At 49.6% G+C, this 56,967-nt stretch carries 61 protein-coding genes and 1 pseudogene (1 of these 62 only partly in view); 15 read left to right on the top strand and 47 right to left on the bottom strand.

Translation table 11 applies throughout. From position 1 onward, the window contains the following. The coding region (locus HZB31_03925) for a response regulator (protein ID MBI5847086.1) at window positions 1-342 on the top strand (342 nt) is incomplete at its 5' end. Window positions 343-357: 15 nt separating this feature from the next. Here HZB31_03925 and HZB31_03930 read toward each other — a convergent pair. The 16 genes from HZB31_03930 to HZB31_04005 all read right to left on the bottom strand — a co-directional run bounded on the left by HZB31_03930 (window position 358) and on the right by HZB31_04005 (window position 11,865). Beyond that, window positions 358-555: a hypothetical protein gene (locus HZB31_03930; GenBank protein MBI5847087.1), complete on the bottom strand. Its 198-nt coding sequence runs from the start codon at window positions 553-555 to the stop codon at window positions 358-360. A gap of 3 nt (window positions 556-558) precedes the next feature. After that, a complete protein-coding gene (locus tag HZB31_03935; protein ID MBI5847088.1) occupies window positions 559-1,188 on the bottom strand; it encodes an NADPH-dependent F420 reductase in 630 nt (209 codons plus the stop codon). Between the two features lie 122 nt (window positions 1,189-1,310). Continuing rightward, window positions 1,311-2,426, bottom strand: coding sequence for a branched-chain amino acid ABC transporter substrate-binding protein (locus HZB31_03940; protein MBI5847089.1), 1,116 nt, complete (start codon window positions 2,424-2,426; stop codon window positions 1,311-1,313). Between the two features lies 1 nt (window position 2,427). Further along, window positions 2,428-3,048: a thiamine phosphate synthase gene (thiE, locus tag HZB31_03945; GenBank protein MBI5847090.1), complete on the bottom strand. Its 621-nt coding sequence runs from the start codon at window positions 3,046-3,048 to the stop codon at window positions 2,428-2,430. A 13-nt stretch (window positions 3,049-3,061) separates the two neighbouring features. Further along, a complete protein-coding gene (gene accC, locus HZB31_03950; GenBank protein ID MBI5847091.1) occupies window positions 3,062-4,426 on the bottom strand; it encodes an acetyl-CoA carboxylase biotin carboxylase subunit in 1,365 nt (454 codons plus the stop codon). Next, entirely contained in the window at window positions 4,423-4,869 is a 447-nt protein-coding gene (gene accB, locus HZB31_03955) for an acetyl-CoA carboxylase biotin carboxyl carrier protein (protein MBI5847092.1), read from the bottom strand. The genes accC and accB overlap by 4 nt, the downstream gene beginning before the upstream one ends. Further along, on the bottom strand, window positions 4,869-5,432 hold the full coding sequence (gene efp, locus HZB31_03960; protein ID MBI5847093.1) for an elongation factor P: 564 nt from the start codon (window positions 5,430-5,432) through the stop codon (window positions 4,869-4,871). The genes accB and efp overlap by 1 nt, the downstream gene beginning before the upstream one ends. 24 nt (window positions 5,433-5,456) lie before the next feature. Beyond that, complete coding sequence (locus HZB31_03965) at window positions 5,457-6,518, bottom strand: aminopeptidase P family protein (GenBank protein ID MBI5847094.1); 1,062 nt, start codon at window positions 6,516-6,518, stop codon at window positions 5,457-5,459. Beyond that, a complete protein-coding gene (aroQ, locus tag HZB31_03970; GenBank protein ID MBI5847095.1) occupies window positions 6,515-6,943 on the bottom strand; it encodes a type II 3-dehydroquinate dehydratase in 429 nt (142 codons plus the stop codon). The genes HZB31_03965 and aroQ overlap by 4 nt, the downstream gene beginning before the upstream one ends. A gap of 58 nt (window positions 6,944-7,001) precedes the next feature. After that, window positions 7,002-7,358 (bottom strand): hypothetical protein, encoded by a 357-nt coding sequence (locus HZB31_03975; GenBank protein ID MBI5847096.1) that lies wholly within the window; start codon window positions 7,356-7,358, stop codon window positions 7,002-7,004. Next, entirely contained in the window at window positions 7,336-8,478 is a 1,143-nt protein-coding gene (locus HZB31_03980) for a tetratricopeptide repeat protein (GenBank protein ID MBI5847097.1), read from the bottom strand. The genes HZB31_03975 and HZB31_03980 overlap by 23 nt, the downstream gene beginning before the upstream one ends. Window positions 8,479-8,514: 36 nt before the next feature. Beyond that, window positions 8,515-9,735: a bifunctional phosphopantothenoylcysteine decarboxylase/phosphopantothenate--cysteine ligase CoaBC gene (gene coaBC, locus HZB31_03985; GenBank protein ID MBI5847098.1), complete on the bottom strand. Its 1,221-nt coding sequence runs from the start codon at window positions 9,733-9,735 to the stop codon at window positions 8,515-8,517. After that, the gene (rpoZ, locus tag HZB31_03990) at window positions 9,677-10,102 is read right to left on the bottom strand and encodes a DNA-directed RNA polymerase subunit omega (GenBank protein ID MBI5847099.1); all 426 of its coding nucleotides are present in this window, start codon (window positions 10,100-10,102) and stop codon (window positions 9,677-9,679) included. The genes coaBC and rpoZ overlap by 59 nt, the downstream gene beginning before the upstream one ends. A gap of 6 nt (window positions 10,103-10,108) precedes the next feature. Beyond that, window positions 10,109-10,726, bottom strand: coding sequence for a guanylate kinase (gene gmk, locus HZB31_03995; GenBank protein MBI5847100.1), 618 nt, complete (start codon window positions 10,724-10,726; stop codon window positions 10,109-10,111). After that, window positions 10,713-10,997, bottom strand: coding sequence for a DUF370 domain-containing protein (locus HZB31_04000; GenBank protein MBI5847101.1), 285 nt, complete (start codon window positions 10,995-10,997; stop codon window positions 10,713-10,715). Before HZB31_04000 ends, gmk begins: the two co-directional genes overlap by 14 nt. A gap of 22 nt (window positions 10,998-11,019) precedes the next feature. After that, window positions 11,020-11,865, bottom strand: coding sequence for a YicC family protein (locus HZB31_04005; protein MBI5847102.1), 846 nt, complete (start codon window positions 11,863-11,865; stop codon window positions 11,020-11,022). Between the two features lie 133 nt (window positions 11,866-11,998). Here HZB31_04005 and HZB31_04010 point away from each other — a divergent pair, with 133 nt between their 5' ends. From HZB31_04010 to HZB31_04035, 6 genes are read left to right on the top strand one after another with little or no spacing between them, the layout of a single operon-like run. Next, window positions 11,999-12,574 (top strand): 2-oxoacid:acceptor oxidoreductase family protein, encoded by a 576-nt coding sequence (locus HZB31_04010; protein ID MBI5847103.1) that lies wholly within the window; start codon window positions 11,999-12,001, stop codon window positions 12,572-12,574. Beyond that, entirely contained in the window at window positions 12,571-12,864 is a 294-nt protein-coding gene (locus HZB31_04015) for a 4Fe-4S binding protein (protein ID MBI5847104.1), read from the top strand. The genes HZB31_04010 and HZB31_04015 overlap by 4 nt, the downstream gene beginning before the upstream one ends. Continuing rightward, window positions 12,865-14,043 carry a pyruvate ferredoxin oxidoreductase gene (porA, locus tag HZB31_04020; protein MBI5847105.1) on the top strand — a complete coding sequence of 393 codons (1,179 nt, stop codon included), beginning with the start codon at window positions 12,865-12,867 and terminating at the stop codon, window positions 14,041-14,043. Window position 14,044: 1 nt separating this feature from the next. Then, window positions 14,045-14,977 (top strand): pyruvate ferredoxin oxidoreductase, encoded by a 933-nt coding sequence (locus HZB31_04025; protein MBI5847106.1) that lies wholly within the window; start codon window positions 14,045-14,047, stop codon window positions 14,975-14,977. Between the two features lie 35 nt (window positions 14,978-15,012). After that, window positions 15,013-15,504 (top strand): roadblock/LC7 domain-containing protein, encoded by a 492-nt coding sequence (locus HZB31_04030; GenBank protein MBI5847107.1) that lies wholly within the window; start codon window positions 15,013-15,015, stop codon window positions 15,502-15,504. Between the two features lie 13 nt (window positions 15,505-15,517). Continuing rightward, window positions 15,518-16,105 (top strand): GTPase domain-containing protein, encoded by a 588-nt coding sequence (locus HZB31_04035; protein ID MBI5847108.1) that lies wholly within the window; start codon window positions 15,518-15,520, stop codon window positions 16,103-16,105. Window positions 16,106-16,107: 2 nt separating this feature from the next. On the opposite strand, the gene HZB31_04040 is transcribed toward HZB31_04035, so the two are convergent. Genes HZB31_04040 through rnhA form a run of 5 tightly spaced genes read right to left on the bottom strand, consistent with a single transcriptional unit; the run spans window position 16,108 to window position 21,104 of the window. Next, a complete protein-coding gene (locus HZB31_04040) occupies window positions 16,108-17,445 on the bottom strand; it encodes a hypothetical protein (GenBank protein ID MBI5847109.1) in 1,338 nt (445 codons plus the stop codon). Between the two features lie 8 nt (window positions 17,446-17,453). Next, entirely contained in the window at window positions 17,454-18,881 is a 1,428-nt protein-coding gene (locus HZB31_04045; protein ID MBI5847110.1) for a response regulator, read from the bottom strand. A 12-nt stretch (window positions 18,882-18,893) separates the two neighbouring features. Then, the gene (locus HZB31_04050; protein MBI5847111.1) at window positions 18,894-19,367 is read right to left on the bottom strand and encodes a hypothetical protein; all 474 of its coding nucleotides are present in this window, start codon (window positions 19,365-19,367) and stop codon (window positions 18,894-18,896) included. A gap of 13 nt (window positions 19,368-19,380) precedes the next feature. Then, entirely contained in the window at window positions 19,381-20,625 is a 1,245-nt protein-coding gene (locus HZB31_04055) for a U32 family peptidase (protein MBI5847112.1), read from the bottom strand. Further along, window positions 20,622-21,104, bottom strand: coding sequence for a ribonuclease HI (gene rnhA, locus HZB31_04060; protein MBI5847113.1), 483 nt, complete (start codon window positions 21,102-21,104; stop codon window positions 20,622-20,624). Before rnhA ends, HZB31_04055 begins: the two co-directional genes overlap by 4 nt. An 85-nt stretch (window positions 21,105-21,189) precedes the next feature. Here rnhA and HZB31_04065 point away from each other — a divergent pair, with 85 nt between their 5' ends. Further along, entirely contained in the window at window positions 21,190-21,438 is a 249-nt protein-coding gene (locus tag HZB31_04065; GenBank protein ID MBI5847114.1) for a DUF2007 domain-containing protein, read from the top strand. A 2-nt stretch (window positions 21,439-21,440) separates the two neighbouring features. Then, window positions 21,441-21,860: a hypothetical protein gene (locus HZB31_04070; protein MBI5847115.1), complete on the top strand. Its 420-nt coding sequence runs from the start codon at window positions 21,441-21,443 to the stop codon at window positions 21,858-21,860. Between the two features lie 57 nt (window positions 21,861-21,917). Here HZB31_04070 and xerD read toward each other — a convergent pair whose 3' ends face one another. From xerD to HZB31_04095, 5 genes are all read right to left on the bottom strand, one after another. Then, entirely contained in the window at window positions 21,918-22,820 is a 903-nt protein-coding gene (gene xerD, locus HZB31_04075; GenBank protein MBI5847116.1) for a site-specific tyrosine recombinase XerD, read from the bottom strand. Beyond that, entirely contained in the window at window positions 22,777-23,559 is a 783-nt protein-coding gene (locus HZB31_04080) for a ribonuclease H-like domain-containing protein (GenBank protein ID MBI5847117.1), read from the bottom strand. Before HZB31_04080 ends, xerD begins: the two co-directional genes overlap by 44 nt. Before the next feature lie 3 nt (window positions 23,560-23,562). Continuing rightward, the gene (locus tag HZB31_04085; protein ID MBI5847118.1) at window positions 23,563-24,135 is read right to left on the bottom strand and encodes a cytochrome C; all 573 of its coding nucleotides are present in this window, start codon (window positions 24,133-24,135) and stop codon (window positions 23,563-23,565) included. Window positions 24,136-24,240: 105 nt separating this feature from the next. After that, on the bottom strand, window positions 24,241-24,960 hold the full coding sequence (locus HZB31_04090) for a tRNA1(Val) (adenine(37)-N6)-methyltransferase (protein MBI5847119.1): 720 nt from the start codon (window positions 24,958-24,960) through the stop codon (window positions 24,241-24,243). Between the two features lie 2 nt (window positions 24,961-24,962). After that, window positions 24,963-25,601, bottom strand: a complete 639-nt coding sequence (locus tag HZB31_04095; protein MBI5847120.1) for an HAD-IA family hydrolase — start codon at window positions 25,599-25,601, stop codon at window positions 24,963-24,965. A 205-nt stretch (window positions 25,602-25,806) separates the two neighbouring features. Here HZB31_04095 and HZB31_04100 point away from each other — a divergent pair, with 205 nt between their 5' ends. Continuing rightward, window positions 25,807-26,940, top strand: a complete 1,134-nt coding sequence (locus HZB31_04100; GenBank protein MBI5847121.1) for a hypothetical protein — start codon at window positions 25,807-25,809, stop codon at window positions 26,938-26,940. Window positions 26,941-27,088: 148 nt separating this feature from the next. Then, the gene (gene ald, locus HZB31_04105; GenBank protein MBI5847122.1) at window positions 27,089-28,177 is read left to right on the top strand and encodes an alanine dehydrogenase; all 1,089 of its coding nucleotides are present in this window, start codon (window positions 27,089-27,091) and stop codon (window positions 28,175-28,177) included. Window positions 28,178-28,220: 43 nt separating this feature from the next. Here ald and HZB31_04110 read toward each other — a convergent pair whose 3' ends face one another. The 11 genes and pseudogenes from HZB31_04110 to HZB31_04160 all read right to left on the bottom strand — a co-directional run bounded on the left by HZB31_04110 (window position 28,221) and on the right by HZB31_04160 (window position 38,466). Beyond that, window positions 28,221-28,634, bottom strand: a complete 414-nt coding sequence (locus HZB31_04110) for a F0F1 ATP synthase subunit epsilon (protein ID MBI5847123.1) — start codon at window positions 28,632-28,634, stop codon at window positions 28,221-28,223. A 2-nt stretch (window positions 28,635-28,636) separates the two neighbouring features. Then, window positions 28,637-30,058: a F0F1 ATP synthase subunit beta gene (gene atpD / locus HZB31_04115; protein MBI5847124.1), complete on the bottom strand. Its 1,422-nt coding sequence runs from the start codon at window positions 30,056-30,058 to the stop codon at window positions 28,637-28,639. 31 nt (window positions 30,059-30,089) lie between these two features. Next, window positions 30,090-30,959, bottom strand: coding sequence for an ATP synthase F1 subunit gamma (gene atpG, locus HZB31_04120; GenBank protein ID MBI5847125.1), 870 nt, complete (start codon window positions 30,957-30,959; stop codon window positions 30,090-30,092). A gap of 23 nt (window positions 30,960-30,982) precedes the next feature. Continuing rightward, window positions 30,983-32,432 (bottom strand): annotated as a pseudogene (locus HZB31_04125) (F0F1 ATP synthase subunit alpha). A gap of 4 nt (window positions 32,433-32,436) precedes the next feature. Beyond that, on the bottom strand, window positions 32,437-32,976 hold the full coding sequence (atpH, locus tag HZB31_04130; GenBank protein MBI5847126.1) for an ATP synthase F1 subunit delta: 540 nt from the start codon (window positions 32,974-32,976) through the stop codon (window positions 32,437-32,439). Then, window positions 32,973-33,590 carry an ATP synthase F0 subunit B gene (locus HZB31_04135; protein MBI5847127.1) on the bottom strand — a complete coding sequence of 206 codons (618 nt, stop codon included), beginning with the start codon at window positions 33,588-33,590 and terminating at the stop codon, window positions 32,973-32,975. Before HZB31_04135 ends, atpH begins: the two co-directional genes overlap by 4 nt. Further along, a complete protein-coding gene (locus HZB31_04140; protein ID MBI5847128.1) occupies window positions 33,587-34,009 on the bottom strand; it encodes a hypothetical protein in 423 nt (140 codons plus the stop codon). Before HZB31_04140 ends, HZB31_04135 begins: the two co-directional genes overlap by 4 nt. Window positions 34,010-34,179: 170 nt before the next feature. After that, complete coding sequence (locus HZB31_04145) at window positions 34,180-35,637, bottom strand: cobalamin B12-binding domain-containing protein (protein ID MBI5847129.1); 1,458 nt, start codon at window positions 35,635-35,637, stop codon at window positions 34,180-34,182. A 127-nt stretch (window positions 35,638-35,764) separates the two neighbouring features. Beyond that, window positions 35,765-36,118, bottom strand: coding sequence for a hypothetical protein (locus HZB31_04150; protein MBI5847130.1), 354 nt, complete (start codon window positions 36,116-36,118; stop codon window positions 35,765-35,767). Window positions 36,119-36,270: 152 nt separating this feature from the next. Continuing rightward, window positions 36,271-36,804 carry a type II secretion system protein GspG gene (locus tag HZB31_04155; GenBank protein MBI5847131.1) on the bottom strand — a complete coding sequence of 178 codons (534 nt, stop codon included), beginning with the start codon at window positions 36,802-36,804 and terminating at the stop codon, window positions 36,271-36,273. A 147-nt stretch (window positions 36,805-36,951) separates the two neighbouring features. Beyond that, window positions 36,952-38,466, bottom strand: a complete 1,515-nt coding sequence (locus tag HZB31_04160) for an acyl-protein synthetase (protein MBI5847132.1) — start codon at window positions 38,464-38,466, stop codon at window positions 36,952-36,954. A 448-nt stretch (window positions 38,467-38,914) separates the two neighbouring features. Between HZB31_04160 and HZB31_04165 the strand changes: the two genes are divergently transcribed. From HZB31_04165 to HZB31_04175, 3 genes are all read left to right on the top strand, one after another. Next, the gene (locus HZB31_04165) at window positions 38,915-39,673 is read left to right on the top strand and encodes a glycosyltransferase family 2 protein (GenBank protein MBI5847133.1); all 759 of its coding nucleotides are present in this window, start codon (window positions 38,915-38,917) and stop codon (window positions 39,671-39,673) included. A 220-nt stretch (window positions 39,674-39,893) separates the two neighbouring features. Then, a complete protein-coding gene (locus HZB31_04170; GenBank protein MBI5847134.1) occupies window positions 39,894-41,141 on the top strand; it encodes a glycosyltransferase family 39 protein in 1,248 nt (415 codons plus the stop codon). Window positions 41,142-41,359: 218 nt separating this feature from the next. Next, on the top strand, window positions 41,360-41,743 hold the full coding sequence (locus tag HZB31_04175) for a hypothetical protein (protein MBI5847135.1): 384 nt from the start codon (window positions 41,360-41,362) through the stop codon (window positions 41,741-41,743). A gap of 19 nt (window positions 41,744-41,762) precedes the next feature. On the opposite strand, the gene HZB31_04180 is transcribed toward HZB31_04175, so the two are convergent. The 8 genes from HZB31_04180 to HZB31_04215 all read right to left on the bottom strand — a co-directional run bounded on the left by HZB31_04180 (window position 41,763) and on the right by HZB31_04215 (window position 51,982). Further along, window positions 41,763-42,692 (bottom strand): class I SAM-dependent methyltransferase, encoded by a 930-nt coding sequence (locus HZB31_04180; protein ID MBI5847136.1) that lies wholly within the window; start codon window positions 42,690-42,692, stop codon window positions 41,763-41,765. Next, on the bottom strand, window positions 42,689-43,918 hold the full coding sequence (locus HZB31_04185) for a glycosyltransferase family 9 protein (GenBank protein MBI5847137.1): 1,230 nt from the start codon (window positions 43,916-43,918) through the stop codon (window positions 42,689-42,691). Before HZB31_04185 ends, HZB31_04180 begins: the two co-directional genes overlap by 4 nt. 20 nt (window positions 43,919-43,938) lie before the next feature. Further along, complete coding sequence (locus tag HZB31_04190; protein ID MBI5847138.1) at window positions 43,939-45,444, bottom strand: B12-binding domain-containing radical SAM protein; 1,506 nt, start codon at window positions 45,442-45,444, stop codon at window positions 43,939-43,941. Then, complete coding sequence (locus HZB31_04195) at window positions 45,444-46,514, bottom strand: radical SAM protein (protein MBI5847139.1); 1,071 nt, start codon at window positions 46,512-46,514, stop codon at window positions 45,444-45,446. Before HZB31_04195 ends, HZB31_04190 begins: the two co-directional genes overlap by 1 nt. Further along, window positions 46,511-48,100, bottom strand: coding sequence for a B12-binding domain-containing radical SAM protein (locus HZB31_04200; protein ID MBI5847140.1), 1,590 nt, complete (start codon window positions 48,098-48,100; stop codon window positions 46,511-46,513). Before HZB31_04200 ends, HZB31_04195 begins: the two co-directional genes overlap by 4 nt. Before the next feature lie 19 nt (window positions 48,101-48,119). Then, entirely contained in the window at window positions 48,120-49,049 is a 930-nt protein-coding gene (locus tag HZB31_04205; protein ID MBI5847141.1) for a radical SAM protein, read from the bottom strand. Between the two features lie 257 nt (window positions 49,050-49,306). Then, window positions 49,307-50,167 (bottom strand): class I SAM-dependent methyltransferase, encoded by an 861-nt coding sequence (locus HZB31_04210; protein ID MBI5847142.1) that lies wholly within the window; start codon window positions 50,165-50,167, stop codon window positions 49,307-49,309. 156 nt (window positions 50,168-50,323) lie between these two features. Next, a complete protein-coding gene (locus tag HZB31_04215) occupies window positions 50,324-51,982 on the bottom strand; it encodes a glycosyltransferase family 39 protein (protein ID MBI5847143.1) in 1,659 nt (552 codons plus the stop codon). A gap of 251 nt (window positions 51,983-52,233) precedes the next feature. On the opposite strand from HZB31_04215, the gene HZB31_04220 reads away from it, so the two are divergent. Continuing rightward, window positions 52,234-54,345, top strand: a complete 2,112-nt coding sequence (locus HZB31_04220) for a hypothetical protein (protein ID MBI5847144.1) — start codon at window positions 52,234-52,236, stop codon at window positions 54,343-54,345. An 84-nt stretch (window positions 54,346-54,429) separates the two neighbouring features. On the opposite strand, the gene HZB31_04225 is transcribed toward HZB31_04220, so the two are convergent. Together HZB31_04225 and HZB31_04230 are read right to left on the bottom strand one after the other, a co-directional pair. Next, window positions 54,430-56,067 carry a tetratricopeptide repeat protein gene (locus HZB31_04225; GenBank protein MBI5847145.1) on the bottom strand — a complete coding sequence of 546 codons (1,638 nt, stop codon included), beginning with the start codon at window positions 56,065-56,067 and terminating at the stop codon, window positions 54,430-54,432. A 31-nt stretch (window positions 56,068-56,098) separates the two neighbouring features. Further along, on the bottom strand, window positions 56,099-56,967 hold the 3' portion of the coding sequence (locus HZB31_04230; protein ID MBI5847146.1) for a glycosyltransferase family 39 protein. It continues 544 nt past the right edge of the window; 869 of the gene's 1,413 nt are visible here — the last part of the coding sequence; its start codon lies off the right edge, out of view; it ends in the stop codon at window positions 56,099-56,101.

The raw sequence follows: 56,967 nt of genomic DNA on the forward strand, positions 1-56,967 counted from the left end.
GATGACAGCAGCCTCAGAAAACTGATAACCACGATACTGCGTAATCAGGGCTATACCGTGATCGAAGCAACCGATGGCGCAGATGCAGTCGAAAAATACAGCGGCAGCAGTGATATCATACAACTGCTCGTCCTTGACGGAATCATGCCGAAGAAAAACGGTAAAGAGGCGTTAGACGAAATCAGGCTCATCAATCCTTCGGTGAAGGCCCTCTTTGTAAGCGGCTACGCAGAAGATATTGTCAGCAGGCAGGGGCTGCTTGAACCGGGCATCACGTTTATTCAAAAACCGCTCTCGCCTTCAGCCCTGCTGAAGAAGGTGCGGGAGCTGCTGGACGACTGATTCATCTCCGGCTTCTCAGCGAGTAAATTCGTCCAGCGCAAACGTAAGCCCTTCTGCTCTGCCCTGCCAGTATGCTATCTGGTCACGGGTCATCCAGATATCGTGAAAGTTCTTGAGATCGGCATTTTCAAGCAGCTTCAGTTTTTCTGAAAACTCAAGCTTTTTGGCGACCGCACGGTCATATTCAGCCTGTATTTTTTCGATATGGGTCACGTGTTACCGCCTTATGAGATTCAACGCCATATTTGTACCCATCTTCATGCCATAGCCGAGTGATATTATCAGCATCGCGACAGGTTCAAGGAGCCGGGCCGCCGTAAGAGGTCCGCAATCGATTGGGTCGAAGCCCACATCTCTGATCAGCTTTGCTACGACCGTTTTTGCCCCGGCATCATCCCCGCAGTAAAGCATACTTGCCATCCGGGAGCCGAAGAGGCGCGACTTCTCCTCATACACCTGGGCAAAGGCCGTATTGAACGCCTTAACTACCTTTGCTCCGGGGACCATTCCGGCAATCTCCTCTGCAGCAGAACTGGTATACCCCAGCTCAAGTCCGCTCAGATCGGGTTTAAGCGGGTTCGTACAATCGATAACAATTTTATTATTCAGGGTGCCTGCCTGTTTGAGCGCATCAGGGACATCCGGCCAGCGTACCGAAAGGAGGATTATATCCGCCTGGGCCGCGTCTGCAGGCGTACCGGCCCTCGCATTGGGCAGAGCCGCTGCCAGAACATTCAGCTTTTCCTGATTCCGGGAATAACTGAAGATAATCCGGTGGCCTTTCATACCCCAGATCTTTCCAAGACCGCTGCCCATATTTCCGGAACCGATAATACCTATTTCCATATGCAGCCCTCTCTTTCTTCTTTTCTCCACTATACCAGACAATGCACTAACTGTCGAATAACTAAAAAAAGGGTGCAGGGAAAACCCTGCACCCTTCGGCGTATAGTATCGAAGAGAAATACTTACGGTTTCCACTGCTCAGCGAACTTGCCGTCCTTTGTTGTCCATACAACATAGGGAGGGGCAGTAACATCACCCTTATCGTCAAACCTGATCTTCCCCACTGCGCCGGAAAACTCCAGCGTATGGAGCTTTTCGATAACCTTTGTGCCCTCTGTCGTATTTGCATCCCTGATAGCCGTAAGCATGATATTGGCAGCATCATAGGCATAGATGGAGTATGGGCCGAGCTCACCGAACTTCGCATTGTATCTGCTGATAAAGTCCTTTGCAGTGGGAATATTCTTCGGGTCAGGGCTGAAGGTAAGATACGTGCCCTCCGCTGCCTGCGCTCCTGCAATCTCTATGAATTTCGGATCGATGGAGCCGTCACCGCTCATAAACGGCGCCTTCATACCAAGTTCACGCGACTGCCTCACAAGCAGGCCCATCTCGGGATAGATGCCGCCGAAAAATATGAGTTCAGGCTTCTTCTCCCTGATCGTGGTGAGCACGCCCTTGAAGTCCTTGTCCCCCTGGATAATGCCGCCATAAAAGACGATCTCGACCTTATCACCAAGCGCTTTTTTGAACTCATCGGCAAGACCCTGGCCGTAGGTTGTCTTGTCATGGAGGACGGCAATCTTCTTCAGTTTCAGCTGACTGTTGACAAAATCAGCGCCGACCTTGCCCTGCTGGTCATCCCTTCCACAAACCCTGAACACCCCCTTGTACCCCTTCTCCGTAAACTGCGGATTCGTGGAGCCGGGCGAAATCATCGGCAGGCTTCCCCTGTTATAAATATCAGATGCGGGGATGGAGCAGCTTGAGTTGAAGTGGCCGATAATGCCGACCGCGCCGTCATTAACGATCTTGTTCGCAACGGAAACCGCCTGCTTCGGGTCATGCTGGTCATCGCCGATAATCAACTCGATCTTTTTACCCAGCATGCCGCCTTTTGCGTTCCATTCCTCAACCGCAAGGGAAACACCGTTTTTGAAATCAGTGCCCATCTTCGACTGATCTCCTGTCATGGGGCCTGCAACGCCGATCTTGATCGAGTCTGATTTTTTCTGGCAGCCTGCCATAAGAGTCAGCGCAATACCAAAGTACAGAAGCAACAGGTATCTTTTTTTCATGTTATCCTCCCGGGACTTTCTGAATTATTTTATGAAATCGTTTTGCGTTTTGCGTTATGTCGCCCCTGCAGATCGCAGTGGCAAGCGCAACCGCGTCGGCTCCCGCACGCATGACATCAGCAGCCGTATCGATGCTGATGCCGCCGATAGCCACAACAGGAATATTGCAATTTTGTTTTATTGTCTTAAGAATGTCAACCCCTTTTGGCGCGCCGGCATCCTTTGTGCTCGTATGGAAAATAGGGCCAAACCCGATGTAGTCAGCCCCTCCTGCTTCTGCCTCTGCTGCCTGCTTCAGAGTATGGGTAGAAATACCGACGATCCTGCTGCCCATAATTTTTCTGGCCTCCGGCAGCGGCAGATCGTCCTGACCCAGATGAACACCGTCAGCATCTGTAGCAAGCGCAATATCAGCATGGTCGTTGATGATAAATACTGCGTTATAGGAGCGGGTCAATTCCCTGAGCTTTACGGCCTCATCATACATTTCCCGTCGTGTCTTCTGTTTTTCCCGGTATTGGATAAACGTAATACCTTCATCAAGCACACGTTTCACCATCTCGGTAAAGGGGATAGCTGACCAGGTCCTGTCCGTGATGAAGCAGATGCCGTGCTGATACATTGAGGGACTATGGTTATTTATTGGCCGGTTGCAGAGGGTTGTTCATCTTCTCGACCAGGCCGGTATTGAACTCACCCCTGACAAAGTCAGGATCGTTCAAAACTCTTTTATGGAACGGTATCGTCGTCTTGATGCCTTCGATAATGAACTCACCGAGGGCACGTCGCATCCTCGCCATGGCCTCCTCCCGGTCGCGGCCATGGACGATCAGCTTTGCAACCAGGGAATCATAATGCGAAGAAACAACGCAGCCGTTGTACATGGCCGTATCCACGCGCACGCCCGGTCCGCCCGGCACCGCCATAAACGTGATCCTGCCGGGGCAGGGGATAAACCGTTCGGGGTCCTCGGCATTGATTCTGCATTCTATGGCATGTCCGGTAAACTTCACCTGCGGCTGCTTCAGCTCCAGGGGAAAACCAGCAGCCACCCTGATCTGCTCCTTCACAATGTCTATGCCCGTTACAAACTCGGTGACCGGATGCTCGACCTGAAGACGCGTATTGATCTCCATGAAGTAGATGTTGCCGTCAGGCTCCACGATAAATTCAACCGTGCCCGCATTGCGGTATTTGATCGCCCGGGCAGCCTTTACCGCATATTCACCGATCTTTTTTCTGAACTTTTCCGAGGCGATAGGCGAAGGCGACTCCTCGATCAGCTTCTGGTGGCGCCTCTGCACAGAGCAATCCCGTTCGCCCAGGTGAAGGATATTGCCCTTGCCGTCCGCAATGATCTGCACCTCGACATGGCGCATCTCGGTAATATATTTTTCCATATAGAGCTCGCCATTGCCGAAGGCCGTAAGCGCCTCTCTCTGCGCCATGAAAAAAAGTTTCTCAAGTTCAGCTTCTTCCCTGATGATCCTCATACCGCGTCCGCCGCCGCCGGCAGATGCCTTGATAATCACCGGAAACCCGATTTTTTTTGCCAGCTTGAGCGCTGATTCCTCTGTCACCACAGGGCCGTCGCTGCCGGGAACCACAGGCACTCCTCTGCGCTTCATCGTCTGCCGGGCTTTCGACTTGTCCCCGCCAAGCCTTATTGTCTCCGCAGACGGACCGATAAAGGTGATTCCTGAGGTAAGACAGGCCTCTGCAAACTGAGGGTTCTCCGAGAGAAAGCCGTACCCCGGATGGATCGCCTCCGCATCAGTAATCTCTGCCGCAGAAAGAATACTGGGAAGATTATTATAGCTCTGGGCTGTGCTTGCCGGACCGACGCAGACAGATTCATCCGCGAGCTTTACGTGGAACGACTCCTTGTCCGCGTCCGAATAGATCGCAACCGTCTTGATGCCGAGTTCTTTGCAGGCACGGATGACCCTGACCGCTATCTCTCCGCGGTTGGCAATGAGAATCTTATTAAAAAGCTTCATGCAGGCTCAACAAGAAAGAGCGGTTCACCGTATTCAACCGCCTGTCCGTTTTCCACAAGGGCTTTCACAACCGTGCCGTCAGCCTCACACTCGATCTCGTTCATGAGTTTCATCGCCTCTATCAGGCAGAGGACCTGTCCCTTTTTCACCTTCTGGCCGATCTCGATAAAGCTCGCAGCCTCAGGTGACGGCGAACGGTAAAACGTTCCGACGATAGGGGAGGTAATGGTGATCAGCCTCTGTTCAGGCTCTTCAGCTACCGCCTCTCTCACCTGCGTTTCCTGCGCAGTAACGACAGAAGGCCTGTGAGCAGGGATATCGATAGACTGCAGATATTTCTCGCGTTTGATTTTTACCTTGGTGCCATCCTTCTCAACCTGCAGCTCGGTAATGTCCGTTTCCTTGAGAAGTTCTATGATCTCTTTAAGGTCCTCAAGTTCCATTATCGCACCCTTTCTATATATTCAGACGTCCTCGTATCGACTCTGATCGTGTCTCCTTCACTGAGATGAAACGGCACCCTTACGACCGCACCGGTCTCGAGCGTTGCGGGCTTCCCGCCCCCAGATGAGGTATCACCCTTGAACCCTGCCGGGTCGGTCTTCGCAATGACCAGTTCCGCAAAGGTCGGCAGTTCCACATTAAGGGGCTCTCCCTTATAGTAGAGGACCTTCACCTCCATATTTTCCTTAAGGAAAAGCTTTGTATCGCCCAACTGCGCCGAGCTCAGCGGAAGCTGCTCGTATGTTTCCTGGTCCATAAAGATATAGTCCTCGCCCTGGGCATAGAGATACTGCATCTTTTTCTCTTCAAGTCCCGCAGGAGGAAATTTTTCGCCTGACCTGATCGTCTCTTCGATAACGCCGCCGGTCTTGAGATTCTTCATCTTTGTCTTGACGTTTGCGCCGCCTCTTCCCATCTTGACGTGCTGAAAATCGATGATCTCGTAAGGTTCACCCTTATATTCTATCTTTGCGCCTTTTCTGAAATCACTCGTTGCTATCAATGGTTTATTCCTCCTGAATCAATGTTAGACTGTTTCAAGTCTTTTGGGAAGCGTTGTCAGGGTCGTACAACCGTGCTTCTCGACATGGACCATGTCTTCGATCCTTACTCCCCCGAAGCCGGGCAGATAAATCCCTGGTTCGATAGTAAATACCATGCCGGCCCTGATCGTTTCTCTGCCAAAGCGGGATACGCGCGGCAGTTCATGGACATCGAGGCCAACCCCATGGCCCGTGCCATGGCCAAAGAAGTCACCGTACCCTGCCTTTTTTATAACATCTCTTGCGGTCTTGTCAACCGTGCGGGCAATGACCCCTTCACCTACAGAGGTGATCGCCCTCTGATTCGCGCTCAGAACCGTATTATAGACTTCAATCTTCCGCGAAAGGTCCTTCCCTCCTCTTAAAAGAAAGGTCCTGGTCATATCGGAGAAATATCCTCCTGCCTCGCCGGCCCAGTCAAACATGATGAAGTCGCCCTGTTTGATCCTGTTGTCGGTTGGCCTTGCATGAGGCATTGCCGAGTTTTTCCCCGCGGCAACGATAATGTCAAAGGGGATCACCGCGCAGCCCTGGCTCTTCAGCCCCGCCTCAAGCCGCAGCGCAAGATGACGTTCCGAAAAGCCCGGCTTGATATAGGGTTTAACTTCGAGAAAGGCCTTCTCTGCCCGCTCAACAGCCCTGCTGATCATCTTGAGTTCAAGCCGGCTCTTGATCCGCCTCAACTCCTCGACCAGGTTCGTGACGCTCTTTACCCTGAACCCCTTCCTCAGAAGCGATTTATAAAATGCATAGGAGACTGTCGATTCAAAGCCAAGCGTCTTGATGCCAACAGCCTTTGCCCTCTCCAGAATCTGTTTTGGGCGTTCCTCGCTCTCGATTACGATATCAAAACCACGCACCTCCCGCTTTGACTGCTCTTCATACCGGGAGTCGGTAAAAAAAATGCGCTCTTTCTTCGTTATAAGCAGACAGGCCGATGAACCGGTAAACCCGGAAAGATAGCGGATATTTCTGATATGGGAAATAAGCATGCCACTGATCCCCTTGGAAGCAAGGGATTCGGTTATCGCAATAATCTGCTTCATCCCTTCAGGATCTTCCGGCTGGCTCGTACGGCAAGGAGATAACCATCAACCCCGAGGCCGCTGATCTGTCCCGTAGCAACGCCGGCGATATAAGAGGTTCTCCTGAAATCTTCTCTCTTATGGATATTCGAAATGTGGACTTCAATGGCAGGCCTGCCCACCGCAGAAATGGCATCCCTGATCGCAATGCTCGTATGCGTATAGGCAGCCGGGTTGATGATCAACAGGTCATAAGCCTTCTTTTGGACTGCATCGACAATGGCTCCCTCGCTGTTGGACTGGAAGGTTTCCGCTTCAATGCCGAGTTCCTTTGACAGCTCGTAAATCTGACGGTTGATCTCCTCAAGAGTCACACTGCCGTAAACATCCGGCTCTCGTGTGCCCAGAAGATTCAGGTTTGGGCCGTGTATGACAAGGATTTTCATGGATATTCAGTTCAGAAATTATTGTTTTTCCGGCGATAGACCGCCGATGCCGGTTCTGCTAAAATTCGTGTTCTATCCTGGGGATCATTGTTTTGAGGACGTAGCGTCCCTTACCGTAATTACCCTCAGGTTTTATGACAAGAGAAAGATAATACTCATCATTGATCTTCCGCATGATAATACCGCAGGTATCCGAGACGATTGAAAATTCTCTGGCCTGTCCCAGACCCAGGTTCTCTGCGGCATAACCGACGTCCCTGATCATCGCAGAGGCCTCAGCGCCAAGCCCTGTCAAATCGATAAGCTTCTCAACAACATATTCCTGCACCGGAATTCCGTCAGAGGCAAGGATCATTGCCGCAACAGCACCGTCAACTTTATCTACCGCCTCTTTAAGAATGTCCGAGAAATTCATCGCGCCCCTTATGTATTCCTTCCAGAAATGCATTCAGTTTGTCTATGAGCAGTTCTTTGTCCTTACCCATCAGTTTCAGCAGCGATCTGAGCTCCTCAACCCGCTGAAGAACCCTCTTGTCATTGGGGTCATCGGTAAGAAATTTCCTGTATACGCCCATCGCCTCGGCAAACTTGCCATCGGCCACAAACCTGTCGGCGTCTGAAAGATCTGTTATATCCTTCTTCGGCACAGCTGCCGGTTCTTCAAACGCAGCAAGCACCGGCTCTTCATCAATTTCAAGCGGCTCTTCCAGAAGTTCAATCGTCTCTTCCGCAGATTCTGCTGCAGAGAAAGGCTCACCAACCGTAGAATTCATCTCCTGAGCTATCTCGTCATCAACATCCTCGAACGACAGGTCCTCCGCCTCAGCAACATCATCTTCAGAGAGGGAAACCGTGCCGGTGTCTTCAGGCTCAACCTGCGTTACAGGATTGCTTTCGTTATGATTTTCAAGCTCGTCACCCATGCCGGACTTATCACCAAAAAGCGAGTCCTTGAAGGCGTTCAGCTCATCTTCAGAATGTTCGACCTGAATGTCAGGGGCCTCAACATGTATCTCTTCGCCGATATGCATCTCCGAGGGCTCTTCCGCAGACGGAGCTCCGGCTCCAGGCATTTTAATCTCACCGTATGACGATTCCGCGTTCCGCGGTTCTTCAACCGGCGGAGCAGGAGACAACGCAGCTTCGATATCCTTCAAATGGCCGACCGACTCTTCATCCATCGGATTAAGCTTCAGGATTGCCTTATATGCCTTTATGGCAAGATCCGTCTCGCCGGTATCCCTGTATACTTCCGCAAGTTTCTTGTGTGCAAAGAGGTTGTCAGGAACGATTTTTATAACGCCTTCGAATTCTTTCCGGGCCTCATCCATCATGCCTTTTTCAAGATACGTCTTGCCCAGCAGAACCCGCGCACTCGTATAGGTGACGTGTTTTTCGAGCCCCTTTTGAAGGACATCTATCGCCTCTTCCAGCATGCCCTCTTTTCTGTATTCCTCTGCAAGGGGCAGAAAGAGCTTCGAGTTAGGGTCTTTGTCAAACTTTTCTCTGAGTTTTTCTATGTCTTTAGATGCCATAACTAGTCAATTTTTTAGCAAAAAATGGAGATAAAGTCAAGTTTTGCCATTAAGATAGCGGTCCAGTATGGCGTCGGCAACATCGTCCTTGCTCATGAGTTTGCTCTGTATGAATCCCGCTTTATCAATAATAACAACCCGGTTCGTGTCCGTCTCGAAGCCGGCCCCCTTCTCAGTGACATCATTAAAGACGATCATGTCCATCTTTTTTCGCTTCATCTTTTCCCTGGCCCTGTCGATCTTCTTGCCGGTCTCTGCGGCAAACCCAATAATAAACGGCCTCTTTTTCTCTTGAGCAATACAACTCACAATGTCCTCAGTACAGGTTAACGAAAGAGATAAGAGCTTTTTTTTCTCAACCTTACCCTTAGACGGTCTGGCAGGCCTGAAGTCCGCAACTGCAGCCGCCATGATCAGGGCAGAAACACCTTTGTCTGTTTCCTCCCTGACAGCAGAAAGCATCTGGGCCGAAGTATCAACACGTCTGCAGGTTACCCCTTGAGGACACTCCAGGGACGTGGGGCCGCTGATCAGCACAACCTCAGCACCGCGATTTCTGGCTGCCCTGGCTAGGCTGAAACCCATCTTCCCTGAAGACCGGTTTGAGATAAACCTCACCGGGTCAAGATACTCCCGTGTCGGCCCTGCCGTCACAACAATCTTCTGACCCTTCAGGTCCTTCGGCGTTAAGGCAGCAACGACTGCAGCAACAATATCCTGCACCTCCGCAAGTCTTCCCGTCCCTTCCTCACCGCAGGCAAGAGGCCCGCTGTCCGGACCTGTCTGGATAACGCCCAGAGAGCGCAGTTTCTTCAGATTATCCTGAACAACCGGATGTTCGAACATCTTTTCGTTCATGGAAGGCGCAATGACCACAGGGCCCCGGAAAGCCAGAAAGGCTGTTGAGAGTATATCGTCAGCTATACCGTTTGCAAATTTGCCGATGATATTTGCCGTAGCAGGAGCCACAACCATAATATCTGCTGCTGCCGGGACTGAAATATGGGTAAGAGGTTCCTGAAAGAGTGAGGTATAGACGGTATTGCCTGATGCGACCTGCAGAGAAAGCGGGGTTATAAACTGCTGGGCTGCCCCGGTCATCATAACCGTGACCGAGGCGCCTTTATCCTTAAGCCTCCGGACAAGCTCTGCGGCTTTGTACGCCGCAATACCGCCGGAGACCCCTAAGAGAACGGACCTATTCTTCAGGTTCGTCAGCTGTAGGTTCCTTTTCCTTTTTGCCGCCGAAAAGCTCATCAAAGGCCATCTTGTCAAAACCGCCGGTCCCCTTCTCCTTCTCGTGGAGATAGACCTTCAGGTCCTTCTCAAGCTCGGTCAGATCCTCGCCTGCGGCCATCTTCCTGCTCTCTTCAAGAAGCTTGCGGTAATCAAGCTTTCCTGCCTTTTCCATGGCGACCCGTGCCTCTTCACCGGTGATGAATTCAAGCTTGTCCTGGACCGCCTCTTCGATCGCAATCGTGGTAACCTTTTTCGACTTTGTTGTTATCCTGGGCTTTGCTCCCAATGAAAGTTCCTTGGCCCTCTGGGTAGCAATGCTTACGAGTCTGAATTTGCCATCGATCTGCTTATGATCAATCTCCGCCGGCAGGGAAATAATGTCCATGAATGTTTACCTCCTGATGATGTTTTTCTCGATCCATGCTGAATCTTTTTTAGAGCTCCGCTGGCCTTCCGCCACAACGATAGCCTCGAACTTGACAAGGGAGCTCTTCAGCAGGTCGTTTACTATAACATAATCATACATCTTATATGCCCGAATTTCCTCACTTGCCCGTTTCATTCTTCTTTCCATATCCTCTTTAGTGTTGCTCATTCTCTTTTCGAGCCTGGCACGCAGTTCGGTGATGGAAGGCGGAAGGATAAAGATGAAGACGCCGTTGCCATAGGTCTTTTTGATCTGTTTCGCCCCCTGGGTGTCAATATCAAGAATAACGTCAAAACCTTCATTAATGATCTTTTCGAGACGTTTACGCGAAGTACCATACAGATTGCCATGCACCTCTGCCCACTCCACAAACTCGCCTTTTTGGATCATGCTCCGGAACTTCTTTTCGCCAACGAATGAATAGTCTTCGTTGTTTACTTCTCCCTGGCGCGGCGACCGTGTGGTATAGGAGACCGAGGTCTTCACGTTATCAAGCGAGTCCACAATTTTCTTGCAGATAGTTGTCTTGCCGGCCCCCGAAGGAGCTGATACGATAAACAGGCTCCCTTTACTCTTCTTCATCGTCACTGCCGCCTTTCCCTTCAAGGAATCTCTGCGTAATCGTCTCTGCCTGAAGAGCAGAAAGAATTATATGGTTGCTCTCGGTAATAATAATCGATCGCGTACGCCTTCCCTGCGTTGCATCCACGAGCTTGCCCGCCTTCTTCGCCTCTTCACGGATACGTTTCATCGGGGCTGAGCCCGGGGTCACGATCGAAACCACTTTGGCAGAGGCGACAACATTGCCGAAACCGATATTGACCAGGACCGGACTGATATCATTTTTTTTCATTGAAATCTCGACCCCTCATTAATCACTGCAGATTCTGCACCTGCTCCCGAATCCTCTCTATCTCTGTCTTCATATCAACCGCAAGCCGGGAAATGCCGTAATCAGCAGACTTTGATGACATCGTATTGACTTCACGGTTCAGCTCCTGGACCAGAAAATCAAGTTTCCTGCCTGCGATGTCGCTTCCAAGCAGCTCCCTGAACTGCTGGATATGACAATCCAGCCTCGCTGTCTCTTCGGCAATATCAGCCTTGCTGGCAAGGACCGCGATCTCCTGCTGCATCCTCGCCGGATCGAGCTCATTGTTTCCAAGCAGCGAACTCAGCTTTTCCTGCAGCCTCACCGCTGCCTCCGGCATTGCCTTAATGATAAGTTCCTTCATCTGCCTGTTCATCCCTTCAAGGGAATCCATAAGCCTGATGAGTTCCTCCGCAAGCAATTGGCCTTCCCTGCTTCTCATACCATGCAGGCTGCCCACAGCCTCATCAAAAACCCGCTTCACCTCTTCCATATCAAAGGAAACATCCGTTTCCATAAACTTGTCATGGAAATATGCCATACTGTTAATGTCCAGAGCACCGGGGATGTGGAACTCCTCCTGGAGGGCCCTGAGAGCACTGAAGATCCTCCCGGCCACAACGTTATTTACCTTAAGGCCGGCAGCAGCCTCACCGGTAATCGATATGGTTACATCGAACTTGCCCCGGTTAAAACGGTCTCTCAGAACATTTCTGAATGCAATCTCATGCTGGCTCAAACAGGAAGGAGCCTTGATATAGATATCGAGAAACCGCTGGTTCAGGGATCGAATCTCAACCCTGCAGCCGGCCCTTTCAGCGCTCCCAAATCCTGTCATGCTCTGTGCCATAGCGATCATAACTATAAAACAGCTCGGCGGATAAGGTCAAATAGGCCTATAAGTTATTGCAATACTTAAATATATTGAAAATTTAAAACTAAATGCTATAAAATTACAATTCATTCTACTTCCGGAGGAAACTATGGCTGAAACAGTTGAGATCAGATGGCATGGAAGAGGCGGCCAGGGAACCGTAACTGCAGCAAAGGTTCTGGCAGATGCCTGCCTGAGCGGAGGAAGGCATGTGCAGGCCTTTCCTGAATACGGACCTGAGCGTGCAGGAGCTCCCCTGAGGGCATACAATCGCATAGCTTCAACGGAACTGAGGATGCACTGCCCGGTGCTTGAGCCTGATGTGGTAGCCGTTGTTGATGCAACACTTCTTGACAGCATCAATATTACGGAAGGCGCAAAGGAAAACACGGTCTTCGTCATCAACACAACGAAAGACCCAAAAGATATCAGGGCAAAACTCAATGCAGGCCCGAAGCAGCGCGTCGTAACCGTTGACGCCACAAAGATCGCCATCGACTGTTTTGGCAGGGCCATGCCGAATTCTCCGATGCTCGGAACAGTCTGCAAAGTAACAGGCCTGGTGACGCTTGAGCATCTTCTTGACGATGTCAGAAACAGTTTCGGCAAGAAGTTCTCCCAGAAGATCATAGACGGAAACCTCGAAGCAACAAAAAGAGGATATGAGGAGGTAAAAGAAGGATGAAAGCAAAAGGATGGAGAGATCTGCCGCCGGGATCTGTTGTGCTTGAAGGTGGCAGCGCAGTTAAGTTCAAGACAGGCTCCTGGAGGGCCTATAGACCTATATGGAAAGAAGAGAACTGCATACAGTGTCTCTTCTGCTGGATCTACTGCCCTGACATGTCCATTAAGGTTAAGGACGGGAAAAGGGGAGAATTCGACTATGATTATTGTAAGGGATGCGGCATCTGCGCCCTGGAGTGCCCTGGCAAAAAAGGTCAGAAGGCCATTGAAATGGTAGAGGAGGGCAAATAGATGGCAAAGGTGGTAGCAGTTACCGGAAATGAGGCCTGTGCAAATGCACTGCGTCAGGTAAATCCTGATGTCTGCGGCATATATCCTATCACACCCCAGACAGATATGATGCAGAGGTTCGCATCGTTCATTGCCGACGGCAAGGTCGATACGGAATCTATCCTTGTCGAAAGTGAACACAGTTCCATGTCTGCCTGTATCGGCGCTGCCGCAGCAGGCGGCAGGGTCATAACCGCAACGTCTTCACAGGGCCTCGCGCTCATGTGGGAGATGCTCCATATCGCATCAGGGGACCGGCTGCCGATCGTCATGCCGGTTGTCAACCGCGCCCTGTCAGCGCCCCTGAACATCCATGGTGATCACTCTGACGCTATGGGAGCCCGCGACACAGGCTGGATTCAGCTCTGGTCCGAAAATGGCCAGGAGGCTTATGACAACACCATTCAGGCGTTCAGGATCGCTGAGCATATGGATATCAGACTGCCGATCATGGTCTGCATGGACGGCTTCATCATCAGCCATTCGATAGAAAGACTGGAATATCTTGAGGACCAGGAAGTGAAGGATTTTGTCGGGCCGTTTAAAAACTTCCTGCCCCTTCTGGACCTTGCAAAACCGAAGAGTTATGGTCCTCTTATCCTTACTGACCTGTATCATGAATACAAGCGCGCTCAGCATGAAATCATGACCAAGGTGAAAGACGTTGTGCTTGATGTCGCAAAGGACTTTGAAAAGATGAGCGGCAGGAAATACGGCATTTTTGAGTCATACAGGCTCGAAGACGCTGACATAGCAATCGTAATCCTGAACTCTGCAGCAGGAACGACAAAAGACGTAATCGATCAGTTCCGGGAAAAAGGAATTAAGGCCGGACTTCTCAAGCCAAGACTCTTCAGACCGTTCCCTTTCACCGAGATTGCAGATGCGCTCAAAAACACCAAAGCGGTCTGTGTCATGGACAGGGCAGACTCATACGGCAGCTACGGACCGCTCTTTATGGAGATTGCCTCAGCACTCTATCCGCTTGAAAAGAAGCCTCTGCTTATGAACAAGATCTACGGCCTCGGCGGAAGGGACTATCTGCCTTCCCATGCTGTTCAGGTGCTCACAGAACTGAATGAAATTGCAAAGAGCGGCAAAGTGAATACACTCAAAGACTACATAGGAGTGAGGGAATAACATGGCTACACCACTTTCGTTAAAAGAGCTTTCAAAAAAGGAAGACCGTTTCACCCATGGCCACAGAATGTGCTCAGGCTGCGGTGCGCCGATCGTCGTAAAGATCGCCATGCTGGCAACTGACTATCCGGTTGTCGTTTCGAATGCGACCGGATGCCTTGAGGTTTCATCCTGCATATCCGAGTTCACGGCATGGAATGTGCCCTGGATCCATACAGCCTTTGAAAACGCAGCGGCCACACTCTCCGGAGTTGAGACCATGTACCGCTCGCTCAAGAAACAGGGCAAGTTTGATCAGGAGGTCAAGTTCATTGCCTTTGGCGGCGATGGCGGCACCTATGATATCGGCTTTCAGAGCCTTTCAGGAGCCATCGAGCGCGGTCATGACATGATTTACATCTGCTATGACAACGGCGCATACATGAACACCGGCATACAGCGTTCAAGCGCTACTCCGCTTGGCGCTGATACTACCACCTGCCCTGCCGGTTCCGTAATACCGGGCAAGCTCCGTAACAGGAAAAACCTCACAAAGATCATGGCAGCACACGACATCCCCTATGTTGCCCAGGCATCTCCTTCCCACTGGCAGGACCTTTTCAGGAAGGTGCAGAAGGCGCATGAGCTCAAGGGGCCGAAGTTCATTAATGTTATCGCTCCCTGCAACCGGGGATGGCGGTCCAAGACAAACGATGCCATCCAGTTAAGCAGGCTTGCAGTAAACACCTGCTACTGGCCGCTTTATGAAATTGAAGACGGCGTGACCAAAATCACGGTAACACCGAAAGAGAAGATCCCTGTTGCCGAGTTCATGAAACCACAGGGCAGGTTCAAGCATCTTTTCTCTCCTGAGAATGAAGGACTGCTTCAGCGGGTCCAGGAGGAAGTTGACAAGGAATGGGCAAAATTACTGAAAGAGGCAAAAACAGATTGATAAAAGCCGGTCTTTATGATATTTTCTAAGGTGTTATGAGCTCAGACCTGGTAATGTATGAAGAGGAGTTCCAGAAGATCGATGAGGAACTTCAGAAGCTGTTTCAGCAGGCCAACGCAAAGGTGGTATTTCTTGTTGACAAGAACGGCCAGCTGATTGCATCTGCCGGCGATACCCACGAGATCGACACCACTTCGCTCGCTTCACTTACCGCGGGCAATATCGCTGCAACGGGTGGAATCGCCCGCCTTCTGGGCGAGAAGGAATTCACGATCCTTTTTCACGAAGGGGAAAAAGACAATATCCATATATCCCTTATCGGCCAGAGGGTCATCCTTGTTGTAATTTTCGATAAACGGTCATCCCTCGGCCTTGTGCGGCTCCGCGTCAAGAAGTCGTCGGAGGCACTCATTAAGATTTTTAACGATATCACGAGCAAGGCCGAGAAAGAGAAGAGCGAAGGCAAACTCGATGAATCTCCCTTCGCTGAGATCAGCGATGAGGATATCGACAATCTGTTCAAATAGGTGTGCTAATTAAGTGTCCTTTATAAACTACGCTTCCCGAGAGATCAACTGCAAGATCGTCTATTATGGTCCCGGCCTGTGCGGAAAGACCACAAACCTGCAGTATGTGTACAAAAAGACGAACCCTGATCAGAAAGGCAAGCTTATCTCGCTGGCTACGGAGACCGAGCGCACCCTCTTCTTTGACTTTCTTCCCCTTGCATTAGGCGATATCAAGGGCTTTAAGGTGCGTTTTCATCTCTATACCGTCCCGGGCCAGGTCTTTTATGCCGCCAGCAGAAAGCTTATCCTGAAAGGTGTTGACGGTGTTGTCTTTGTTGCGGATAGCCAGATCGAAAGAATGGAAGCGAACATCGAAAGTCTTGAAGACCTGAGGATAAACCTTGCAGAACAGGGATATGAACTGGACAAACTCCCCTATACGGTCCAGCATAACAAGCGCGATCTCTCAAATGTCGCTCCTGTAGAAAACATGAACAAGCTCCTGAACCCACGCAATGTGCCGTCGTTTGAGGGCTGCGCAGTCACCGGCGTGGGAGTATTCGAAACCCTCAAGAACGTCGCCAAGCAGGTCCTCATCGAACTGAAGAAGCACTATTAAGCCTAACGTTTCTGCGCTATTTCTTCTGCCAAATCCGACAACGTATCATCCCTGGCTCCAAAGACAACATACGTGTCATATTCACCAGGCAGATTAAATACAGCATCTCTTTCGGCAACAGCAACCGCATCCCTGCCTGCTGCCTTAATTGGCGCAGCAAGGTCTTCACTTGAAATATCCTGCGCTGCTGTGCCGCCCGCATAATAGATCGGCAGTATAATAAGCCGGTCTGTATCTCTCAGGCAGTCAGTGAATGTTTTTATGTATCCGTCCTTCATGAGCCTTGTCGGTGCGAAGCCGTGGGGCTGGAAGATATAGCAGACTTTGCCGCTTATCCCCTGCATGGTCTGCATAAGGCTCTGGATCTTGTGGGGGTTGTGGGCATAGTCATCGATAACAAGATGCCTGCCGTCGTTAAGATGAAGATCGAACCTCCTCTCAATACCCTGAAACTCAGGGAGAACTGCTGCAATCTCCTTCAGCGCAATGCCGGTTTCTGCAAGAAGTGCAATACAGGCGAGCGCATTATAAAGGTTATGTCTGCCGGGCAGTGAAAGGATAAAATTCTGTCCGTAAATACTGAACGTGGTAGTCAAAGGCTGATACCGGATATCCACTGCCTGATAATCAGAGGCTTTGTCAATCGAAAATGTTGCGGCATCCCTGATCCTGCAGTGCTTCAGATTCCAGTCATCGGCATTCAGGATTACCATGCCGGCAGTATTATCGGACAGTATCTCAAACATCATGCCGGTCTCTGCTATGGAATGATGGTCAAGGTCAAGATTCAGGATGACGGAATGCGCGGGGTGATAGTTGACAATCGTGCCGTCAGACTCACATGCCTCGATAACGAGCTGGTCAGAATTACCGGCCAGATAATTGCCCAGATTCTTCTCTGTCCTGAACTGCTTTACCCTGCCGCCGCCGATAAAGTTTGGGGACATACCAAGCTGCCTCATCAAAAATACCAGCATTCCGGAAGTCGTGGACTTGCCGCTTGTCCCCGCAATTGCGACGGTCTTATATACAGATACGATCTCGGCGAGATATTCAGGGCGGGTCCTGATCAGCAGGCCAAGCTCCTGAGCTTTCAGGCAATCAGGGTTGGACGGCTCTACTGCTGTACTGAAAACCGCAAAGTCAAAACCCCGGTCAAGGCCGTTGCCGTCCTGCGGAACGATCCTGACATTGTTCGCCTCTAATCTCTTTCTGACAGGGTGATCAGCATGACTGTCGAAAAGACGATCAGAGCCGCTGACACTATGACCTTTGTCTGCCGCAAATCCGGCAAGCGCTGAAACGCCGCTGCCGCCTATGCCGGAGAAAAAAATCTTCACTTTCCCTTCTACTGTTTGTGGACAATAGTTGTAAGACCCAGCTTGTTCAAGGTTTCAGAAATCTCGACAGCCTTCCTGAAGTTCGGATAGGTTCCGGCAGTCACGCGGAACATGACCTTATTGTCTTTGGTCGTTATCTTCTTCACTGAAGGGGTATATCCCTTTTCCCTGAGCTTGTCAGCCATTGTCGTGGCATATGCCTCATTTTGAAAAAGTCCGGCCTGAACATAATAGGCCCGTTTGCCCTTGACTGCAGCACGCGTCTCTTTCCCTGCCGGCTGTTTTGCTGCCGCGGGTTTCTTCTCTTCAGATGCAGCAGCAACAGGTGCTGCTTCTTTCCCGGATTTTTCTGCTTCAGCCTTTTGTACAGACTCTTTCTTTGTCTCTGCTTTTGGAAGAGACTCTTGAGGTTTCGCCTCCTTTGCCCCTGTGATTTCAGATTTTTTCGGCTCTGAGGCTACCGGTATCTCAGGGATCACATTCGGTTTTTCTGCGGGTATCGCGGCAGGCGCTGGAGCCGGTGCAGGCTCAGGGAGGACCTTGACAACCTGTTTTTCAACAGGGGCCTGCTTGCTGCCGGCAGTAAAAAAGAAGTAACCACCGACACCAAGGCCTATGCCGACAACAATTGAAGCTGCTATCAGAAGTATTCGCCTCACAGAACTCGCAGGCTTCTCAGGCTCATAGGCCAGATCAGCATCGTCTTCAGGGAATCGGTCATCATCTTCCTGCAACCCCTTCTCTTCTGCACGGGACTTCTTGAGTTCTTCCCCAAACATGTCCGCCTCGTCAGTAAACAGGTCCCTGTCATCGTCTTCCTTCCTGTCAAACGGATTCTCTTTTTCCGGCATATCAGATTCCCCCTCTTTGGTCATTTTGTTCATCGTCTCTTGTTCAATCTGTTCTGCATCTTCTCCCGTGCCGCCTTCACCGGACAGTTCCATCATTGATGCAAGCTCCGGCTCTTCGGCCATCACCTCTTCTTCATGAAAATTCATCGGAGTTATCTCTTCCTCAAGGGAGAGCTCCCCGGGCGCCTCGCTTTGCGGTTCCGTGGATGCAAAATCGCCAAGAAGGGCCTTCGTCTTCTCAATGATCTCGCTATCCTTGAGAGGCTTGACCAGCGTATCGAGGACTCCAATAGTTACCGTGTATTTTGGATCGAGCTCTCCCCGGTGTGTGAGAAGCATGATAACAGGCACTTTTTCGAGACTCCCGACCGCATGGATAGCCTTGCTTACTTTAAGCCCATTCGTACCTGGCAGCAGAAGATTGATGAAGATTAAATCAGGGATGTCCGATTTGGCAGCCTCAAAGCCTGCCTGCGGGTCAGGCGACGTCAGAACCTTAAAGCCGTAGCGGCCGAGGACCTCTTCGATCTGGCTGCAGGCCGCTGCATCGTCATCTATGACAAGGACTTTTCTGCCGGCTGTCATACGTTGGGCCGTCTATCTCCTGAGCTCAAGTTTTCTGATCTCATGCTCCCTATCAGCTACCTTTCCCCGTTGATTATACAGGATTACAAAGAAGAGAATATAGCCGCCAATGGGGATAATACTGAAGTACATGACATAGGTCGTAAGCAGAGGGTGCTGCAACACCTCAACGAAATCCGCAATGCCTGATTTCAGCGCAATGAAGACAACGGCGCAGAACATGAAAATGAATTGCAGAAAGGTAAGGAACTGCCGGATACTTGCCTCCTGGCCCCTGAGCGCGTTGAGCTCCTTTATTTTGAAATCGAAAACACAGCTCGCGCATTCTTTTCTTCCCTCTACGCGGTGTTTTCTGCAGAGCGGGCTCTTTTTGCACCGCGGGCAGATAAAGCTCTCCTGTTTGTGAACATAGGTATCACAGACCAGACATCGTGCCAGTTCAGTACGCTCGTCGACAAAATCTTCTTTTAAGCGAATCTTCTCCATAGTTCTGTCCGCCTCATGCAGATACGGCTTCACTCCTCTGCGCAGACCTGAAATCCTTCTGTCTCCGTATCAGGTCCTGTTCCCTTGCCTCTTCAGGCACCCACATGAATATGATATCTTCATTCCGCGCAGACATAACCTCATTCTGCTCTACGTCCTTCATCGCTTCGACAGGAAAGAGCTTCTCTTCAATGCCTGGAGAAAGGTATTCGACAGAGTCTCCCAAGTCAAGCCGGTTTCTTAAGGCGACCTTTGCGAGAGGGCCTTTCTTTTCGACAATAATACCGACAAACTCATGGCTCATGCGATAGCTTTCGCCGTCGAAATTATAGTCCTCGTCACGCTGTTTTCCAAAAAACATGCCTGTGGTGTACCCGCGGCTGCTGAACATGGAGAGTTCCCTGAGCCACCGGGGGTTTACCTGATATGCTTGACCCTCAGTGATCTCGTCAATCGCCTCCCGGTAGACCTTGATAACGCCGGAAACGTAATTGATGCCCTTCATTCTGCCCTCGATCTTAAAACTGTCAATACCTGCATCAGCAACCAGCGGGAGGTGTTCTATCATGCAGAGGTCTTTTGAACTCAGGATATAGGTTCCCCGATCATCCTCGAAAACAGGGAAGTGTTCACCAGGCCGCTTCTCTTCCATCAGCGTATAGCTCCACCGGCACGAATTGGTGCATTCACCGGTGTTTGCACTCCGCGAAGCAAGAAAACTGCTTATGTAGCACCGGCCTGAATAGGAAAGGCAGACTGATCCATGGACAAAGACCTCAAGTTCAACAGAAACCTTCTCCCGGATCTGCCGTATCTCTTCAACCGAAAGCTCCCGGCTGAGAATAAGTCTTTTTGCGCCGAGATCCTGCCAGAAACGTGCGGCGGCGGCATTCGTGATATTTGCCTGGGTGCTGATATGGATATCGATCTCAGGACACCGCTTCCTGCAGAGCGCGAAAACACCGGGGTCCGAGAGGATAACCGCATCGGGTCTCACCTCATTGAGGAAGTCAAAATGCTCTTCAATATCGCGAAGGTCCCTGTTATGGGGAAAGATATTTGTGGTCACATACGCCTTTTTGGACTGGTCGTGGGCATAGGCTATTGCCTGCCCAAGCTTCTCTCCCTGAAAATTGCCTGCCTTCCCCCTCAGGCTGAACCTCGAGTCGCCAAGATAGACAGCATCCGCGCCATAATGAAGGGCGGTTTTCAGTTTTTCAAAGTCACCTGCAGGGGCGAGAAGTTCAGGTCTTTTCATGCACCAACCTTATCTGCAATCAAGGATCTCTTGTGGCGTTTAATCGCCTGAAGAGCAAGGATATCGCACCGTTCATTTTCGGCATGGCCATTATGACCTTTTACCCAGCACCATGTGATATCATGAGGCTCTGAGGCCTTGAGAAGCCGCTCCCAAAGGTCCCGGTTCATGACACCCTTCTTCTGGGAATTCTTCCATCCTCTTTTTATCCAGTCGTTAATCCACTCGGTCATACCCTTGACCACATAGCTCGAATCGGTCGTTATCTTCACCGTGCAGGAGACCTTCAATGCCTCAAGCGCCGTAATTACACCCATAAGCTCCATTCTGTTGTTCGTGGTCATGGCTTCTGCGTCAGAGAGCTCCTTCTCTTTCTCATCAGAGCGCAGGATCGCACCAAAGCCTCCGACTCCAGGATTTCCGCTGCATGCGCCGTCGGCAAAAATCTCGACAAAAGGTATTTTCTTCTCTTTTTTCATGGTGGTAGTTTACCTTTTTTCAAGCCATCATTTCCAAGCCTGGACGTATTTTGACTTATTCAAACTCATTCATTATCCTAAGAGCATGTCTGAAGAATGGACCACACTGCTTGTAACCTATGACCAGCTCGAGGCAGAGATGATAAAGGATCTGCTTGAAAGCGGCGATATTACTGTTGTGCTCAGATCTGCAAAGGTAAGCCCCTATCCTGTCAATATCGGCAAGATGGGCGAAGTTAAGGTCATGGTACGGTCGACTGACATGGAAGCAGCAGGCGAAGTCCTCAGAAGGTTTCGGGAAGAAGCCGGGAGCTTGGATGAGGAATTAAGCTGAATATGGCAGATACGCTTGAAGAACTAAAAAAACAGGTCTTCTATGATTTATTGAACATTGCCGGACGGGTATATATTGCGGTCAGATACGGCGAGGATGTCGTCGTCGGCAAAAGGGGTTTCCTGCCCCAGGAAAGGGAAAAGGGACTTATCCTCGTCTTCAATCAGAAGATGAACTTCATCTGGGACGAATTCGGCATATCAACGACCCTTGCATTCGGCACAACTGCTGAAAAATGTTTTATACCGCAGGAAAGCATCTTTACTATTTTTTCGCCCGAGCTGAATGCGCAGTTCACCGTCGACCCGGGTGAACAGACGAAGGTGCCGGAGAAGAAGGCGGAGAAAAAAATGGAGATCGCAGGAAAAAAGACCTTGTCTGATAAAAAAGTTATCAGCGTAGATTTCAAAAAGAAGCTATAAGCGTTTTCATCATATACCTCTTCACGGGTTGCCCTCTTCTGCCTACTTCCTGCGTAATTATGCCCTTGGGTGATAGGTCTTGTAAACTTTCTTGATCCTGTCTGTGGTTACCTTCGTATAGATCTGCGTTGTCGAGATATCCGAGTGGCCGAGCATCTTCTGTAGTGACCTGAGGTCTGCGCCTCCCTCCAAAAGATGCGTCGCAAAGCAGTGTCTTATCGTATGCGGCGAAAGTTCTATGCCTGACTGCTTGCCGATGGCCTTCAAGGTCTGCCAGAAACGCTGCCGCGTCATCGGCCTTCCGTTTCTCGTCACAAAAAGATACGGAGACTGTTTTTTCTTCAGTGTCTCCGGACGCTCTTTTTCCGTATAGTTTTTTACCTTCTCAAGCGCACGGAGGTTCACCGGAACAATGCGCTCTTTTGAGCCCTTGCCTAACACCCTGATGAAGCCTGCATCAAAATGGATATCCCCGAGTTTAATGCTGACGAGTTCGCTCACCCTGAGCCCTGATGAATAAAGCAGCTCAAGCATGGAAGAATCCCGCAATGCGGTCTTGGGCGAAAATGTGGCATCAAGCAGGTCTTTTACATCCGAGATGCTCAGGGCCTTTGGCACCCTCTCCCATTTTTTCGGCATCTGCAGATTCTCGGTCGGATCGTCCTGTATGCGCTTTTCCAGAAGAAGAAACTTGTATAAGGCCTTGATCGAGGAGATATATCTGCAGACCGTAGAGATGCTGTAGCTGTCGCTTCTGAGCAGCTCAAGAAAATTCAGGATGTCGGACTTGTCGGCAGTGAGCGCTTCCCTGCCCTGTTGCTTCGTAAACAGAAGATACTTCTTCAGGTCCGTTGCATACGCATTGACCGTATTTCTCGAAAGGCCTTTTTCTACGGACAGAAAGGTAAGGAAGAGGTCAAGCAACTCCGCAGGCAAGGTATTCCTCAATCCCTGTTGCATGCTTCAGTCGTTCGTAAAGCATCGGCGCCATCTGCATGAGGTTAACCGTATCTTCACGGTTGTAGCATATCAGACGTTCAAGAGCTTCGGATGAGCCTGCCCTTGCCTGATCCCACATCTTTACCGCATCATATCCATCAAGTCCCTGAACTGCTTCATTCCGCTGAATACCAAAGTCCTGTTCGAGTTTTTTCAGACCTCCTTTAATGCCTAGCCTCTTGGCAGCAAAACAGAGATCAAAATGGGGCATGGGGAACTCTATGCCGCGAAAGGTCTGCTGCAGGAAGGGGACGTCAAAGACTGCACCGTAAAAGGTGACAAGACATTTATAGTTGCGGAGTTCCTTATTGAGGGCCTCTGTGGTAAGGTTTTCTCCCTCCACAAAACACTTATAGTCATATCCGTCGTAGAGACCGACCACGGTAGCATAGCCGCCGCTGTTTGGCTGCAGACCATTTGTCTCGATATCCAGACAGACGGTTTCGCCCTTAAATGTTTCAAAAAGCCTCCACTGCTCCCGGCGTTGCACTGCCCTGCTGAAATAGCCCGCATTGCGTGCCCTCAGCTCAGACTGAAAACGGAAGAGACTCTCGTCAAAGAGCCTCTTCCGTTCAGGACTGAATATCTGTATATCCTCAGTACCAAGGAAGTCATTCCATGTCAGGACGCCTTCCTTCCAGAGCTTCTGTTCTTTCTTCTCACCAATACCTTCAAGGATGCAAAAACTGTTTTCTATCATTCATTACTTCTTTCCTGGTGCCGCGGATGTTGATGCAGGCGAGGATGCAGAGGATTTTCTCTCATCCATGCTGTTAAAGATCTTCGGGCTCTTCACGGCAGATGGATCAGCTTTTGAACTGTGGCACATACCGCAGAAATCTGCCATTTTAGCGCCGCGGGCGGTATCCACTCTGAGATATTTATGATTCGGGTTTGACGGATGGGGATCATGGCAGCCAACACACTCCAGCTTACCCTCCCTTAATAACGAGTCCGGCACATTAGCAACCTTTGCATTCGGCGTCACATTAAACGGATGGCTATGGTTTGCTTCAACCGGTGCGATGCCCATACCGCCCTTTTCTATGGTTTCATGGCAGCCGAGACAGAGCGCTGTTGTGCCCGAAAAGGGCTGCTTCGTCCTCGGATTGACCGCTTTTTTGTTCGGATCTACCGCAAAAATAAGTTCACCCTTTGCCGTATGGATGCCATGGCAGCCAACGCAGTTCAGCCCGTCATGCGCTCCAGAGGCAAACACAAATGACGGCACGGTAAGGAGAAAAACAGAGACCCCAAAAACCCTCAAAAAACTCATAGACAGCTCCTCCTTGAAAAAAGTTACTTTATTATACTGAATGGCGACATGATCTTGCCATTAAATCTGCCTATGTTTCGATAACAGACTACCAGCTATTGCATTTCACCTGCCGTCACCATACATGGCGCTAACTTCCGCGGTATAGGAACCGTCCATATTATAGATAAAAAGAGGGGGATCGATCTTGATGCCAGGCCTGGCTTCCTTGACGGACTCGATCAGCACAATCTTGGACTCGGCACCCGCATCGTTATGGACAAATCTGACCCTCTTGGGCTCAAGACGCCAGAGCCTGAGAGCATCAACCGCTTCAAGGAGCCTTTCAGGGTGATAGATCATAAAGAAACGGCCCTTTGCTTTAAGCAGATAAGAGGCTGCCTCTGCAAGTTCGCTGATCTTGAGGGCCAGTTCATGGCGCGCAATTGCCCGCTCCCGGCCGACGCTCAGTTTCCCGGTTGTAGGTTTTCTGAAGGGAGGGTTTGATACGACCAGATCGCAGGTCATGCAGGCGAAGTCATCCTTAAGATGTTTTATATCCGCAAGGACCGCCTTGACCCTGTCGCCAAGACCATTGATCTCTATGTTCTTCAGGGCAAGACCGTAAAGCGATTCCTGAAGTTCAACCAGAGAAACACGTGCCTTATCATATTTGCGCGCTAGGAGCAGCCCGATAATTCCCGAGCCTGTTCCAAGATCAGCGATATTCCTGGCATACCGCATATCGGCGAAGGAATACAGGAGAACGGCATCAACGGAAAAACGATACCCTTCCTTATTCTGGTACACTTTAATATCCCTTATGCCGTCAAGCGTTGTATCCAATATCATCTGCCTGCAACTATTTCCAGGATTTCAGGGAACGTGTCGATAATAAAATCAGCATCCTGAAGGAGCGCGGCGTCCCGGTATCCATACGTCACCGCACAGGTAACCGTACCTGCCGCCTTTCCCGCTTCAATATCAAAATTGCTGTCGCCGATGATCACGGTTTCTTCCGGCCCCACTGACAACATCTGCATGACCTTCAGAAGCGGCATTGGCGAAGGCTTCTTCTGTCCTGTGCTGTCACTCCCCAGCACAGCATCAAAGTGCTGCAGGAGCCCAAGACCTTGAAGCACCTCTGTTGAGAGGGCCTCGCGCTTATTGGAGATAACCGCCTTTTTGTAATTTCGAAGATTTGCAAGGGTCTCAGCGACACCAGGATAAGGCGCAGTATGATCGAGCAGGTGGGAAGAATAATAGTCCATGAATCTGACAAGGGTTGGGGCATGCATGGCAAGGCGCTCCGGGCCAAGCAGATTTTCAAGCAGTTTCGTAATGCCCTCACCAACAAGACGTTTCGTCTGAGCCTCAGTCAGTTTTTCGAGAGCATATGGTTCTATCGCATAATTCAGCGCATTGGTAAGGTCAATACTGGAATCAACGAGCGTTCCGTCAAGATCAAATATGATCAGTTTTATCATAAGATATCGATTATACCGGAATCATCTGCATACTTTCAGGCGAATTGCCCTGTTTCAAAACTTCCTAACTATAAAGCCATAGATATATTTTATTGGCTAATTGTAATTATAGATATGGTAATATTTCCATGCTTTTAAAGAAAGGAGCGCGCAGCAGCACTAATGTTTCCGGCAGCGCACAATAAATACTAATACGGGGGATCAGATGAAAAAAACTTTGACTGTCTTGTTTGCAGTAGCGTTTCTCTCGGGAGGATATCTTGCGTTCACCGCAACGGGTGTCTCCTCAACATCTTCTGTTATGGCTTCAAAAAAGAATTACGCCTCAACAATGTACATAGCGGGTATGGGAGGCCATTTTGCCAAGGCTGAGATCACTGTCGATCCAAACAATGCTGAGGAGCCGATAAAAGTAACTGGCCTCGACAGGGTTGTCATTGGTGACAAGACAACACATCCGACTCACGATGCCCGCATCGACACAAACGATCCGAACACACTCTTTTGGTCCACCTATACCCTGGACCCTGACAAAAAGATGCATGTTGGCAAGACCGACCTCAAGACAGGCAATGTAATACTGGATGTCGCCCTGGACCCGGACAAAAGGGCCCCCGGAGAGAAACCGCCCCTCTATTGCGCATCAGGGCAGACCAGGAAAAATTACATGCCGGTCTTCATGGGTTCTGAGGGTTTCATCGACATCTTTGACAAAAAGACCCTGAAGCATAAGCACCGCATGTTCGTCAGCGACATCGGTTATTCCCTTGGATCATATGTATTCGTCCACGGCATCAATTCCAATGATATGAAGAAATTCATCATTTCCATAAATCAAAAAGGCGAGGACGGCAAGGCAAACGGTAAGGTTGACTTCATTCTTGTTGATCTGCCGTCTCTTGAAAAAGGCAAGTGGAAAGTGCTGAAGAAAAATACTCTCACCGGGGAGCCTGGGAAGACGATAACTTTCAGGCAATTCTTCAGCAAAAATGACAAGTATATCTTTGAGTCAGCAGGAGACCGCTTCTGGCTGATCGATGCCAAGACGCTCAAGCTTGTTGATGAGAAAATGACCGTTGGTCAGAACCATGATGCGATGCCGACTCCGGACGGCAAATATGCTGTCCTGACGCTTAGGACAAACACAGAGGGATGCGATGCTGACGGCAAGGCTATCCCGGGGAAAACCATTACGGACGGGACCCTTCAGGTCTATGACGTCGAAGCCAGAAAGGTCATCGGAAAGCCTGTCTCCGTCTGTGTAGACTGTCATAAAGGTATAGGTCTTGGAGACAAGAGCGCCATACTCTGCGGCATAGACGGCAACTGGAAAAAGTAACTGCCTTTAACGGGCAATGCAGTCCATTTTGCTGCATTGCCCGCCTCTACAGACTCCTGATTACAGATTCCCCGTAACTGTCCATAATCCGTCAGACGCTGTTTTGGTACTGCATATGATAAGATTTATGAAATGGGGGAGGTAACCTATGATCATCGGCATACCAAAAGAGATTAAGAAAGAAGAGTTCCGGGTAGCGGTCACGCCCTCCGGCGTCAGAGAGCTCAGGAAAGCCGGCCATGCTGTCCTGGTTGAGACCGGAGCAGGTGCTGGCAGTGATTTTTCAGACAGCGAATATCTCAGGGAAAATGCTGAAGTATTAGACAGAAAGATATTATTTGACAGGGCGGATCTTATTGTAAAAGTCAAAGAGCCCCTCCCTTCAGAATATGATCTTCTCACCGAGGGGCAGGCCCTCTTTACCTATCTGCATCTTGCTCCGAACAGGGAACTTACGGACCTGCTGCTGCAAAAAAAGATTGCTGCTTTTGGCTATGAAACGCTTGAAAAGGACCAGGCCTTTCCCCTGCTCATACCAATGAGCGAGGTAGCAGGAAGAATGGCACCACTTATGGGCGCATTTTTTCTGCAGAAGTTCCATGGAGGAACAGGCCTGCTTCCTTCAGGCATGGAAGGGGTCAGGCCTGCCAAGGCTGTCATTCTCGGAGCGGGCGTAGTCGGGACAAATGCTGCCCGCATTGCAGCAGGTATTGGAATGGATGTTATCGTGCTGAACAGAGGCATTGAAAGGCTCCAGAGGATCGATGAGTTGTTTATGGGCAGGGTTAAGACGCTTTCTCTCACCGGTGCAAATATTCTGCTGGAGATTAAAGATGCAGACATCATCATCGGGGCAGTGCTTGTACCCGGCGGGAAGACTCCTCTTCTGATCACGCGGGATATGCTCAAGACCATGAAAAAGGGGGCGGTGATCGTTGATGTGGCGATAGATCAGGGCGGCTGCGCAGAGACTTCCAGGCCCTCGACACATGACAATCCGGTCTATGAGGTCGACGGGATCCTTCACTACTCAGTCGCCAATATGCCGGGCGCCTATCCGAGGACTTCCACCTTGGCGCTTACCAATGCCACGCTGCCCTATATAAAGATAATTGCCGATATGGGGATTGATAAAGCATCAGACGATCCCGTTATAAAAACCGCGCTGAACACCTATAACGGAAAGATAGTGCATCCAACGCTTGCAGCAGCAATGGATGGAAACAAAAAGGGCTGACCATCAGGCCAGCCCTTTTATAACAAAGAACATATACAATTGGTTATTTCATTCTTCTGACTTCCGCTACCTGCATCCTTGTCACAGCCCGCTCGATTGCAGCTTCAGCCCTCTTGAAATCTACATCTTCCGCCTTCTTGAGGCGTTCTTCAGCCCTCTTCATTGCCGCCTTTGCACGTTCGATATCGATCTCATCAGACCTCTCGGCGCTATCAGCAAGAATCCTTACCATGTCCGCACCAACTTCTGCATATCCCCCGCTCACAAAGAAGATCTTCATCTCATTTCCCATTTTACAGGTGAGCATGCCAATACGAAGCATTGTTACAAAAGGCACGTGACCAGGCAGAACACCAAACTCGCCCTCACTGCCGGTTGCCGTTACTTCATCGATCTCTTCGCTGAAGACAAGGCCCTGCGGCGTCACTATCTCAAGAAGAAGTCTTCCTTCAGTCATTCTTACCTCGACCAGCCAAGCTTCCGTGCATTCTCTTCGACCTCTTCGATACCACCGCACATGTAAAATGCCTGTTCAGGAACATCGTCATACTGCCCGTCAACAACTGCCTTAAAGCCCTTGATGGTGTCCTCAACCTTCACGTATTTTCCAGGTCTGCCGGTAAAGACTTCCGCGACACTGAAGGGCTGGCTCAGGAACCTCTGAATCTTTCTTGCCCTTGAAACCATCAATTTATCATCCTCGGAAAGTTCCTCCATACCAAGGATCGCTATGATGTCCTGAAGCTCCTTGTATCTCTGGAGAATCTTCTGCACGCTTCGTGCCACCGCATAGTGCTCCTCGCCGATAACCTTGGGATCAAGTATCCGTGATGTTGAATCCAGAGGGTCAACCGCAGGATAGATACCAAGTTCTGATATCTGGCGGGAAAGAACAACGGTTCCGTCAAGATGGGTAAAGGCAGTGGCCACAGCAGGGTCGGTCAAGTCGTCGGCAGGGACGTAGATCGCCTGCATGGACGTGATAGCACCCTTCTTTGTGGTCGTGATTCTCTCCTGAAGTATACCCATGTCAGTGCCGAGTGTCGGCTGATATCCAACAGCAGAAGGCATTCTTCCGAGGAGTGCTGAAAGCTCAGCACCTGCAAGCGTATATCTGAAGATATTATCGATGAAGATAAGAACGTCCTGTCCCTCATCTCTGAAATACTCTGCGGCTGTCAGTGCCGTAAGCGCAACTCGAGCCCTTGCTCCGGGCGGCTCATTCATCTGGCCGTATATAAGGGAAACTTTCTCCAAAACACCCGAATGCTTCATTTCTCCATACAGGTCATTACCTTCTCTGGTCCTTTCGCCGACACCTGCAAAGACCGACACGCCGCCGTGCTTCATAGCGATATTATGTATCATCTCCATGATAACAACCGTCTTGCCTACGCCCGCACCGCCGAACATACCCATCTTGCCACCTCTGACAAAAGGGACGAGAAGATCAAAAACCTTAACGCCGGTCTCAAACACCTGCGTGACCGGCTCCTGCGAGGCAAAATCAGGCGCAGAACGGTGAATCGGAAGTCTCTTATCAGACTTAACCGGCCCCATCTTATCAACGGGGTCGCCTACAACATTCAGGATTCTTCCAAGTGCACCCTTACCAACCGGCACCGTTATCGGCAGACCTGTGTCAACGGCAGCCATACCTCTGACCAGGCCGTCAGTCGCCTGCATCGCAATCGTTCTGACCTTGCTGTCGCCAAGGTGCGAAGCAACCTCAAGCGTGAGATCAAAATCGGGGATACCTTTTGATGCATCACCCTTCTGCTCGACCTTGATAGCATTCAGGATATCGGGCATATGGCCTTCGAATTCGACGTCCACAACAGCGCCGATAACCTGAGAAATTTTTCCTATATTTTTGCTCATGCATGTACCCCCGGGTATAGAGTCATTAAATTTATCCTTTCAGGGCTTCAACGCCGCCCACAATGTCCATCAGTTCTTTGGTGATCGTTGCCTGGCGTGCCTTGTTATACTGAAGCGAAAGTTTCAATATCATCTCATTGGCACTCTTGGTAGCATTTTCCATAGCAGACATCCTCGCAGCCTCTTCCGATGCCTGCGACTCAAGAAGTGCTCTGAAGATCTGTATTTCGACATTCTTCGGGACAAGTCTGCTGAAGATCTCTTCTTTGGATGGCTCATAGATAAAGTTGAATACCGGCAGCACATCATCTGCTACCGCGATGGGTGCCAGAGGAAGAAGCCGGGTGATCGTTATCTTCTGGGCTACAACTGATTTAAACTCGTTATAGACAACAATTACTTCATCAACCGTCTCATTGGTATAGCTTTCGATTATGTCAGCAGCGATCTCCTGGGCATTGGCATAGGAGATCTTTCCGGAGATGCCGGTCCAGGAATTCCTGAGTTCAACATTTCTCCTTTTGAAATAGTCCTTTGCCTTCCTGCCGACAGCGCTGACCGTCACATTGAACCCTTGAGCCCTGAGTTCGGCAATATGTAATGACGCGGCCTTAAGAATATTCGTATTGAAGGCGCTGCAGAGCCCGCGGTCACTGGTAATGACAAAGACTTCAACGTTCTTCCTTGGCCTTACGGCGAGGAGGGGATGAACTTCCCCTTCGAGGCTGCCCGCAAGCCCTGAAAGAATCGTATTCATCCTTTCCGCATAGGGCCTGAGCTCGAACATTCTCTGCTGCGCTTTTCTGAACTTTGCAGCAGCCACCATCTTCATAGCCTTGGTGATCTTGCTGGTGCTCTGAACAGCCTTTATCCGTCTCTTTATGTCGCGTAATGTCGCCATGATTGTCCCTTATGGTGCCGCCGCTAAGCCTGGAATCCTTTTTTGAAGTCCTCAACAGCCTGGGTCAACTTTGGTTTAAGGTCATCATCAATAGCCTTCTTGTCAGCCAGTTCCTTCATGAGATCTGCTTTACGGTCCTTCATATACCGCAGAAATTCATCCTCGAATTTCCTGATAGCCTCGACCGGCACATCATCTATGAACCCCTGGGTAGCTGCAAAAAGAACAGCAACCTGCTCGACCATGGACAAAGGAGCAAACTGACCCTGCTTCAGGAGCTCGACCATTCTCTTGCCTCGTTCTATCTGCGCAAGCGTTGACTTGTCAAGATCACTGCCGAACTGGGCAAAGGCCGCAAGTTCCCTAAACTGCGCAAGGTCAAGCCTCAGCGTTCCGGCAACCTGTTTCATTGCCTTTGTCTGTGCAGCGCCGCCAACACGGCTGACCGAAAGACCGACGTTTACCGCAGGACGCACGCCGGCATAGAAAAGCTCAGGCTCAAGATAGATCTGGCCGTCTGTGATGGAAATAACGTTCGTCGGAATATACCCTGAAACGTCGCCAGCCTGGGTCTCGATGATCGGCAGAGCCGTAAGCGAACCGGCACCGAGTTCATCAGAAAGTTTGTCCAGGCGGTCTCCTGAGCAGCAGTGAAAGCTGGCGGTAGGCCGTTGCCTGTTTGGACAGATCATCATATACGATCAGCGCGTGCTTGCCGCTGTCCCGAAAATATTCACCCATAGCGCAGCCGGTGTAAGGAGCAATATACTGAAGGGGCGCCGGATCGCTGGCAGTTGCTGAAACCACGATCGTGTGCTCAAGCGCTCCATTTTCTTCAAGGATCTTCACAATACGGGCAACGTTTGACTGCTTCTGGCCGACGGCCACATAGATGCAGGTCACATCTCCGCCCCTCTGGTTGATAATAGCATCGATCGCAACAGCGGTCTTGCCGGTCTGGCGGTCGCCGATGATCAGCTCTCGCTGTCCCCTGCCGATCGGGATCATGGCATCAATCGCCTTCAGACCTGTCTGCAGCGGCTCATGAACCGACTTTCTTTCGATAATGCCGGGAGCAACTATGTCGACCACGCGCATCTCCGAAGTGTTGATGGGGCCTTTACCGTCTATGGGCTGGCCGATGGCATTGACAACGCGGCCGCGCAACGCTTCACCAGCAGGCACAGACATAATCCTGCCCGTCCGCTTTACCACATCCCCTTCGTGGATCAGAGAGTCCTCGCCAAAGAGAACCGCACCAACCGCATCTTCTTCAAGGTTAAGGGCCATACCCATAACACCGTTAGGAAACTCAAGAAGCTCTGAGGCCATACACTTGTCAAGCCCGTAGATCCTGGCTATACCATCGCCGACGGAGATGACCGAGCCGACTTCACTGACATCAACTTTTTTCTCGAAGTCAGCTATCTGTTTTTTCAGCAGTTCACTTATCTCATCAACCTTAATTTCCATCAAATCACCCCTTTATAAGCTCATCTTTTAATAGTCTGAGTTGGCCTTTAACACTGCTGTCGTACATCGTGCTTCCCACCTTAACCAATATGCCGCCAAGCAGTGACGCATCCAGAACATACTCAACATCAACATCCCGGTCAAGCAGCTTCTTTAATGAAGCCTTAAGCCGCTCTTCGTGGCCTTTTGAAACTTCAACCGGCGTAAAGACCACCGCCTTGGCCTGTTTCTTCTTTTCGAGATATATGGCGGTTGCATTCTTCACGATCTCTGAAAGCGCTGCAACCAGCCTGTTTTCTGCAAGGTACATAACAAATTTAGTCACGTTTTCCGAAAGCTTAGCCTTGTCTGCGATCTTCCGGATAGCACCTTCTCTTTCAGTCTGGGAAAATCCCGGGTTCAATAGAAGACTCCTGACATCTCCACTCCTGCTCATCAACTGCTCAACGGCAGTCAGTTCCGTCAGCGCCTGAAGCGCAGCATCCATGCCTACAACATTAATAAACATCTTTGCATAGCGTTTTGCCTGTTTGACCGGTTTCAATTCTTACCCTCTATTTTCAGAAGCGATTCTTCAAGCAGTTTGATCTGCTCCTCTTTCGTTAGCCTGTCCTTGAGCTTTTTCTCGGCAAGTTCCATGGCGATTGCAACAGCTTCCTGTTTGATCACTTCTTTCGCCATCTTGACTTCGAAAGCGATATTGTTCTTTGTCTGCTCAAGTATCCTGTCTTTCAGCTTAGCGCCTTCTTCGACGATACGTGTCTTTTCCCGCTCTCCGGACTCTTTGGCCGCTGAGAGTATATCTTCCAACTCTTTATCTTTAATCTTCAGCCGTTCTTCGACCTGGGCAAGGGCTTTTTGGGCAAGTTCTTTTGCCTCGCGAGCCTCTTTCAGGGACTGTTCGATCAGTTCAGTCCTCTTCCTGAAAAAGCCCTTGATGTCCATCATCTTCATCAGGAAGACGAGCAGCGCAACAAGGATAAGGAAATTTAGAATGGCAGGGGTATAGGTTGCGAGCAACGATTTAGGAGCCTCTTCGCCGCCGCTTGCAAATACCAGTGATGCGTATAAAATGATGAGTAAAGTGCAACAAACAACGTGGACTACTTTCCTGGATTTCCGAATACTGAATAGTGATTGCTGAATGATATGCTTCATGCCTTTACCAGCTTTCTGACGATCTCTTCAGAGAATTTCTCCGCATCAGCCTTTAATGCAGTTTTGGCCTTCTCGGCCTCTGTCTTGAGCTCCCCGCGAGCCTTCTGCAACAGACCGGCAGCCTGTGCCTCTGCCTCTGCCAAGAGTGCCTTTTGACTTTTCAGGCCCTCGTCCCTGAGCGTTTCAAAGGCATCTTTTGCATTACGCCTTGCCTCAGAGAGCTCTTTATTCATCTTCTCAATGCCCTCTTCTTTTTTCCTGTCCAACTCTCTTGCCGCATCAAGGGAGCCCTTCACAGAACTCTCCCGTTCCTTGAACAGGGCAAGCAACGGCTTAAAGAGGAGGAAATTAAGAATAGCGACAAGGACAAGGAAATTGACGAGTAAGACAATCAGCCACTTTAACTCAATATCAAGCATTGCTTCCCCTTGGATTGATTTTTGGTGAAAAGCTTAGGAAGGTTATCACAGGCAGATTTTCATTGTCAAGAAATTTTGCATTAAAAATAGGAAGTTAGCCATTAAATTATCTGTATCGACAATTAGAAAAACTTATTGCTCTTATTAAGAGCGTGCGGAGGGAAAGGAGATTATTTATTCGCGGCGAGCCGGTCCATGATTTTCTTCATCTCTGCCGGCATTTCACCCTTCATATGCTCCTTCAGGTAGGAATTATTAGCGATAATCTTCGTCACCTTGATCATGAACTCCTGTTTTTCCGGAGACAGTTTATCAAGGTTCCTGAGCTTATCCATATAGAAATTCTTCGACGCAAGACCGAGCTCATTGCGCACTTCATCGAGCGTCATCTCTTTCGGCTTCACAACCGGCTCCACGAGATTATATTTACTATAATCAAAAACCTCTACATACGGTTTCAGAAGCGGGTAGATCTCCGAATACGGCCAGGGTGCTATCGCCAGGAAAAACGCGAGGTCCGGGTTGTAGAATTTGGCCAGTTCAACCGTATTCCTGATCTTCTCTACCGTATCGTCCGGCATGCCAAGCACAAACGAGGTCTCAGAAACTATATTATGCTTGTTGATCAGGTCAAGCGCCTTCTTGGACTGTTCTACCTTGATATCTTTCTTGAATATATCAAGAGCCTCCTGCGTTGTTGCCTCTACACCAACATAAATGTGATCAATCAATGCCTTCTGGTATTTCCACATGATATCCTCATCACGGAGGATGTCATCAACCCTCGTTTCCATGAGGATCTTGGTACCAACTTTTCGCTCTATCAGAAGATCGAGGATCTTTTCCCAACGTTCCCTTTCGAGCGTCGGCGTCTCATCAGAGATCATGACCACGTTGACACCATAGGTATCTCTCAGATACTCGAGCTCTCCAACGAAGTTTTCAGGGCTCCTGCCCCGCCAATTTCGCTGCCAGAAAAGCTGCTGGGAACAGAAACTGCACTGCTGGCTGCACCCCCGGGAAGAACTGACAATGGCCAGACGCGAATTTTCCATGGTCCGATAGGTGTAAATGGGCCAGTCAACAAGGTCCCATGCAAGAGGAAGAGCATCGAGGTCCTTGATATATCCGCGTGAGGGGGTAACGACAAGCTTCCCGTTATCGAGATAGACAATGCTTTTTACAGCTGAGACATCTCCACCAGAGTTTAGGGTATCGAAAAGGTCGACCAGAGTTTCCTCCCCTTCCCCCCTGACAATAAAATCAATGGAATCAGCATGGTCTCTGAATAACTCTTCGTAGCAAAACGTAGGGTGCACATTGCCGATAACCGTAATAATCTTCGGGTTTATCTCCTTCGCAAGCTTCAGAACCTTAAGCGCATCAACGATCCCGGCCGTAAATGCGGTAGTCGCTACCACATCAGGTTTTTCCGTTTCGATCCGTTTCCCGATCGTCTCGAGCTTATGCCAGTGGCTCATGGCATCATAGTAAACTGGGTCATATCCCCCAGCCCTGAGGCTTCCCGCGATATAGACAAATCCTACATTAAGCCAGACACCGGCAGATTCAACAACACCGGCATGATACGGGGGGGTTATAAGCATGACTTTAGAGATCTTTTTCATAATTTTTTATAATAAGCAAATTCCGTGCTATATATCAAGTGAATTCCAGAAATTTGAACGTATTACTCACATACAGGCAGCATAAAAGAGATCGAGGAAGATAACCGGAAGACAGGAACCTGTCTGATCAGAAGATCATTGAAGACTGCCACCAAATACCGAGTCCGAAAACGGTAAGGAGAACTACATGTTTGATTATGAGCAGCCGCCTTCGTCTCTTCTCTGCATCCTGTCCATAGACGTTATCAACATACGTAAATGTTCTTCCGGCACCAGTCGCAAAAACTGTTATCACGCAGACAATGCCAGCCCAGAAGAGCTGCTTCTTCAGCCCGAGGATTACCGTGCCGGCTTCTGCGGAATAGACCTGCCTGCTGAGCCAATAGACAGCCAGAACGGTCGCGGCCCAGCATCCGGCGGCAAAATCATGGATAAAACCGATAATTATCGTCAGCGCTTTTTTCACATTTCTTAATCTTATGTTATATCAACATATCAGAAAATAGCGTGGAAGTGCATTTACCTAAATAGCACATATACACGCAAAAATACGAAAGGTCAGGAAACACTCTGACCTTTCGTATGACACTTTTCAATAAAGTATACCCACGACAGATATGGGCATACTTTGAATTAACGCAGCCTCAAACCTATGTCATCGCCCCCGGGAACTGTATTTGTCGGTGGAGTTTCAACGATACCATTAGGGCCAGCCGAGATAATCCAAATCGGTGCGACACCCACCATAGTAATATAGTTTGCATTGAGCAAGTATTGATTTCCCCAAGGATCCGGGGTAACCGTAGCAATATAGGGACCCTTCCATGTATTTGGCCAGCAGTTATTGCTATCGTTATTGAGATAATTATCAAATATTTCTAACGTCGAGGCATTCCAGCCACCCACTAATGGTGGCAAAGCCCCTGCGCCATGGATAAGAGTAACGTCAGGAGTACAGCTTGCAGTTACCGGCCAGTTCCCTGTATCTTTTTTCATGACAATAAGAGCCGCAGAAATAGAACGCACATCAGCAGCAGCCCTTGAAATCTTCGACTCATCGATCTCCTTGAAGATCAGGGGCACCAATATACCGGCCAGAACTGCAATAATACCGGCTACAACAATAACTTCGATCAGCGTAAAACCCTTCTGCTCCCTCAGCTTCATAAAGCCCTCCTAATAGGATATTATTTATTGCACGCACGCTTCATTATTATCGATGAAATTATAATATGACTTATTAATCGGCTTTTCAAGAAAAAACTTTAGTGCGTTATGCAATAGAGTTATTTTGAGGGGCAAAAGACCGCTGCCCTACTTCCTTTTATTGTCTTTCTTCTGACCTGGCTTTTCAGACTTAAGGCCTGCGGGATGGTCCTTCAGGGCCTGTTTACCTGCCTCGCTCTTATACCAGTCGAGCGGACGGTCGGTCTGGTCCTTAAATGCTTCCAGGGAATCATCCCGAAGTTTGGCAGCCTCCTCATCGGCTTGCGCAACAAGAATCTCATCCACAACCTGGGGACAAGAGGCCACTGAGCCTGGTCTGGCCTCGATCTCTTCGCGCACGCTCGGCATAACCTTCGGGTCCTTTGCCATGGCCATCTTCAGTTCAATCGAGAAGTTGACGTATCGTTCAAGCATCCTGAATACTGCAGAATCGCCCATCGGACTTCCGGCATTCTCATCAGGCAGAGGAGAAACCTTGCCATTTTCGATCTTGGCACGGCCCACCATCTCGCAACCGGTTCCTCCGTCAGTGGTGTATCCAAGATTATCGGTAATCACCGCAAGGACCGTGGGTATGTTGGCAAGGTCCCAGTGCGCAAGGAGACCAACCTCCCCATCAGGCAAAGGCTTAAGGTCATCAATACTCATTGCCAGGACACGTGACCAAGGCGGTACAGGCCTTGTGCGCTGGCGCTTTGGCAGGCCTTTGGCATATCGCCGAAGGGAGTCGTCAAACAGATTTGTGGCCGTCTCTGCCTCGCCAAGCACGTTAACGCAGTGAGAGTCAGGTATGCCGAGTATTTCCTGCACCATTGCATAATAATCATCGCGGGTTACGACACCGAACCGATTACGGTAGCCACCCCCATCACATATACGGCTGCCTGGAGGGAGACAGAAGTTCATCTTTTTTCGTCGGCAGGCCTGGAAAAAATAGACATATGCCGAGGTTGCTCCTATCAGGGCCACCGGAACCCCGCTCGCTTCAGACTCACGAAGGGCCTTGAGCAGCGCATTAATATGAATACCTGATTTGCCAAGAAGGAACTCGCTGTCCGGCGTTCCAAAGGCACGACGTGTCTGGTCCATGCCTATTGCCATGCCCATTGAAGGAGCCATTTCAGGGCTCGGGGCCAGGATCAGTATCCGGCAGCGCTTACCATCCTCGAAATCAGGAAAAAGATAGGAAGCGGTCATCATCCTGTTCGCGCCGAAAACAAGACGCTTGCCGTCTTCGTCGCGGAAGATGCGCCCCCGCTGCGTCAGACTGGTCGTTCCGCCTGTGAGACAGGCCATGACCGACTGCTCAAGCGGAAAGGACGCAACAAGGTGGGTCTTAAAAACATCGTTGTAGACCATCGGAACGTCCTGCCAACGATTTATGTCCCCGGGTCGCACCTTCTTTGCCTCGCAAAACTCATGAAAAATTGGATTGGCTGTGTATTGAAGAGCAAACATTCTGAGCGAGTAATCGTTGAATACAGAATCAGGAATCTCTGCATCTACACCTGCCTCAATGAACCGGAGCACGTCCGCCGTGAGACGATGGCGCTCAGCTTCAGCATCGGATGGGCTCAGAGGGGTAAAGGGTACCTTGGGCATTGGGAAAGACCTCCTTTATCAGCTATCAGTTTTCAGCTATTAGTAATACCTCTCCGGACCATCTCTGGCAAGAAGGAGAATACTGAGGATATCATAGCAAAAAATATGCCTTGGACAACAAGAATCACATGACGACAAAATCCTTTCCAAGGCAATGAGTTACAGGGATAGACAGTTACAGCGTTCCCTTTCGGAATCGGCATTATGCACAATAAAAAGGCAGCTCTGCCCAAATTAAGGGCATTACATTCTCCGTTTGCGCCAGCGAAAACCTGCTGTTGCCTGCGCGTCCATCAAATGCAGCGACCAACCGAAACTGGCGTTTCTCGACTCAATAAAAGCCCTTTTGTTACTATAACACCATATGCGGCACAGGACATCGGGTCAAGATTTCAGAAAATGTGCCGATGGTAAACGTTGATGCGAATGAAGCATGCAAAAGGACGACATGATTCTCGGGAAAAAATTAATAGTAATAATGCCTGCCTATAATGCTTCGCTGACCCTCAGGAAGACGTATGAGGAACTGCCTCACGAATATGTGGATGAAGTAATCCTCGTCGATGACGCCTCACAAGACGATACGCCCCGTATCGCAGGAGAATTGGGGATAAAGACTGTCATTCATACGAAAAACACGGGATATGGAGGCAACCAGAAAACCTGCTACCGGGAGGCCCTCTGGCATGGAGCAGATATTGTTGTCATGGTTCATGCAGACTATCAGTATTCACCAAGACTTGTGGCAGCCATGGCCAGCATGATCGCCTCAGGGCATTACGATGTTGTACTGGGATCGAGGATACTCGGGGGCATGGCACTCAAGGGAGGCATGCCTCTCTATAAATACATTGCAAACAGGCTTCTGACCCTGATTGAAAACATTGCACTGGGCGCCAAGTTGTCCGAATATCATACGGGGTTTCGGGCCTTCACCCGCGAAGTGTTGGAGACCCTGCCGCTTGAGGAAAACTCTGATGATTTTGTCTTTGACAATGAGATCCTGGTGCAGGCGGTCTACTTCGGGTTCCGTATCGGCGAACTGAGCTGTCCGGCAAGATACTTCGAGGAGGCATCCTCCATTAACTTCAGAAGAAGTGTAACATACGGACTCAGCGTGCTTGGCAGAATAATGAAATATTTACTCTGCAGATGGAGGATAAGAGAAATTGCCATCCTGGACAGAAAAGGAAGAAAACTGATCTGAATTGCGTTATAGAACGCCATTGAGTGCGGTTATGACCAGATCTTTACATGAATAAGCTGAGAACTGTACGACAAGGCAGATCATCACGAAAGTGAGCGCGGCATATAGCCTTACCTCATGGAGACATTCACCGTTACTGCAAGCCCTGTCTTCACTTGCGTTTATGCCTAACGATATACTATGTTACAAACAAAAATGAAGGAGTGTCGTGCAGTTTAGGATGAACACGGTTCTTACAAATTGGAAAGCACTTGCAGTGGTCCTTATTCTCGCGGCATTCCTGCGCTTTTGGGGCGCGTTCGACATCACTGACTATACAGATGATGAATACGTCCAGGTTCCGTCTGCCGTCAGCTTGTTCAAATATGGAACAACGACCGAACTGCAATGGGTGCATCCCCCGCTGAGCAGTCACATTTTGTATGGCACAATAACTCTTTTTGGCGATAATCCCTACGGCTGGAGAATGGGGAACATTGTTTTTGGAACTGCTACCGTAATTCTGATCTATCTGGTCGGCATGCATCTCTATCCCGGCACTGCCGTTCCTCTCCTGGCGGCCAGCCTTCTGGCCCTGGACCCTTTCCATATTGATATCTCACGTACCACTTTTATGGAAATACCGACCTCTTTTTTCTTTTTTCTTTACTTGTATTTCATGCTTAAATATTGCGAACACAGTGGGAAAGCATTATTTTTCGCCGGCATTGCCCTAGGACTAACGATAGCCACGAAAGCCTATTATATCTTTACTGTTCCAATGGTCGCAGCATATGCTTTCTACCGGGCACGGCAGAGGGGAGAATCGTCAGGCTCTCTCTTAATTGACTTTTCATTTCTTCTTTTTTTGCTTCCATTGACCATATATTTTCTTTCATTCATTCACTGGTTCGGGCGAGGGTATACGCTGACAGAGTTCGTTCAGATGAAAAATGATGCTGTTTGGACAGTAAAGAATCTGACACTTTCCTATTTTCATGCCAGTGACAATATACTGGCAGCAGGAAAACCCTGGCAGTGGTTTCTCAAACCGGTGATTTATGGATACCAGACATTTTCCGACGGAAATAGCGGCCGGTTCCTTCTGGAGATAAACAATTTCCCCTTTCGCATGCTGACCATCCCCTCGCTCGTGATGGCAAGTGTCTATGCCTGGCGCAAAAAACTTATGCAGGAACTGCTCGTTCCGTTCCTCTTCGTTGTTTGCTACTTTATTTTTCTGATTGTAAATAGACCGATCTTCAGCACTAATGCCACAGTTCTGCTGCCTTTCGCATATCTTATCGTAGCTCGTACAGTCGTGTTGATTGCTCGTCAGCGTAAAAGGGAATATCTTATTTATGCTGGTTTTCTTTCTTGCGTTCTTGCGTGGGGCCTTTATACCTTCCCTCTCGTTTCAGGGCAACTGGTCCCCTTGTCCTTATACCAGCCGATCATATCCATGACGCATTTTATGCAAGGGCACTGATGCAGAACCGAAGCGCCACAATTGCTGGTATGCTGCTGGTTGTCTGCTGTACCATCTTCCTCACGTTTTTCTACGGTCCACTGCGGCGCATATACATTTCCCCCAGCAGGATCCAGCAGGCATCGTCGGCATCAGAGATATATCAAACCTGGGAAGAACTCGGGGTTAGGGGACGCACGGCTATCCTTTTCACCCGTCATCTTAATTCAGAAGTATCAATGAAGGACACAGAAGGATTCAAGTTAGCCGAACTCGCAATGAGCCACGGCATTGTAAGAACCATATTTCACATCGTGCCGGATAATGCGTGGCCAGTAGTCACCGAGAACCTATCTGGCCGCAAAAATGCCCGAAACACATCTTCCGGTTTTGCATTGATCGTTTCGGAAGGAAGGATAAACGTCCTCCCGCTGTCTCATTATAAGCCTTTAGGTGAAAAATCTCTGGTAGTCGTGGAACCAGGCGTTTGGAACAAACAGGAACTCGCTCAAATTGCGCACCTTATCAAATCAGGAGACCTCAGCACTGATCTTGTTCTCATTATCAGAGGTTCATTATCTGACATGGAAACTTTCAGACCCGGTCTGCCACCTCCCCGCTGATGTAACAAAAGGAACGATATCAGCGTAATCGGCAGGGTTTTCGGAAAAAACTCATGCCGTAAAGAGACAAATACTTTCTATATGAGCTGTGCATGCTGATATGCCGGCCGCTGAAAAGCAGATCCAACAGATACAGCACCTTCACAACCGGCAGATAAAAATACCAGCGTTTCAACTGCCTGACAAAGACCGGATTATAGGGTGGGTTCAAGAAAAGTGTTTCCAGTTCCTCGAATCCGCTTTCTCTCGCCAACGATGCAATTTGGGTAAAATCTACGGCGCTTTCTCTGTCATCGAAGTATACATCGCGTCGGAGTTTGCTATGGTACATCAGTCGCCGCAGGAAAAAAGCATCGTTTGGCTCGAACACAATGAGGACTCCCCCTTCATCGAGAGCGCTGAATGCTTCCTCAAAAGCCGGACGCCTTCGCTCCTCCGGCAGATGATGAAGACTCACCCAGAACGCTGCCGACTGCAGGACTCCTTGAGCAAAGATCGGCCGCGTAATGTCCGCGCATATCCGCCGCAGAGAGCGGGGAGCGAGTTTAAGTGCCGCTATGCTCACATCACAAACGAATGCTTCTGCCTGCTCCATATGCTCCAGGAGATATCGAGCACAGTGCCCCTCCCCTCCGCCAAGTTCGGCAAAACGAACTTCGATCTTCCGCGCAATCCCTGTTTTCTTAAGGTAAGCACGAAGTCGTCCAAGCATGCGCTGATAGAGCTGAGGCCGAAAGTATGAAAGCCCCTGGATGTTGAGATTATCGAACACCTCCATTTCGTGGAGCAGTGCTGCATCGACTGCTTCCCGATCAATAAGCAACGCAATTTCCTGCTCTACCGGAAAGGATTCTCGATCATCGCTTGTTGCAAGGCGGGTTCCCTGCAACATAAGAGGCAATCGGGAAACAGGACTCACGAGTACTGTGGACAGAATTCCGTCGGTCACGGACAGTTCACCGGAGCGCCAAGAAAACGTTCCTCCAGAGCCGCCGCTACCTGTTCCGGCATAATCGATGAGAGGCAAACATTTCTTTCGCAGGTTTCAGCGTAGAGCGACTGTTTACTGTCGTAAACGCACATACAGGGCGAGCAGTACAGGTTCTCCGGATAGAATACCAGAGCGTTGCTGTTCATCGGTCCATAGACCACCGGAGTTTCCGGGCCGAAAAATGCCGCAATGTTTTTCCCGTAAAGAGCCGCAATGTGAAGGGGTCCGCTGTCATTAGTAATGACGAGTTCCGACATTTCAATAAGTGTGAACAACTCCTTAAGCGATGTCTGACCTGCGCAGTTCAAAAGGCGTGCTTTGCGTGTACTGACCTGCCGGGTAATCCCATCCACGTATGCATATTCTGATCTCCCCCCGATGAGCACATAGGTATAATCCGGGTGCTTGTCCATGAGTATGGCAAGCAGCGTGACAAAATTTTGTGACGGCCACTTCCTGAACGCGAACAGGTCGCCCGAATTGACATTTACGATGATGATACGCTCCGCATCTCCCAGCTTGAAGCGCGCACGGATACTCTCTTCGAGCTCCTGCCGGAAGGAAGGAATTACCGACGCATGGTCTTCGGGGCTGAGCGGCAGATCGAGCTGAGCTGCATAGGCAAGATATATATCTGAAATATGGTGATAAAAATTAAAAGCTACTTTGTGCGTAAGAATGCCTTCAGGCCGGATCTTTCGGTGATAGAGCCCAACCCGGATGGGAGCAGCTGAAAGTGCCGCGATCATCAGAGGAAACTTGGCAAAAAATTCCAGGTCGACCGACACATCGTATCTCTTAGTGAGCAAGCCGATAGCGATCCGAAAGCAGCTCCGAAGAAACATCGGCATTGAGCTGAAATCGGCGATCAGCACATCATCGGCCAGCCCGCACAGAGATATCACTTCCCGGTACGCACCGGCGGTTATGAAAGTAATCTTGGCATTAGGATAGCTTCTGCGAAGTACCTTGATCAACGGGATGGCCTGGAGAATGCTCCCCATGCCGAAATATTTCTGTATCAGTACCCGGGTAACCAGGTCGTTTTCCCTTCGCCGGCGCGCCGGCAGCAGCAGTTTCTTCACCTGAAACAAAATCCCCAGGATCCTGCAAAGGAACGTGCCAAGGTTGTCATCAATGATCCTCATGAACCGATAGGTCATGGTCTTTGCCTTATTCCCCAAGAATATCCCATCGCACCGCCCTAGAAGAACCTTTTTATAAGACCGTAGATCCGATCCTCAAAGAGAAACTGATAGATACCATGCCGAAAGCGGAAGCTGGCCAGCGGCCGGTACAACCAAGCCAACACTTTAAGCAAAGCATACTTCAGACTCGATCCTGAGGTCATCCTGAATATTTTCCCGTCTATGAAATACATGGTCAAAAACATCATTCTGACAAACTGATTGTGTTCCCTCGTCATCCATACCGGGTTGTAATCCGAAGCCTCGAGCTCATAGTTTCCCCATTCCGCCAGATTGGCTGGAGGTGTATACCCGTGCAGGACTGCAAGCTCATACAGCTCCGTGCCGGGCAGCGGTCGAGGTTTGTTCAGAGGAATGACGATACAGCGGGGATTATCCCTGATCAATTGCAGGATCAGGTCCCGCGTCATTTTGGTCTCCTCCAGCGTTTCCGTCGGAAAACCGACAATGAAATTGTAATACACAATAATCTCGGGGTGTCGGGCAAGTTTCCGGTTCGCCTCCAGGGTCTGCGCTGCCGTGATATTTTTTCGCATAAGAGAAAGCAGCCGGTCACAACCGGATTCAGCGCCAATATGCATGCTGGTAGTTCCGGCATCCGCAAGCTTCTTCAGAAATCTGTCGCTCATATTGAGGATCTCGTTAATCCTGGCACCCCGGAACCCTAATTTGACACGGATTTGCCGCCGTCTGATCTCATCGATGATCGCCTCTACGTGCCTAAGATCCACAAATGAGTCATCATCGATAAAATAGATCAGAGTGGCGCCAAATTTTTCCTGCACCATGCCGATATGAGAGACAACTTCCTCAACAGGATATGGCAGCCATTTCTTGCCGAATTTGGCATAAAGCGCAGGGGAACTGCAGAACGCGCATTGGTATGGACAACCCATAACGCTGTACATCGGGAAGACGACTTCGTTTTCATTGATATGCCTGTAAACTGACAGATCAGGAATGATATGGTAAGGAATATGCCGGTAGTCGATGAATTCAAAAGCCGGTGCGACCTCATTGTGATGCGACTGACCCTGTTCGTCGCGCCACGACAAGCCCTGGATATCTTCGAGCGGGAGACCTCCGGCATCGTCAATGAGATGACGGAAAAGATCATAAAACGGCTGAGCGCCGTACCCACGAATGATGTAATCAATGGATGGTTCCCGGAGTATTTCCTGCGGGCTAAAAGTGGAGTGCGGCCCGCCCCAAACTATCGTCAGCTCCGGATGCCGCGCCTTGACCGCACGTGACAACCTGACGCTCTCGGTCACTGAAACGCCGCTCATCACCGAAAAACCGACGATCCGCGTTCGTTCATTGATCATCCGGAATAGATCAAACTCAGCGGAGGAAGAATTGATACGCGCATCCAGAATCTGCACAGGATACCCCTCGCGTACGATCCTGCTGGAGGCATACAGCAACCCCAGAGGAAGCATGCGGATGAAGGCTCCCGTAAGCGAAGTCCTCGGCTGTATCATAATGACTTCAGGTGTCATCAGTCCTTTATGTCCAGATCCTTAAATGGGATTGGGTTGACTGGATGACAATCGACCCGCACGGGAACGGTCATCCCCGACAGAGGCTTGATATATTTTTCGATGTAGTCCGGGTCCGCGCCGATCAAACAATCCGGGCTGCGCTTTTTAAACGCAGGGAAATTACCCATCCGTTTCCAGATCGTTTCGAGCGGCTCCTCCCGAACATTGCCGAAAGAAATATAGTTCATCCCGCAGCCCATGACATCCCCGTAGCAGGAAATGCTGAGCTTTTCCCGCCCTCCCGGGCATTCCTGCCGCATCGAAAAATTGATGGTCCAATCTGACCGCACATGGGGATTCTGTCTCATATACTCCTGTACGCTTCTCCACTCACCGGGTGTCAGCAACACGTCGTGCTCATCCGCCCAATTTCCCGAAACACAGGCAAGAGAAAAAACAATGCCGATATCGTTCTCCGCGGCAAACCGAACCATCTCCTCCATTTTTTTCAATCCGCCGTGCATGATCACCGTGCTGAGATAGACCGCAAAACCCTGGCGCTTTGCCTCAGCAACGGCCTCCATGACTTTATTAAAATGCCCGGCGGCACCGCGAATGCGGTCGTTTAATTGAGGATCCGTACTGTCAAGACTGAGGTGTATAGTCTCGACCCCAGCCCGCTTGAGGTCAGCAAGGTAATCCCTGTTGAGGTTCAATGAGTTGGTTACAAGGGCAAATATCGTATTCCGGGGATCCATGACCGCTAGGATATCAAAAAGGTCCTTGCGAAGGGTCGGCTCCCCACCCGACAGGATGACCGAAAAAGCGCCAAGACGAGACGCCTCTTTCCATATCCTTCTGTAATCCTCCACGGTCAGGTAAGTGTCATCCTGCCGCTTCATACGCGAAGCATAGCACATAATGCATTTTGAATTACATTCAGCCAGGAGCGCAAACTCAACGGTCCTGAGCACGGGTTGTCGAAGAACAAGGGTCCTGGCATATCCCGACAGAATTTTTGGCAGCAGACTTATGCGCCGCTTGATCACCTGCGCGTGATAGAGGTAATGCCGCATTTCCCCGATCATGGCTGCAATCCTAAAGCCTTCCGGACGTGTTGTCCAGCCATCCTTGTCTTATGATAGGCAAGCATCACCCAGTAGGGAAATGTGCTGTAATCACCGAAACGAGCCTGATTAACGGCACGGCGAAGAAGCATCAGTTTATAAAGCAACGATTTCAGCCGTGGCGCAGATATCTCTTCGCTCCCGACGATTCTGCTCTTCAGATACCGTATGACCCCGGGAGGCGGCTTCAAGATAGCGAAGATACTGACCAGGTTGTTCAATAACGTAGGTTTATACGAAAACATGTATTCCTTTTCCATATGCTGCTCAATGAGGGAATAGTCAGTGACCTCCTCGCTTAAAGCCGTTCCCGGCATGAACTGGAGCGAAAACAGGCTGATCGTAAAAGGGCCTGGGGTTTGATCAAGAAAATCCACTGTCTGATAGAGTTGCTCCTGTGTCTCAAAAGGATTGTCAACGATCATTTCATAGGAAGGGGCAACCATTTTCCCGCCAAATTTTGCCAGCACTTCAGTTGCCTTTCTGAGCTGCTTGGTTGTAACCGGCCGCTTGAAAAGCTTCAGCACATCATCGCAACCCGATTCAAAACCCATTTTTATCCGCACCAAACCACCTTCCAGCAGGACACCGATCTTCTCCTCTGTAATGGACACGGGATTCGTCCCGCTCAGAATGAACTTGAGCCCGATCTCATCCCTGAATTTTCGGGAGAACGCAGTCAGCGTCGCAAGATCCCGGCCGAGAAAATTGCTGTCATAAAAAATGATATAGTCCAGTGGATGCCGCTGCATTGCTGCCTTGATCTCGGCGAGGATGTAGTCAGGGGATGGCCCGCGATAGTCTGCATATGCCCGATCGAGCTCGATAAACCTGGATTGGGAGCAGAAGGCGCAGCGATACGGACACCCTACAGACCAGATGGTATTGTAGGTGGTACCGACATGCCGCAGAAACATACTCTGCGTCAAAGGAAGGAGTTGTCCATCTGCAAAGCTGAAAATGAACTGACCTTCAAGGTCATAATCCATATATGGCATCTGTTCCATTTCAGCAGGGGTCATGATCGGGACCCGCGGGTTCCTGATGACCTGTTCATCTTCACGCACCCACGTATTTACCAATCCGCTCAACCGGTCTCCGCTCTGTATCCGCTCAAGAAATTCCACGAAAGTCCGTTCGCCTTCGCCCAGGCATACGGCGTCAGCAAACTTGATAGCATCCTCAGGAAAGATCGTGGGGTGATAACCGCCGATAATAATCCTGACTGCGGCATTGATCTTCTTCACTTCCGTGCAGAGAGTACGGACAATGTTCCGCTGGACGCTCATGAGTGAAAATGCGAGCACATCCGCTTCTGCCAATATTCCGGCCAGCCTGATCAGAGCTTCATCATTTCTGACATAATTGACATTGAAATTGTCGCCCGTCTTCTGCTGCCACCAACTTCCGGCAAATGAGGCGCGATGCGCGTCATCCAGGAAATAGACAGACTGAATATCGTAACCCGCCTTCTTTGCATTGGCGACAATGCGTCGAAATCCAATGGCAACCAGGTTTTTGTCCATACTCAACGCATATATTTTCATAGGCCTTTCTCGCACCGTTTCATCTTCTCCTGACGAGATATTTCAAACTATTTATGACTGCTCTGGGTTGAAACCGAAAAAGGTTATTGAATTCAGTCGAGCCGGCACAATAATGGCAGGGAAGATGTTTCAGCCGTTCCCATGCCCCTCTGACCCCATGTTCCCGGATAGAATAGGAAAAATCTTTACGACCGAACTGTATCGCGCAGGGGTGCAGCATGCCGGCGGAGTCCAGCCAGCAGACCAGATTGCCCATGACACACCTGGGATAGCACTTTTTCTGAGCCTTGTCGTCCGATCGGATATAGCTGTCATAGGCATGCGTTGCAGTCCATGAAATAATGTCACGCAGCCCCTGCTCGGAATTGTTCGTCGGCATCCCCCGTTTCTTTCGCTCAAGCATAATCTGGTACAGTGCATGCACCTGCTGATTCGTCGCGAGGTTCTTGTCCCGGGCAGCTCCGGTAGTAGCGGGGATACAGAAGTTCAGATAGGTCTTATAGGTATTGGCAAGATCCGTCAGGGGATCAAGCGTGTTTTCGACGGTCGACGGTCTTGTCAATACGGTATGAAGATGAAATGGGATTCGGTGCAAGTCGCAGAGTTTCATCGCCTCTATCAGCGCCGCATAGACCCCGCTGCCACGGTTCGCCTCGGTAATCTCAGAGTTGCCGTCAATGCTCAATTGGACCTGATCGACCTGCTTGAGCGCTTCAAGATGCTTCCGCAAATACACGCCGTTCGTCGTTATGGAACAGTATGCCCCCTTATTCTTAACATAGGCGATAATTCTGTCTATATCAGGGTGTAAAAGCGGTTCGCCACCCTGGAGCATAAATATCCGGGTACCAAGAGCGTAAAACTCATCAATAATCCGGAACAGCTCCGCCACAGGTACATCCGCTGCATGTCTATTATCTTCATCAGAATAACAGTAGACACACCGCAAATTGCACCGGCTTGTAACACTCAGCGAGAGGACAACGGGAGTCCTCGTACCAAAAAGCTTATATCGCAGAGTATTTAATGCGATACTCAATAACGCAGTATACATACGCTATGGGGCCAGGAGTCTTTGCATCCGCTCCGATAACCCTTCAGCCACAATATGTAGAAGCATAGAAAATCGTCACTGTTTATTATTATACCGCTGCGCTGAGAGAGAGGCAAGGTTCAGTGGCAAGAGCGTGAGAAACTGAAAAAGATTCAGGGACGCCTTTCTAAAAGCATGAACATTTCGCCGATGTTTAGATTGAAAGGATGCGATCTCCAGCTCTTGGGCAAACACTGTATAAGCCGCACAACAGCTCGCACTGCCCTATTCCGGTGATAGCCATGAATGATGCTCGAAATATAGTTGAGAGTCAGAGTTTTATAGGCACGATCGACAACAAGAGGCCTAAATCGTGATAAACACATTTTTGAAAGATTATACCTGTTGAAATAACAAAGGTGTTCGACCTTGTAATGCGGCCAATAGCGACCCATTATCCGATTCGTCCAGGACAAGGTATCAGGAGTGACGATCATCAGCAGACCAAGCGGCTTTAGCATTTTTTCGATCATATCGATAAACCCGGGAGGATCCGGCATGTGCTCAAGGACATCGGAAAGGGTTATGACATCAAAAAAATCAGCAGGAAAATCGCCGTGATCGAGACTCTTTCCCATGATTTTGTTCTCGCCATACAACTGCCTGCATAACTGAATACCTTGAGGGGACACCTCCACGCCATATACGTCGTATCCCATCTCCCGTGCCAGTGCCAACATCTCACCAGTGGCACATCCGACATCCAGAAAAGCACCGCGGACAGTCTGCAGGGGCAGACGACCGAGGTAGTTCCGAAAAGTCCTTTTCTTCATGAAAGACACTTCTTCAGCCAAACGGTCGATGCCCCAGTTGGAATAATAATTCTCGTAAAGTAAGTCCAGGCTCTTCTTGTCAGGCAGGGGATCGAGGAACTGCAACTCGCAGACGCGGCATTGCAGGAGATTAAATTTTTCGACCGGAAACAGCCTCTGAAGATTGACACTCCCGCAGAGGAGGCATTTCTTAGATTCCACGTCTGCCATCAGGACTAACCTTACCCTTCCGCTGCATTGGTGCAGCAAGTTTACACTCAGCTTCATCCGGAGCAATTCCATGCGTTGAGATGGTCAGGTAAGATAACAGATTTCTCTCAGCAATCCAAAAATCGTTTATGTGAAACTGAATGCGTGTCATTTTGAAAGTTCGAGTACACGTGCCTCCGCATATGGCCGAGCATCAGCAAGTTCATATCCCTTTAGAGAGAGAAAGCGTTTAAAATCCGTCAACGCTTCTTTCTGCCTTCCCAAATTTTCAAATGCTATCGCGCGATTGAGCAGCGCCTCCTTATCTAACGGGTATATACCCAGTGCAAGCGTATAATAATAGAGGGCACCTTCCGAGTTCCCTCCGGCCAGCTGGATATACCCCATCTTTGTGTGAACACCGGGGAGTTTGGGACTAAGAGCCAGAGTTCTTTCAAATTCCTGCCCGGCGAGAGCAAAATCTCCGCTCAGTCTGTCCCTGATAAAATACGCTTCCCCGAGACCGGCATGTCCATAAGCATTGTCAGGATACTGATTGACGACGCGGGAAAAAAGAGCAATGTCGTTTTCCCAGTCCATGTTGCGTCTGACCGTCAGACCCATAAAAGATAGTGTTACTATCATTGCTGCGGCAATCATTCTGCGCCGGAGAGCGGGAGAGAGCCGGACAAGACAACGCACGCTTTGATCAGCAACAACCATCCAAAGGCCAATAGCAGGCAAATACATATACCGGTCCGCCATAGGTGCGCTCGGAAATATGGCAATACCGCTCACCGGAAGATAGAATGCGATAAGCCAACACAAGCCAAAGAGCGTAACCCTGCTGCGTCCCCGTGTGAGCAACCAGCCAAGAGTAGCGATTATAACTGTCCACGCAACTCCAAGGGGCAGGACTACCGATTGAAGACTTTCGGGAATGATATATCTTGGGTTAAGCGCTACCGGCCAAAACACGGTCAGAAGATACCGGGGGATAATATAGACATTGTCCGCAAGCCGTGACCACAGATCCGGTATTTTGTAAAAACCCTGCAGCTTTTGCGCGCCGAACCCGGGAATAATACCTGTCTGGATGCCAAGGTCAGAGAGGATATGCCAGCGCATGATCAGGTAGCACGTTGCAGCAGCGACATAGGGAAGCAGTCTCAAGGCGGCCTGTGATCTCAAGGCGGATACATTTTCCCGCAGAGACTGGAGCTCCAGCGCAATGATAAAGAGCAGGGAAACAAGCGCGGCTTCCTTGGAAAAAAGCCCAGCCAGGAGGGAAAGCGCACCCGAAAAAGCCCATAAATAACTACTTCGGAGAATACTCCGGCGATGAAGCAGATATGCAGTCAGGATGAAAAAACACGCCAGCATGGTGTTTCTGCCACCGGAAATAAAGTCAACTGTTTCAGTGTTTAACGGATGAACAGCAAAGAGGAGTCCGGCCAAAAGTGCGGCGAATTTGTCATTCATGAGAGATCTGGCAAGACAATAAACGAGAAAAGCGTTTACAGAATGGAACAGAACATTGACGAGATGCATCGGAAACGGGACCAAACCATGCACCCGCTCCTCGATCAGGAACGTCAGTATCGTCAGCGGGCGATAATAGGGCAGCAGTTCATAGTCACGGGAAGTATCAATACTGCTGAAAAGGGACAGGGCAGAGCCCCTCAGCGCAGGATTAGTAACAATAACATTTGAATCGTCCCAGACAAAACCATTGCCAAGAGAGTTAACGTAAGCAATAAAAGCGGCGAGTACAATGATCAAACCTAATAACTGATCTTTTTTTCTCTCGTTCAATAGACGGGTCATATAAGGCAACTCAATAAAATTCTTGATCTGGTCTTCCCCCATAGGCGCCAGGCAATAAACTTTCCAGTAAATGACATAATTACAAACGTCTTAATAGATATTATAATGCACAGCAATAAATATATGACACAGTGCAACTACTCAAGTGATTATAGCAGATTTGCTACCCAGCCATTTCGCCCTCCGATTGTCCTCCGATAGTTACTGACTTGTCATGTAACGCGTGATATAATCAGGTTAGGAGAAAGCACATGAAAAGGTTCTCGCATTTGTTCTGTCTTTCCGTGTTCTACCTCATGCTATGCGCTGATACTAATTCCCACGCAGCAGTATCCAATGAATTGGGAAAGAAACTAAACACTATTCAAGTGCCGTTTATCGTGAATAAAGGCCAGACAGCCAATCAAGTCAAATTCTATGCAAAGACCTTTTATGGCACAGCCTATATAACGGTTAAAGGTGAGATTGTGTACGATTTTCCCAAGGTTGAAGAAAAGTCATTAACTGAAAGATGGTCGCTGAAAGAGGAATTTATCGATGCCGTTATTAAGTCGGTGAACGGAGAAGAAGAGGCAATAGCAAAGGTAAGTTATTTCACGGGGAAGAACAGGGAAAAATGGAAGGGCAACATCCCCACCTATGGCCTTGTGACTATTGGGAATGTCTATAAAGGGATAGACTGTAAACTGAGGGCATACGGCAAGAATGTAGAAAAACTCTTTTATATCAAGCCTGGGGCCGAGCCTTCTGAAATCAGGCTAAAAGTTTCCGGAGCGAGATCGTTAAAGAAAAACAACAGGGGTGACCTTGAAGCGGAGACCGGACTGGGAACGATAACCTTCATGAAACCTGTTGCCTACCAGGTCAGCGAAAACAGGATAGAAACAGTAGATGTTGCCTATGCCGTAGATAATGGCAGCTATGGCTTTACCATTGGAGAATATGACAAATCCCGGGTACTTGTGATTGACCCCCTGCTCCAGGCTACCTATCTCGGGGGAAACGTAAGTGATATTGCCACTTCGATGTCAGTAACGGATTCCGGCATCTATGTGGCGGGATATACCAATTCAGCAAACTTCCCGGGTATAGATTATGCAGACCAACAGGTAAACCACAGTGGCAATACCGATGCATTTGTTGCACTCCTGAGTCCTGATCTAAAGACCCTTGTTCAGGTTGCATACATAGGAGGAAGCTCTACTGACTATGCGAATTCGATCGCGCTGTCAAGATCCGGTGTCTATGTGGCAGGCGGCACACAATCGACAGACTTCGCTGGCACAGAACAGGGAGCTCAACAGACTCTTAGTGGAGAATTCGATGGTTTTGCAGCGCTTCTGAGCCATGACCTTACTACCCTTGCAGGGGCTACTTACTTCGGTGGAAGTTCTGATGAATTTGCCAATGTCACAGCGGTATCCGGCTCTAATGTCTATATAGCGGGGTACACCCTGTCAACAAACTTTGCGGGCACAGAGCACGGCGCCCAACAAATTCATGGCGGAGACTACGACGGCTTTGTAGTACGCTTGAATTCTGACTTAAGGATCCTTATTCAAGCCACGTATATCGGAGGAAGCGGGCGTGACTTTATCAATGCCATGACAGTATACCATTCCACGGTCTATATAACAGGACACACCACTTCACCAATCCTTCAAAAAACAGCGCGCGGCGCTCAACAAACCCATGGCGGGTTCTTCGATGGTTTTGTTGCAAGTCTAAACTCTGACCTGAAAACCCTTAATCAGACTACCTATCTCGGAGGGAGCTCAGATGATGTCGCCACTGCCATAGCAGTATCCGGCTCAAATGTCTATGTCGCAGGATATACTCATTCAACCAACTTCCCAGGAACAAAGCATGGAGCCCAACAAACGTATGGCGGGAACAATGACGGCTTTGTGGCACTCCTGAATTCCGATTTAAAGAAACTGATCCGGGCCACCTATATTGGAGGGAGCAATTATGAGGAAGCCAAAGCCGTGGCAATATCAGGCTCCAACGTCTATGTTGCAGGGTACACCCTTTCATCAGACTTCCCCGGGATAGCTCATGGCGCTCAACATACTCATGGCGGAGACCACGACGGCTTTGTGGCACTTTTGAAATCCGACTTAAGGAAACTCATCCAGGCCACCTATATTGGGGGCAACAGCTACGAGGAAACAAAAGCTCTGGGCGTATCCGGATCCGGTATCTATGTGGCTGGGTACACGCTTTCAACAGACTTCCCCGAGACAACGCAGGGAGCTCAACAGGAGCATGGCGGGGACTATGATGTCTTTGTGGGAATTTTGAGCAGTGACCTTGGTGAGGTCCGTACCTCACGTTCTCGGCTGCAGCATCAGCGACAGTAGATACAGCATTTAATTTTTCCGGACAACAGCAGATTGCATCCTCTGCTTATAAATTCAATGTACCCTTGAGTCCGCAATCAGCCGTTATTTGTTTTTGCGCACTCTGAACTGACTCGAAAGTCCTTTCACTTTTTCTCGAACCATAGTGCGTGCTCCCGCCAGTTCATTTCCGGGTATGGCCAAATAACGTCTGTAATCAGCTGCTGCATCTTCATATTTCCCAAGTTTATCCAATGCCGTAGCCCTGTTCAAATAGGCTTCTGCATCAAAAGGATTCTGTTCAATTGCTTCATTATAATGACGGACGGCACCAGCAAAATCTCCCCGCAACAGCTGGATGTAGCCCATCTGGGTCCGAAGCCGGGGGAAGTTGGGATCAAGGGCGAGAGCCATTTTAAACTCTCTTTCGGCTGCATCGAGATCTCCCTCATCGTCAAGATAAGCGCAGCCAAGATTATGATGGCCAAAGGCCTGATCAGGGTTCTGCGCAACATAGCGCGAGAATAGTGAAATATCGTTCTTCCAGTCCTGGTTTCTCGCAACCGTCATCGCGGTTAACACCAGGAGCACGAGAGCGGCAGCAGCTATGCCATACCGCCGCGCCTCTGGTACAGAGCTGAAAAGCCGGGCTAATTGATCAGCAACGATGATCCAAAGTCCGATTGCTGAAACATAAAAATACCGGTCAGCCATCGGAGCACTGGGGATCGGGAATATACCGCTCACCGGCAGCCAGAATACGACGAGCCACGACAGTCCAAATAGAGTGGCGCGCCTTCGGCCACGTGTTAATTGCCATCCAATTACTCCGGCTATACCCAGCCACGCAGCAATGAGCGGCAGGGCCAGAAGGTGAATATCATCAGGAATAACATACTTCGGGCTGAGCGATACCGGCCAGATTATTGTCAGGAGATACCTGGGAATGATGTACAGATTATCAAGAAGGCGCGCCCCGAGACCGTTCAGAATGTCCAACTGGACGCCTGCGGCAGCAAGGGATCTCCCCCGCAATACCATATACATCGCCATACAGAAAACATAAGGGACCAATCTGACGACCGCGCGATATGTCATGCCTGAGAAGCCCCGGAGAAATGATATTTCTTGCAGCGCTATAAACGGCAGGATCATCAGTCCGGTTTCCTTCGAAAAAAGCCCGGCAAGAAAGAAGACCGCACCGGCGGCTGCAAGGGAGATAGTATCACTGAAAATGCTTCTGCGATGTAAGAGATAAGCAGTCAGAGAGAAAAAGCAGGCGAGCAGGGTGTTGCGGCCACCAGCAAGAAAGTCCACCGCTTCCGTGCTTATGGGGTGCACCGCAAAGAGGAGTCCGGCCAGAAATGAAGCATGCTCGTCCCTGATAAGAGAACGTGCAAGACGATAGACAAGAAATGCATTGGCAGCATGCAGCATGATATTAAAGAGGTGCATCAGCAACGGATTCAGCCCATGCACCCGGTCTTCAAGAAGAAAACTGAGTTGAGTCATCGGACGGTAATAGGGCGTTAACTCCACATCACGGCCGGAATCGATTCTGGCAAAAAGAGAAAGAGGTTCATCCTGCAAAATCGGGGGCCTGACAATAACAACTTTATCGTCCCACACCAGACCGTTTCCAAGGGAGTTGGCATATACAGCAAAAATCGCAAACACCAGCAGCAGGGAGTATACCGTGCTGCGTTTATTTTCGTCATGTATTAAATCATTAATAACTGTCATTATTCTCGTTTGTACTTCAACGTTATCATTATCAAGATATCCGTTTGTAAACGGCAAGAAATGGACCGGAAAGCTCGCCGTATCGATTCAAGACATCTCCATAGATAAATATAGGTCTGTTGGGGTCAAGCATTTCCATATAACCAACGATCTCGTATGACCGATTAAGGTAATTGTTTGCCCAGAGCAGGACTTTGATGTTTGAAAAAACAGTCACACCCCAAGAGCTTGAAACATTAGCATAGACAATATAAGCAGGTCGCGTCTGCTCGATTTGGCTGATCATTTCATCCTGCATATCCACTGCAAACGGCTGATTTTCCATTAAGCCGTACATATAAATGTGGCCTGTAGCTGCACGACGCTTTGCATAAAAATAGATTTCCGGTTCAGACCCCAAAACAAGAATCCGGTCCTTCTCCGAAGTGCGCTGAGCTATCATGTCAGCCACCACCCGGGCCTCGGGGAACGGGTTTCTCATATATAAAGCCCTGCTGACTTCATCAGGGGAAAACGTGAAGAAGTAGTCCCGCTCGACATACATTCCAAAGCTGACTGCAAGTGCCAGCACGATACCTGGCATCCAGCGCAGCACAAACTTGACGTAACGCGCCGACGACAGCCCCTCTGCGGCAAACAACGCAATAACGGGAAGAACGAGGATGAAATAGTGTTCGCGGAACACAAGTCCCGGGGTGATCGCAAGAAAGGAGCATACCGCAAAACCAAATATAAACAGATTGTTTCGTCCGCTTCGTCGCTTCGCGAGCAGCGAGAAGAACCCGATCGCAGCCAAAAGCCATATCAATGGTTGTTTGCCGACTATCCCGGTAGCGCTGTTGGCGAATAATCGGGCGCCTGCCTCAAGAGGGATTTGTACCGCATATTGGAATGCATACT

Source organism: Nitrospirota bacterium (assembly GCA_016235245.1).
GTDB lineage: Bacteria > Nitrospirota > Thermodesulfovibrionia > Thermodesulfovibrionales > UBA6898 > UBA6898.

Bases quoted from the DNA above. Each gene is read 5' to 3' on its own strand.
- HZB31_04190 (MBI5847138.1), bottom strand. From the start codon at position 45,444: ATGACACCTGAAGTCATTATGATACAGCCGAGGACTTCGCTTACGGGA.
- HZB31_04085 (MBI5847118.1), bottom strand. From the start codon at position 24,135: ATGAGTTTTTTGAGGGTTTTTGGGGTCTCTGTTTTTCTCCTTACCGTG.
- rnhA (MBI5847113.1), bottom strand. From the start codon at position 21,104: ATGAAAAAAGAGAAGAAAATACCTTTTGTCGAGATTTTTGCCGACGGC.
- HZB31_04145 (MBI5847129.1), bottom strand. From the start codon at position 35,637: ATGAAAAAGATCTCTAAAGTCATGCTTATAACCCCCCCGTATCATGCC.
- HZB31_04010 (MBI5847103.1), top strand. From the start codon at position 11,999: ATGGCTGAAACAGTTGAGATCAGATGGCATGGAAGAGGCGGCCAGGGA.
- accB (MBI5847092.1), bottom strand. From the start codon at position 4,869: ATGGAACTTGAGGACCTTAAAGAGATCATAGAACTTCTCAAGGAAACG.
- HZB31_04050 (MBI5847111.1), bottom strand. From the start codon at position 19,367: ATGGAGAAGATTCGCTTAAAAGAAGATTTTGTCGACGAGCGTACTGAA.
- HZB31_03940 (MBI5847089.1), bottom strand. From the start codon at position 2,426: ATGAAAAAAAGATACCTGTTGCTTCTGTACTTTGGTATTGCGCTGACT.
- HZB31_04215 (MBI5847143.1), bottom strand. From the start codon at position 51,982: ATGACCCGTCTATTGAACGAGAGAAAAAAAGATCAGTTATTAGGTTTG.
- HZB31_04225 (MBI5847145.1), bottom strand. From the start codon at position 56,067: ATGACAGTTATTAATGATTTAATACATGACGAAAATAAACGCAGCACG.
- HZB31_04030 (MBI5847107.1), top strand. From the start codon at position 15,013: ATGAGCTCAGACCTGGTAATGTATGAAGAGGAGTTCCAGAAGATCGAT.
- HZB31_04195 (MBI5847139.1), bottom strand. From the start codon at position 46,514: ATGATCGGGGAAATGCGGCATTACCTCTATCACGCGCAGGTGATCAAG.
- HZB31_04165 (MBI5847133.1), top strand. From the start codon at position 38,915: ATGATTCTCGGGAAAAAATTAATAGTAATAATGCCTGCCTATAATGCT.
- rpoZ (MBI5847099.1), bottom strand. From the start codon at position 10,102: ATGGACATTATTTCCCTGCCGGCGGAGATTGATCATAAGCAGATCGAT.
- HZB31_04110 (MBI5847123.1), bottom strand. From the start codon at position 28,634: ATGACTGAAGGAAGACTTCTTCTTGAGATAGTGACGCCGCAGGGCCTT.
- atpD (MBI5847124.1), bottom strand. From the start codon at position 30,058: ATGAGCAAAAATATAGGAAAAATTTCTCAGGTTATCGGCGCTGTTGTG.
- HZB31_04080 (MBI5847117.1), bottom strand. From the start codon at position 23,559: ATGATAGAAAACAGTTTTTGCATCCTTGAAGGTATTGGTGAGAAGAAA.
- HZB31_04200 (MBI5847140.1), bottom strand. From the start codon at position 48,100: ATGAAAATATATGCGTTGAGTATGGACAAAAACCTGGTTGCCATTGGA.
- HZB31_04000 (MBI5847101.1), bottom strand. From the start codon at position 10,997: ATGAAAAAAAATGATATCAGTCCGGTCCTGGTCAATATCGGTTTCGGC.
- HZB31_04070 (MBI5847115.1), top strand. From the start codon at position 21,441: ATGGCAGATACGCTTGAAGAACTAAAAAAACAGGTCTTCTATGATTTA.
- HZB31_04005 (MBI5847102.1), bottom strand. From the start codon at position 11,865: ATGGCACAGAGCATGACAGGATTTGGGAGCGCTGAAAGGGCCGGCTGC.
- HZB31_04100 (MBI5847121.1), top strand. From the start codon at position 25,807: ATGAAAAAAACTTTGACTGTCTTGTTTGCAGTAGCGTTTCTCTCGGGA.
- coaBC (MBI5847098.1), bottom strand. From the start codon at position 9,735: ATGAGCTTTTCGGCGGCAAAAAGGAAAAGGAACCTACAGCTGACGAAC.
- HZB31_04025 (MBI5847106.1), top strand. From the start codon at position 14,045: ATGGCTACACCACTTTCGTTAAAAGAGCTTTCAAAAAAGGAAGACCGT.
- HZB31_04065 (MBI5847114.1), top strand. From the start codon at position 21,190: ATGTCTGAAGAATGGACCACACTGCTTGTAACCTATGACCAGCTCGAG.
- HZB31_03975 (MBI5847096.1), bottom strand. From the start codon at position 7,358: ATGAATTTCTCGGACATTCTTAAAGAGGCGGTAGATAAAGTTGACGGT.
- accC (MBI5847091.1), bottom strand. From the start codon at position 4,426: ATGAAGCTTTTTAATAAGATTCTCATTGCCAACCGCGGAGAGATAGCG.
- HZB31_03935 (MBI5847088.1), bottom strand. From the start codon at position 1,188: ATGGAAATAGGTATTATCGGTTCCGGAAATATGGGCAGCGGTCTTGGA.
- thiE (MBI5847090.1), bottom strand. From the start codon at position 3,048: ATGTATCAGCACGGCATCTGCTTCATCACGGACAGGACCTGGTCAGCT.
- HZB31_03965 (MBI5847094.1), bottom strand. From the start codon at position 6,518: ATGAAGCAGATTATTGCGATAACCGAATCCCTTGCTTCCAAGGGGATC.
- porA (MBI5847105.1), top strand. From the start codon at position 12,865: ATGGCAAAGGTGGTAGCAGTTACCGGAAATGAGGCCTGTGCAAATGCA.
- aroQ (MBI5847095.1), bottom strand. From the start codon at position 6,943: ATGAAAATCCTTGTCATACACGGCCCAAACCTGAATCTTCTGGGCACA.
- HZB31_04015 (MBI5847104.1), top strand. From the start codon at position 12,571: ATGAAAGCAAAAGGATGGAGAGATCTGCCGCCGGGATCTGTTGTGCTT.
- HZB31_04095 (MBI5847120.1), bottom strand. From the start codon at position 25,601: ATGATAAAACTGATCATATTTGATCTTGACGGAACGCTCGTTGATTCC.
- xerD (MBI5847116.1), bottom strand. From the start codon at position 22,820: ATGCAACAGGGATTGAGGAATACCTTGCCTGCGGAGTTGCTTGACCTC.
- HZB31_04175 (MBI5847135.1), top strand. From the start codon at position 41,360: ATGAAGGACACAGAAGGATTCAAGTTAGCCGAACTCGCAATGAGCCAC.
- HZB31_04170 (MBI5847134.1), top strand. From the start codon at position 39,894: ATGAACACGGTTCTTACAAATTGGAAAGCACTTGCAGTGGTCCTTATT.
- atpG (MBI5847125.1), bottom strand. From the start codon at position 30,959: ATGGCGACATTACGCGACATAAAGAGACGGATAAAGGCTGTTCAGAGC.
- HZB31_04140 (MBI5847128.1), bottom strand. From the start codon at position 34,009: ATGCTTGATATTGAGTTAAAGTGGCTGATTGTCTTACTCGTCAATTTC.
- HZB31_04155 (MBI5847131.1), bottom strand. From the start codon at position 36,804: ATGAAGCTGAGGGAGCAGAAGGGTTTTACGCTGATCGAAGTTATTGTT.
- HZB31_03980 (MBI5847097.1), bottom strand. From the start codon at position 8,478: ATGGCATCTAAAGACATAGAAAAACTCAGAGAAAAGTTTGACAAAGAC.
- ald (MBI5847122.1), top strand. From the start codon at position 27,089: ATGATCATCGGCATACCAAAAGAGATTAAGAAAGAAGAGTTCCGGGTA.
- HZB31_04160 (MBI5847132.1), bottom strand. From the start codon at position 38,466: ATGCCCAAGGTACCCTTTACCCCTCTGAGCCCATCCGATGCTGAAGCT.
- HZB31_04220 (MBI5847144.1), top strand. From the start codon at position 52,234: ATGAAAAGGTTCTCGCATTTGTTCTGTCTTTCCGTGTTCTACCTCATG.
- HZB31_04045 (MBI5847110.1), bottom strand. From the start codon at position 18,881: ATGACAGCCGGCAGAAAAGTCCTTGTCATAGATGACGATGCAGCGGCC.
- gmk (MBI5847100.1), bottom strand. From the start codon at position 10,726: ATGAAGAAGAGTAAAGGGAGCCTGTTTATCGTATCAGCTCCTTCGGGG.
- HZB31_04055 (MBI5847112.1), bottom strand. From the start codon at position 20,625: ATGAAAAGACCTGAACTTCTCGCCCCTGCAGGTGACTTTGAAAAACTG.
- HZB31_04135 (MBI5847127.1), bottom strand. From the start codon at position 33,590: ATGAAGCATATCATTCAGCAATCACTATTCAGTATTCGGAAATCCAGG.